Raw genomic sequence first — 54,517 nt, 5'->3', positions numbered from 1 at the left:
TGGGAGCGCTCGGCCTGGTGCTGTTCTCCCTCGACCGGGCGCACAGCTGGCAGGCGCTGGGCGGCGGGTTGGTGGTGACCGGGGCCTCGGCGGTGCTCGGCGGCGCGCTCGGCTTCCTGTTCGGCGTGCCCCGGGCGCGCGGCGGCCCGGCCGGTGAGCCGCACGGCTCCTACGCCCCGAACACCAATCTGGAGCAGGTCTCCGACTGGCTGACCAAGGTCCTGCTCGGCGTCGGCCTGACCCAGCTCGGCTCGCTCGGCGAGCGGCTGCACCAGCTCGGCGCGGCGCTGGCCCCCGCGCTGGGCGGCGGCGAGGGCGCGGCCCCCTTCGCGGCCGCGCTGGTCCTCTACTTCCTCGTTCTCGGCTTCCTGACCGGCTGGCTGGTGACCCGGCTCGCCCTGCCCCGGGTGCTCTCCGGCGCCGACCAGGCGCTCGACCTCTTCCTGGCCGGCCAGGACCGCGACCTCCGGGGCGACAAGGTGGGCGCGGACGACCTGCGGGTCCGCGCGATGCAGCACCTGGGCCTGCTGGGCGGCAGCACCGGCCGGGCGGACGACCCGGCCCGCCTGCCGCCGTCGAACGCGACGACCGGGCCGGAGAGCGTGATGGCCGAGGTCCGGTCGACGGCCCGGCGCTCGGCGCTCACCGCGGACCGGGTCCGGGAGCTGTTCGCGGACGGCGCCGACGACCGGCGGATCCAGGCGCTCGCCCTGATGCAGGGCGATCCCGCGCTGGCCGACCTGACCAGCGTGCTGGAGGCGATCGAGCACCCGCGCTCCGGCTTCGAGCAGTACCACGCGCTGCTGGCCGCCCGGGGCCTGCTCTCCTGGCTGCCGGCCGCGCAGGCGCAGCGGCTGCGGGACGCGGTGGCCGGCCGGCTGGTGGCGCCGGACGGCATCCCGTACGGCTCCGACCGGAGCTGGCTGGCGGAGAAGATCCTCTCCCGGCTGGAGTCGCCGGCTCCGCTCCCCCCGCAGGTCACCCTCCCGCAGCAGACCGGTCCGGCCGGCCCGCCGGCCGGGCAGCCGGCCGGCCCGCCCGAGACCGACCGGCCGGAGCGGCAGCCGGGCTAGCCGCCCCGGCGCCGGCGGTCGGCGGCCCGCAGGACCAGGACCCGGCCGAGTCGCCCCGCACCGGCCGGGAGCGGGCGGACCTCGCTGGCGATCCGGCGCTCGCCCAGCGCGCGGCGCAGCCCGTCGAGGTGCCGGCAGCGCCGGCCCGCGGCGTCGTTCAGCGGGTGGACCCGGACCTCGCCGCCGGGGGCGGTCACCCGGACCAGCTCGGTCAGCGCGGCCAACTGCTGCTCGGGGCCGAAGAGTTCGGGGTAGACGAACAGCAGGAACCCGCTGAGGGTGAGCGCGAAGGTGTCGTCCGCGAACGGCAGCCGGGGCAGCGCGGCGGCCACGTACCGCTGCGGGTGGGCGGCGGCGTCCGCGGCGAACAGCCGGCGGGCCCGGTCCCAGCTGCGCAGGTAGCGGTCGGCCGGGCGGTGGTGGGACGCCGGGTACAGCTCGGGGCGGGCGGCCATCGCGGCCGCCATGGCGGCGCGGGCGGCCAGCGCGCGGGCCGCGAGCTCGGGGGCCGGCCAGGCGTACGCGGGATCGGTGGCGATCACCCGGCAGCCCAGCTCGCGTGCCTCGGCGGCGAGCCCGGCGGCGCCGCCCGGGCAGTCGAGGACCGGCCCCGGGAGGGCCGCGAGCCCGGCCCGGGTCAGGTCGAACAGCGCGCAGTACTCGTCCAGCGGGCGGGAGGTGACCGGGACGTCGGCGGCGAGGTCGGTCGGGGCGGCCATGCGGTCATCGGACCACGGGCCGGCCCCGCCCGCACCCCGGAGCGTCCGGGGCGGGGCAGGGCCGATGGGGCTGGTGGGGCCGGGCGGTGGGGCGGCGGGTGGGCCGGTCAGCGGCCGAGCAGGGCCCGGGCGGCGAGCCGGTTGACGTTGGTCAGGCCGCGCACCAGCTGCGGGGTCAGGAAGACGAACACGAAGCCCAGCAGCGAGAGCCCGGCGATCTGCAGCGGCCCCTCGACGTAGTAGACGTGCTCGACCCCGTTGCCGTCGTAGTAGTCGAACACCCGGAAGCCCCGCCAGCCGACGTACTTCGGGTAGACCCAGTGGTAGAGCGGGTAGAGCGCCAGCGTCCAGCCGACCAGCAGGAACGTCAGCGACATCACGAAGCTGAAGAGCGCCCACGGGAGCATCACCACCTGGTAGAGCACGGCCTTCCAGCCCGCCGCGTCCACCAGCCGCGCGGTGATCGCGCCCCAGCTGCCCGGCCGGCGCTCCCGGACCGGCTGCGGGCCGGGCACGTCCAGCGCCAGCATGCCGCGGACCCGGGCCCGCTCCAGCCGGCCGAAGCCCCGGGCCCCGGCGGTCAGAGCGGCCAGCACCGGCATGCCGAGCACGGTGACGAGAGTGCCGACACCGAAGGCGAACAGCGTGATGGCGAAGGCGAACCCGGCGAGGGCCACCGGCACCGCGGTGAGGGTGAAGCCGAGCTCCCGGTAGTAGTAGGACGAGAACGGCGCCCGCCAGGCGTACGGCGGCTCCTCGGTGCGCCGTACCGCGTCGTCGCGGTCGTACTCGCTGCGCTGCGTGCTGAGGCTGCTGCTCATGGCCCTCGGGTCCTTCTCGGTGGCGTGCCGGGCTGACGTCACAACCCTGTCAAAGGCCGGGCCGGGCGGACATCCGGCTCCCCCGTGAAGCGGGCCGGGGGTTAACCCCCCACCCGGGGCCACTCATGGGCGAGCAGCGAGTACTGGAAGGAGTCGCGCCAGCAGCCGTGCAGGTGCACGTCGTGCCGGATCCGGCCCTCCAGACGGAAGCCGGCCCGGATGAGCACCCGGACCGAGGCCGTGTTCTCCACATCCACCCGGGCGACCAGCCGGTGCAGCCCGAGCGGGCCGAAGGCGAAGTCGCAGAGCAGCCCGGTGATCTCGCCCGCGTAGCCGTTGCCCCAGGTGTCCGGGCGCAGCGCGTAGCCGAGGTCGGCGCTGCGGTGGCCGCCGAGCGTGAGGGCGGCGTTGCCGATCGGGACGGCGCGGGACGGGGCGTCCGCGTCGGCGCGGCGGGTGACGGCCAGCCGGTAGACCGTCCGCTCGTCCTGCTGCGCCTCCTCCAGGTACTGCTCGATCTGGTCGGCGCAGTCCTCGCGGTCACGCGGCTCGAACGGGAGGTAGCGGGTGGCCTCCCGATCGCCGAACACCGCGTACAGGGCGTCGACGTCGGCGGCGCTGTGGTGGAACTCGCGGATGGCCAGGCGGGGGCCGGTGAGTCGGACGGGGACCATGCCTGCCGACCCTACCCGGGCTTTCCGGTTACCTTACGTGACATGGAAGAAGAAGACCTGCGGCTCGCCCCGCGCACCAAAGCCGCCGAACTGCTCGCCTGGGCCCAGGCGCACGGCCACCCGCCGGTGGCCGAGGCGCCGGTGCGGGCGGTGCTGGCGCTGCTGGAGCTGGGTGAGGGCAGGATGCGTGACGGCTGGCCGGAGCTGACCTCGGACGCCGTGGAACAACTGCTGTACGAGCGGCTCTACCTGTACGTCCAGCCCGAGCCGGAGCAGGACCCGCTGGCGTACGGCGCCGCGGTGCGGCTGCTGATCGACCACCAGCGGGCGGCGAAGCGGCTGAACGCCAAGCGGCAGGAGCGGCTGCACGCGGAGGCCGAGTGGCAGGGCGAGGTGGCCGCCGGGCTGCTGCGCCGCGCCGACCTGGTGACCTGGCCCCGGCTGTACACGCTGCTGCTGCGCGCGGACGGGGTGGACCCGGCCGACGGGGCGGCGGTCCGGGCCTGGCTGGAGGCGTTCCGGGAGCTGGCGCCGGAGGACCGGGCGGCCGCCTACGAGCGGCTGGAGGCGACGGGCGCGCTGGACCCGGTGGACGACGGGGGCTGGGACGGCGCCCGGCCGCTCAGCGTCGGGATGGCCACCGACGGTGCCCGGCGGCTGCTGGAGCAGGGGCTGATGCGGCGCAGCTACCGCAACCTGGAGGAGCTCACCGCGCAGGGCCGGCCGATGCCCGACGAGCTGGCCGGGGACTTCGGGGCGTTCGAGGAGGCCGCCGTCGAGGCCGCGCTGGACCTCTTCGGCGAGTGGACGGTGCCGGGGCTGCCGCGGCTGCTGGTGGAGGAGTTCCCGGAGCTGGCCCCGGAGCCGGGCCAGGAGGAGATCGACGCGTACCTGGCGCAGCTGCCCGGGGCACCCGGCGAGGCGGAGGAGGCCGGGGAGTACGGGGACGAGTACGGGCACGAGTACGGGGACGAGGACGGCTACGCGCCCGGGGACGGGCACGTGCACGTGCACGGGTCCGCCGACCGGCCGGACGGGGCCGACGCGGCCGCCGGGGCCTGAGACGCGACGGTGCCCCGGCCGTCGTGACGACGACCGGGGCACCGCGGCGGGCTGTCAGAAGGTGACGCCGGTCAGGGGGTCACGCCGCGCTGCTCGAACCAGCTCTCCGGGTCGACCGGGGCACCGCCGCCGGGGCGCACCTCCAGGTGCAGGTGCGGGCCGGTGACGTTGCCGGTGGCCCCCACCTTGCCGAGCTGCTGGCCGGGGACGACCTTGCCGGAGCCCTTGATGATCGAGGAGAGGTGGCAGTACCAGATCTCGGTGCCGTCGGGCAGCGTCTCGACGATCCGGTAGCCGTACGACCCGGCCCAGCCGGCCGAGGTGATGGTGCCCTGGCCGACCGCGTAGACCGGGGTGCCGGTGTCGGCGGCGAAGTCCAGGCCGGTGTGCAGGTGGGCCCAGTAGGAGGCGCTCTGGCCGTAGTGGGCCGAGAGGTGGTAGTCGCGCACCGGCAGCTCGATGGCGGCGAGCTTGGCCTTCTCGGCCTCCTCGGCGGCCTGCTTGGCCTCCTGCTGCTGGGCCGCGCGCTTGACCTCGGCCTCCTTGGCGGCCTGCAGCCGGGCGCCCTCCTCGGCGGCGGTGCGCTGGCTGTCGGCCTGCTGCTGGATCCGGGCGGCGAGCGCGAGGCCCGGGTCCGCGGCGAGCGCGACCGGGGTCTCGTCCGGGACCTCGACGGCGGGGGCGGCGGCCGGGGTGGCGGAGGCGAAGCCGGTCGCCCCGAGGGTGGCGGCCACGGCGGTGACGCCGAGCAGCGGGGCGGTGCCGCGGGTCTGACGGGGCATCCGGTGCCGGTTGCTGTCGGGGGCCTGCGGCCCGGTCTCGGCGCCGGACCCGCCGAACTCGCCCGGGTGGGCGGGCGGCCAGGGGTGGTCGAGCAGCTGGGTGCCGGCGGGGGAGCCGGGCAGGTGTGCCGGAGAGTGCGACGACGCCACGGAGGCGCGCTCCTTTCCTTCCTTCGCGCCTACCGGGTTAGCTGACGGGTTCGGAGCAGGAAGGTCTCCTACGGCTGGGCCTGGGCCCGGCCGATTCACCCCAAGGAACATGGTTCCCCGGCTCCCTGGCCTGCCCGGAGGCCGGCCGGCGGGATTAGGCGACGGCGCACGGTGCCGTCTGGGTACGGCGTTACGAACCGCGCTGCGTTATCAAACGTTAATCCTAGGAGCCTCTGATTCCAAGCCGTCCGTTCGGGACAGCCGGATACTACCCGGGCGGTACGTGACCTGATGGGCGATTTGGGCGGATCGACGGCAACTGACACCACCGAACGTGAGGGGACGTCAACGAACGGCCCCCCACTTGAGTACTCCTACTCATGTGCGGCACTCCCGGCGCGGCCATCCTGGCGCCATGAACGCACCGATGCAGTCACGCACCACGGCCGCGTACCACCTCCAGGCCGTCCTCTCCTTCGCCCTCTCCGGCGGCGCCCTCGCCGTCGGCATCGCCTATCTGCCGGTCGGCGGCTGGACCCGCGCCTTCCTCGCGGTCGGCCTGCTCTACACCGTCACCTCCGCCTTCACCCTGGCCAAGGTGATCCGGGACCGGCAGGAGACCAACGAGATCGTCACCCGGGTGGACCAGGCGCGGCTGGAGAAGCTGCTCGCCGAGCACGACCCGTTCAAGGTGGAGGGGGTCTGAGCCGCGGTACCGGGGCCGCCCCCGGGGGCCGACCGGTCGAGGGCTTGACGGCTAAGGCTATTAGCCTTAGCTTTATGGCTATCGGTGCAACGCCGACAGCTCCGCGGACCGAGGAGGCCCCCATGCCCGGCACCTTCACCCCCAGCACCCAGTACCTCGACCTCCCCGGCGGCCGGCTGGCCTTCGACGACACCGAGCAGGGCGACGGCGCCCCCCTCGTCCTGCTCCCCGGGATGCTCGACAGCCGTGCCGCGTACCGGCACCTGCGCCCGCTGCTGGTGGCCGCGGGCCACCGGGTGATCACCCTGGACCTGCGCGGCTTCGGCGAGTCCTCGATCGCCTGGGACGACTACACGCCGGCCGCGATCGCCACCGACGTCCTCGCCCTGCTGGACCACCTCGGCATCGACCGCGCCACGCTGGTCGGCAACTCCTACGCCGGTGCGACGGTGGTCAAGGTGGCCGGGGACGCGCCGGAGCGGGTCGCCGGGATCGTCCTGGTGGACGCCTTCGTCGAGAACCCGCCGCCGAACGCGCTGCAGCGCGCGATGTTCGGCGTGATGGGCGTCCTGCTGGTGCACTCGCCCGCGTTCTGGGGCCTCTACCACCGCAAGATGGCGTACCCCGGTCCCAAGCCGGCCGACTTCGACGCCTACGTGGACGGACTGGTCGCCGCGATGCGCACGCCGGGCCGCAAGCAGGCCACCCGGGGCTACGTGCGCGGGGACTCCGCGCCGAACGGCTGGACCGCCGCCGTGAGCTGCCCGGCGCTGGTCCTGATGGGCACCAAGGACCCCGACTTCCCCGACCCCGAGCTGGTCGCCGACCGGCAGGCCGCCGCGCTGAACGGCCGCAAGGTGATGGTCGAGGGCTCCGGGCACTACCCGATGGCCGACCGGCCGCAGGCCACCGCCGACGCCCTGCTGCCCTTCCTCGCCGAGCTGGCCTGAGCCCGCCCTTCCGCGCCGCGCCGGCCCGAGCCCGCCCGCTACCTCGCCCACGGAGACCGCACCATGCCCCGAGTCGGACTGACCCCCGAGCAGGTCGTCGACCACGCCCTCGCCCTCATCGACGAACAGGGCCCCGAGGCCCTCACCCTGGCCGCCGTCGCCGGACGGGCCCAGGTGGCCACCCCCTCGCTGTACAAGCACGTCAGCGGCGGACTCGCCGAGCTGCGCCGGCTGATCGCCGTCCGGGTCACCGAGGAACTCGCCGACCGGCTCGCCGAGGCCGCCCTCGGCCGCGGCGGGGACGACGCCGTCGCCGCCGTCCTGCGGGCCTACCACGGCTACGCCACCGAGTACCCGCACCGGTACACCGCGCTGCCGCAGGCCCCGCAGCCGGACGACGACCTGACCAGGGCGGGCGGCCGGCTGGTCGGGGTGATCCTCGCGGTGCTCCGCGGCTACGGGCTGGAGGGCTCCGAGGCCGTCCACGCCGCCCGGACCGTCCGCTCGGTCGCCCACGGCTTCGCCTCGCTGTCGATCGGCGGCGGGTTCCAGCTCGCCGAGAACCTCTCCGACACCCAGGACCGCCTGATCACCCTCCTCACCGGCGGCCTCCGGAACTGGCCCGGGGCCTGAGCCCCGCCCCCACCGCGCGCCCGGGCTCCGTGAGTTCCCCCGGCCGGGCGCCGCACCCGGCGCACCCCGCGCGGCGGGCCGGCCGGACCACGGCGGACCACCCGGTCGGAGCGGCCGGGCAGGGCACCACCGGCGTCCGCTCCCCGGCACCGGTGCGCCGTCCGGGTCACCCTTCACCGGCATCGGAAATGAGGTATGAAGAATTGGGTGCCCGACAAGGCGACGGAAAGGCCGGGAAATCCCATGGACCTGACCTCACCGTGGCTTCCCCCCTCCGAGGACGAGAGCCGGGCCCCGCGCAGCAGCCCCACCGCGCGCAGCGCGATGCGCTGTGTCCGGTTACTGCTCGGCTGCACCACCGCCGCCGAACTCCTCGGGACCGTGCTCGCCGAGGGCCCGGGCTGGATCACCGGTGAGGGCTCCGCGCTCTACCTGCTGGACAGCGCCGGAATGCTCCGGCTCACCGCCTCGCACGGCCTGCCCGACTGGGTCCACGAGCGCTACGGCGTCATCGATCCGGCGAGCGAGCTGCCCGCCGCGATGGCCCTGCGACTGCGCCGCCCGTACCTGCTCAGCCCGGAGCGCACCAGCGTCGACTATCCCAACCGCAATGCCGGTATGGGCACCGGAATGGTCGCGCTGATCGCCCTGCCGATGATCGTCGACGAACGGCCGATCGGCGTGCTCGCCCTCGCCCTCGCCCACCGGGGCACCGTCCCCCGCCGCGATCTGGACGTGCTGGAGACGCTCGGCGACGCCTGCGCCCACCGGCTCGCCCATCTGCTCGACAGCGCGCGGGCGGGGGCCCGCCCGGCCGGGACGGCCCACCCGGGGCCCGGCGGCGAGGCCGGTACGGACGGGCGGTCCGCCGCACTGGCCCACCCGATGCTCTCGCTCGCCGTCCGGTCCGCCGGGCACGGCGCCTTCGAGCGCGATCTGGTGACCGGCGAGACCTTCTGGGACGCCACCGCCTACCGCCTGGTCGACCGCCCCGTGCCGCCCGACGGCCCGCCCACCGCACCCGACCTGGACGGGCTGGTCCACCCCGAGGACCTCCCGGACGTCCAGGCCGCCCTCGCCGAGGCACTCGCCACCGGCGGCCCGTACCGGATCGAGTACCGGGTGCCGCGCCGCGACGGCGGTGTGATCCGGATCGAGGAGACCGGCGAGGTGATGCTGGACGTGCACCGCCGGCCGGTCCGGGTCGCCGGGCTGCTGGCCGACCGGGACCGCGCGGGCGCCCCCGCGGAGGAGGCGGCCGGCGGCGGAGCGGGCGGCGCCCCGGCGGCCGGCGCCCGCTCGGCTCTGTTGCTGGCGCTCACCCGCGCGCTGTCCCGCGCGGTCACCGTCCGGGACGTGACCACCGCGGTGACCGACGTCGCCCGGCCGGCGTTCGGCGCCGCCAGCATCGTGCTCGACCTGGTCGACGAGGGCCGGCTGCTGCCCGTCTCGCACACCGTGTACGGCGGCCCGCGCCGGACCGAGCTGACCCGGCTGGCCGACCTCTCCGAGGGCGTGATGCAGCACTCGCTGGCCCGCTCCGTCCCGCTGTTCAGCGAGCCCGCCACCACCCGGCCCGGCGGCGGCGGGCCACTGACCCCGGCGTCCTGGGCGGTGCTGCCGCTGGTCGCCTCCGGGCGACAGGTCGGCTCCTGCCTGATCACCTTCTCCACCGAACGGGTCTTCGGCCGCGAGGACCGCACCCTCTACTCCGCCTTCGCCGGCATCCTGGCGCAGTCCCTGGAGCGCGCCCGGCTCTACGACACCCACCACCACCGGGCCACCGAGCTGCAGCGCGCCATGCTGCCGCGCACCCTGCCCCGGCTGCCCGGGATCGCCAGCGCCGCGCGCTACCTGCCCAGCACCGAGGGCATGCAGATCGGCGGCGACTGGTACGACCTGCTGCGGCTGCCGGACGGCCGGATCGGCCTGGTGATCGGCGACGTCCAGGGCCACAACGCCGAGGCCACCGCCGTGATGGGCCAGCTGCGCAGCGGTCTGCGCGCGTACGCCACCGACGGCCACGACCCGGCCGCCACCCTGGCCCGGACCAGCCGGCTGCTGTCCGAACTCGACACCGACCTCTTCGCCACCTGCCTCTACCTCACCCTCGACCCCGCCGACGGGACGGTCCGGGCGGCCCGGGCCGGTCACCCCTCGCCGGTCCGGATCGCGCCGGACGCCCCGGCCGTCGAGCTGGACCTGCCGGGCGGCCCGCCGCTGGGCGTGGACCCGGGGCAGCCGTACCACCTGACGGTCGGGCACCTGGCGGTCGGCGAGACGCTGCTGGTCTACACGGACGGGCTGGTCGAGGACCGCGAGGAGGACTACGACGAGTCGGTGCAGCGGATGCTCGGCGGGCTGGAGCTGTGGGCCCGGCAGGCCGGTCCGGTCCGGCTCGGCCCGGCCGCCGCCCTGGAGCGCCTCGCCGATCTGCTCACCCTCAACGTGACCGAGCGCCGCTCCCGGCCGGACGACGTCGCTCTGCTGTTGCTGCACCGGAGTTCGCCGGTTCAGTGAGCCTCCGACGCGGCCGGGGGAGCGGCCCCGGGCGGGGCGCGGCCGGGCCGGAAGCAGGTCGGATTGACGTCGTATGGACGGGATATTGACGAGATCCGGTCACTTGGCGAGATCCGTTCACACCTTCGTAGGATCATCACCCTAGAATTCGCGGCGTGACGATGACTCAGTGGTGTGCAACGGCAACCGGCGTTCTCGCCGCCCTCGCCCTCGTGGCCGCCGCCCGCTACCGCGCCGTCTCCGTCACCCAGCGCCGCCGGGCCGACCGGCAGCAGCGCGAGAACGCCCGCCTCCAGGACCAGCTCGCCGTCGAACTCGCCCGCCGGGGCAGCGAACTGGCGGCCGTCCAGCAGGAACAGGAACTCAACGCCTCCACCCAGCGGGCCTTCCTCAGCGTGGCCCGCCGGATCCTCGTGATGGCCCACGACCAGCAGGCCCTGCTCGACGAGATGGAGCGCACCCACGACGACCCGGCGCTGCTGGAGGGCCTGCTCAAGGCCGACCACGCCGCCGCCCAACAGGCCCGCCTCGCCCAGACCCTGGCCGTCCTGTGCGGCGCCCGGGCCGGGCGGCACTGGCCCGAACCGGTCTCGCTGGAGGACGTGGTGCGCGGTGCCCAGTCGCGCATCCTGCCCTTCCAGCGGGTGGTGGTCCGCAGCCGGATCGAGACCGCCGTGGTCGGCGCCGCCGCCGAGGCGCTCATCCACGCCGTGGCCGAGCTGCTGGACAACGCCACCCGCTACTCACCGCCCAGCACCCAGGTGTTCGTCACGCTGATGCCCGTCCACAACGGCGCCGTCGTCGAGATCGACGACGGCGGCGTCGGGATGCCCGAGCCGGCCGTCGCCAAGGCGGCCTCGGCGCTGGCCGGCGGCACCTCGCTGGAGGTGTCCCGCCTCGGCGAGGTACCGCAGCTGGGCCTGGCCGCGGTCGGCCGGCTCGCCGAGCAGTACGGGTTCCGGGTCACCCTCAGTTCGGCGCCCTCCCCGTACGGCGGGGTCCGGGTCGTGGTGCTGCTGCCGAACGCGCTGCTCACCGAGCCGCTCCCGCCGACCGTCCCGGGCCTCGGCCCCGACGACCCGGCGTTCCCGGCCGACCCCCACCGGAACCCGGCCTCCCCCTACCCGGGCGGACATCCGCGGACCACCGCCCACCCCCTGGTGGAGACCCCGCCGGCCGGCCCCGCCGCTCCGCCGCCGCTGCCCCGCCGGAGCCACCGGCGCGACCGCTCCAACCGCCACGCCTCGCCGGCCGCTCCCCCGCCGGCGCCCGCCCCGCCCTACCGGTCGGCGCAGGATGCCCGGGCGTTCATGGCGATGTTCCAGGCCGGCACCGCCGACGGCCGGTCGGCCGCCCGGACGCAGGCCCAGCCCCACCGTTCCCTGCCCGCTTCCCCCCAGCTCCCCCAGCGCTTCGGAGAGTTCCATGACCACCACCCCTGACCTCGGCTGGCTGCTCGCCGACATCATCTCCGTCCCCGAGGTCCAGCACGCCGTCGTGGTGTCCAACGACGGCCTGGAGATCGGCCGCAGCGCGGGCATCCTGCGCGAGGACGCCGAGCGGCTCGCCGCCGCCTGCTCGGGCCTGCAGTCGCTGGCCCGCGGCGTCGCCCAGGGCTTCGGCGGCCACGGCAGCGCCACCCGCCAGATCGTCATCGAGTACGGCGGCGGCTACCTCTTCGTGGTCGCCGCCGGGGCCGGGGCCCACCTGGCCGTGGTGACCGGCGAGGCGGTCGACGCCGGCCTGGTCGCCTACCAGATGCAGGTCCTCGTCGAGCGGATCGGCAGCCACCTCACCAGCCCGCCGCGCGTCGATCACGCGGCGGGGGGCCGGCGGTGAACGGGCCGGTCCGGCCCTATGTGATCACCGGCGGACGCAGCCGGCCCACCCGGTCCGCGCTCGCCGTCGAGAGCCTGGTCAGCGCCTTACCCGATCGGCCCGACTTCCCCGAGGACGCCCTGCTCAACCGCGAGCACCAGCGCATCCTGGACCTCTGCCGCAGCCTGCTGTCGGTCGCCGAGGTGGCCGCCTACCTCGGGCTGCCGCTCGGCGTCGTCAAGGTGCTGGTCGGCGACCTCTGGGACCTCGGCGCCGTCCAGGTGCTCCCGCCCGTCCCGCAGGCCGAACGCCTGCCCGCAACCCTCTTGGAAGAGGTGCTCGTTGGCCTCCGCCAACTCCGCTGACCCGCGCACCGCCGAGCCCTCGGCGCCGGAGCCCCAGTACCTGCCGCCGTCCGTCCAGGGCGCCGTGAAGATCCTGGTCACCGGCCCGTTCGGGGTCGGCAAGACCACCCTGGTCGGCGCACTGAGCGAGATCACGCCGCTGCGCACCGAGGAGACCATGACGGCCGCCAGCAGCGGCATCGACGACCTCACCGGGCGGCCGGGCAAGACCACCACCACGGTCGCGCTGGACTTCGGCCGGATCACGCTCAACCCCCGGCTCGCCCTCTACCTCTTCGGCACCCCCGGGCAGCAGCGGTTCTGGCCGCTCTGGGACGACCTGTCGCGCGGCGCGCTCGGCGCCATCGCGATGGTCGACCTGCGCCGCCCGGACGAGAGCTTCGACGTGCTCGGCCGGCTGGAGGAGCAGCGGATCCCGTTCGCGGTCGCCGTCAACACCTTCCCGGACACCCCGAGTTACCCCGAGGAGGAGCTGCGCTCCGCCCTCGACCTGCTGCCCGACGTACCGATCCTGTACTGCGACGCCCGGGACCGCCGGGCCGCGTACGACCTGCTGATCGACTTCGTCGACCATCTGCACTCCACCGCCGTACTGGAGCTCCAGCGATGACGACCCCCGACCCGGGCACGGCCGTTCCGCCGTCCGCCGGGCAGCTGTCCGCACCCCCCGGCTGCCCGGCGCACGCCGCCGGGACCCTGCCCGCCGGGGTGCCGCTGCCCCGGCTGTACGGCGCCGCCGTCGCCGACGACCCGCACGGCCTGTACGCCCGGCTGCGGGCCCAGTACGGCCCGGTCGCGCCGATCGAGCTGGAGCCGGGGGTCGAGGCCTGGCTCGTGCTCGGCTACCCCGAACTGCTCGAACTCACCCGCAACGAGGCGCTGTTCTCCAAGGACTCGCGCCGCTGGAGGGTCCCCGCCGAGGGCCGGCTGGCCGCCGACTCCCGGCTGCTGCCGATGACCGCCTGGCGTCCCACCCTGCTCAACCTGGACGGCGCCGAGCACCAGCGGCTGCGCGCCGCCGTCGCCGACACGCTGGCCGAGATCGACCACCGCCAGCTGCGCGAGACCACCGAGGCCGCCGCCGACGCGCTGATCGACAGCTGGGGCCCGGACGGCACCGCCGACCTGATCGCGCAGTACGCCCGCCGGCTGCCACTGCTGGTCTTCACCCAGCTGATCGGACTGCCCGCCGAGGCCGGACCGCACCTGGTCGGGCTGATCAGCCACTTCGTCGACAGCAGCAAGGACTCCGTGCGCGCCAGCGCGGAGTTCCAGGCGATCCTGGTCGACCTCGTCCGGCGCCGCCGCGCCACGCCCGGGGCCGACCTCACCTCCTGGCTGCTGGCCCACCCGGCCGCGCTCAGCGACGAGGAGGCGGTGCACCACCTGGTGGTGATGATGGTCGCGGGCAACGAGACCACCATCAACTGGACCGGCAACACCCTGCGGCTGCTGCTCACCGACCGCCGGTTCCGGGCCACCCTGACCGGCGGCCGGCTCACCGTCTCCGACGCGCTGGAGGAGGTGCTCTGGCGCGACCCGCCGACGCAGAACTTCCCCGGCCGGTGGGCGACCGGCGACACCGTCCTCGGCGGCCAGTACATCAGCGCCGGCGACATGCTCGTGCTCGGCCTGGCCGCGGCCAACGCCGACCCGGCCGCCCAGGGCGCCTCGGCCGCCGCGCACGGCTCGCTCGGCGGCAACCGGGCGCACCTGGCCTGGGGCGCCGGCAAGCACGTCTGCCCGGCCCAGCACCCGGCCCGGATCATCGTCGAGACCGCCGTCGAGACCCTGCTGCACCGCCTTCCCGATCTCCAACTGGCCGTACCACCGAGCGAGTTGGCCTGGCGCCGGTCGCCCTGGTCACGCGCCCTGGTCAGCCTGCCGGTGCTCTACAGCGCCTTCACCCCGCCCCGCCCGCCAGCCCCCGAGAGGCCGTCATGGACACCGCCGCCCCTGAGCTCGACCGACCCGGCCACCGACCCGAGCCCATCCGGCTCGACCCCTTCGGACGGGACCAGCACGGAGAGAACGCCCGGCTCCGGCAGGCCGGCCCGGCGGTCCTGGTGGAACTCCCTGGCGGGGTGGTGGTCTGGGCGATAGCCCGGCACGACACCCTCCAGGAGCTGCTCGCCGACCCCCGGGTGGGCAAGAACCCGCAGCTCTGGACCGCCTTCACCGAGGGCCGGCTGCCCGAGGGCTGGCCGCTGCTGAACTTCGTCACCGTGCCGGGCATGATCACCGTGGACGGCGAGGACCACCGGCGGCTGCGCGGCCTGGTCACCCAGGCCTTCACCCCGCGCCGGGTCGCCGAACTGCGGCCCGCCGTCGAGTCCCGCACACGGGCGCTGCTCGACGACCTCGCCGGGCTGGAGGGCCCGTTCGACCTGCGCGAGCACTTCGCCTACCCGCTGCCGATGCAGGTCATCGGCGAACTGCTGGGCCTGCCGCCCAAGCAGCAGGACGAACTGCACGAGCTCTCCGACACCCTGGTCTCCAGCTCCGCCACCCCGGCCGCCGCGATCGCCGCCCAGCGGGGGCTCCAGGCGCTGCTCGCCTCCGTGGTCGAGGCCAAGCGCGCCGAACCCGGCGACGACCTGACCACCGACCTGATCGCCGCCCGCGAGTCCGGGGACCGGCTCAGCGAGCAGGAGCTCGTCGGCACGCTGCTGCTGATGCTGGTGGCCGGGCACGAGACCACCCTCAACCTGATCACCAACGCCGTCCGCGCCCTGCTCTCGCACCCCGAGCAGCTGCGGCTGGTGCTCGACGGGGAGCAGCCGTGGTCCGCGGTGGTCGAGGAGACGCTGCGGTACGACTCGCCGGTCGGGCAGTTCCCGCTGCGGTACGCGACCGAGGACATCCCGGTGGGCGACGTGGTGATCCGGCGCGGCGAGGCGCTGCTCGCCTCCTACGCGTCCGCCGGCCGGGACGCCGCGCACTACCCGGACGCCGACCGCTTCGACGTCACCCGGCAGCCGAACCGGCATCTGTCGCTCGGCCACGGCCCGCACTTCTGCCTCGGCTCCGGACTCGCCCGGATGGAGGCGGAGACCGCGCTGCGGTACCTGTTCGACCGCTTCCCGGGGATCGCCCTGGCCGAGGGGCCCGCGCCGGAGCCGATCGGGTCGTTCATCAGCAACAGCGTGCGGACGCTGCGGGTGACGGTCTGACGCCGCCGCGGTGACCTGAGGGCGGCCGGGTCGTTGGGGGTTCCATGAAGAAACTCGCCACCCTGGCCGCCCTCACCATGGCAGGCCTCGCCCTGGCCGCCCCGGCCGCGTCGGCCACGACCTCCACCGCCACGTCGCCGGACGCCCTGGACGGGCTCTCCAGCGGCCTCACCCTCTCCCCGGGCGACCTCGCCCTGAAGGAGGCCGGCAAGCTCCCGCTGGTCGGTCACGCCGCGCAGGAGGTGGAGGCGATCGGCACCAACCAGTTGACCCACCCGGGCCTCAGCGGGCAGATCGGCTGAGCGGTCCGGCGCGGGGACCCGGCGGTCCGGGAGCTCCCCTGTGGCTCCCGGGCCCCGTGGTCTCCCGGCTCTCCCTGATCTCCCGGCTCTCCCGGCTCTCCTTCCGAAGCGGCCGCCACCGCTGCGCGCCGCTCGGGGCGCACAGCGGCCGGCGTCCGTCGCCGACTTCGCGGTCGGGTCCGGACGCCGGCTCCGGGTCAGCCCTGCGCGAGGGCGTTCAGCTCCTGGTAGGTGAGCCCGCCGTCGAGCGCGGTGTACGTCCCCTCGGAGTACACCTCCTCGGCGGCGCGGCGCACCGCCGCGTACGCCGCCCTGGCCAGGCCCGGCCCGAGGCTGACCCGGGCCACACCGAGCTTCGCCAGCTCCGGTACGGACGGTGAGCCCGGCCCGGCCAGGACGTTCAGCGGCGCCGGGACTGCGGCCACCAGGGCGGCGATCGACTCCGGGTCCGCGACCCCGGGCACGAACACGCCGTCCGCGCCGGCCGCGACGTACGCCCGCAGGCGGTCGACGGCCTCGTCCAGCCGGCCGGCCGGGTCGCCGAGCTGCTTCAGGAACACATCGGTGCGGCCGTTGACGAAGAGCGGGACGCCGGCCGTGTCGGCGGCGGCCCGGGCGGCCGCGATCCGTTCGGCCGCCTCGGCGGCGGGGCGCCCCCCGTCCTCCAGGTTCACCCCGACCGCGCCGGTGCCGAGCAGCGCGGTGACGGTCTCGCCGACCTCGGCGGCCGTCGCGCCGAAGCCGCTCTCCAGGTCCGCCGTCACCGGCAGCGCGACCGAGCGCACGATCAGCGCGGTCTGGGCCAGCACCTCGGCGCGGTCGGCCGCGTCGCCGTCCGCGCTGCCGAGCGTCCAGGAGACGCTCGCGCTGGCCGTCGCGACGGCCCGGGCACCGGCGGCGGCGACCAGCCGGGCGCCCACCGCGTCCCACACGTTGGCGAGCACCAGGGGCTCGCCGGGGCGGTGCAGGGCGTGGAGGGCTCGGGCCAGCTCGTGCTGAGTGGTCGTCATGCCGGGCACCCTACTTCGCGGCGGGGCTGAGGCGGGAGGTGACGCCGATCCGGTTCCAGGAGTTGATGGCGATGATCAGCGCGATCAGCTGGGCCAGCTCGGCCTGCTCGAAGTGCTCGGCGGCCTCCTGGTAGACGGCGTCCGGCACGTGCCCCTGGGTCAGCAGGGTGACCGACTCGGTCAGCGCGAGGGCGGCCCGCTCCTTGGCGGTGAACCAGGACGTCTCCCGCCAGGCCGGCAGGGAGAGCAGCCGGTGGTTCTGCTCGCCGTTCTTCAGGGCGTCCGTGGCGTGCATGTCGATGCAGAAGGAGCAGCCGTTGAGCATCGACGCGTGCACCTTGACCAGCTCGGCGAGGACGGGGTCGACGCCCTGCCGGGCGGCGCGGTCCAGGGCGATCATGGCCCGGTAGAACTCGGGGGCGAGGTCGGGGAGGGAGATCCGCTGCTCGGGGGCGGACACGGTGGCGTTGTCGTTCGTCGTCATACCGGCCAGCCTAGGGTCCGACTGGACTGGCTCCCTGGCACATTCGGGCCGAGAGATCGTGGGCCACTTCACGGTCGGGGCAGGCCCTCGGGGCGGCTCGCCCGAGTGTGGCACGGCGGGCGCCGGAGGGCGAGGGCCCGGACCTGCCTGGATCCGAACGATCGTGCGAGGATCGCGGGGAGGGTGGTACAGCCGGGCCGCCCGGGGTGGGCGAGGCCAGGGGGCCAGGATCGTGTGTACCGCGTTCGTCAGCATCGAACCGTCGGCATCGGTGCCCGTGCTGCTGCTGTCGGTGCGGGACGAGTACGCCGGGCGGCGGTGGTCCCCGCCGGACCACCACTGGCCCGCGCACCCGGCGGCCGTCGGCGGGCTCGACCTGGCGGCGGGCGGGACGTGGCTCGCCATCGAACCGGGGGCCGCGGTGCCCGGGGCCACGGAGCCGGGCACCGCGGGGCCGGCCGCGGCCTGTCTGCTGAACGGCTTCGGGGCCATGGCACCCGCCCGGGCCCGGCTCTCGCGCGGGGAGCTGCCGCTGATCGCCCTGCGGGACGGCGGCCTCGCCGGCGTCGACCTGGAGCGGTACGACCCGTTCCACCTCGTCCTCGCCGGCCGGGCCGGCGCACGGGTACTGAGCTGGGGCGGCAGCATCCTGGCGGAACGCGACCTGCCGGTCGGGCTGAGCGTGGTGCTCAACGACGGACCGGAGGGGCTGGCGGCGGACCGGACCGCGTCCGAACTGGTCCGCTCGCTGATGGCCGCCCGCGCCGCGCACTTCCGGGCCCGCTTCCGGGCCGCCGTCCGGCCCGCGCCGCGGCCCGGCCCCGCCACGACCGAGCAGGCCTGGGGCGCCTGGCTGCCGATCGTCTCCGGCGACGGTCTGGCGCTCGACGATCCGGCCGCGCTGGTCCAGCGGCGGGAGTTCGGCGACGGGCGGATCTGGGGCTCGTCCTCGATCTCGCTGCTCGCCTTCGGGCCCGACGGGCCGCGGTACGACTTCGGCCCGGCCCCGGTGACGGAGCCGGGCACGCCCGGCGGCTGGCGCCGGATCGGCTAGACGAGTGGAGTAACGGGCAGACTCCCCCGCCCCGGCCGGGGCGAGTCGTTCAGCCCTGCGCCCGGGCCTCCAGCCAGCGCCTCGCGAGGGTCGCGTTGACGGTGTAGAAGAACTCCGACTTGAGACCCGGCTCGCTGGTGAGCGCCTCCACCCAGGTCATCGGCCAGTTGCGGCGGTGGTAGTGCCGGTGCACCGCGCGGGTGAAGGCGGCGAGGTTGCCCTGCAGGCTCTTCTTCTCCAGGCCCAGCCGGGTGGCCAGTTCGGTGTAGCTCACCCGCGCGTCGGGCTGGGTGGCCAGCACGTCCAGCACCCGGGCCACCACCTGCACCGATCCCAGCGGCTCGATCATCAGCCGGCGGAAGTCCTCGACGGTCCACTCGACGACCGGGAGCTTGCCGGGCTCCCCGGCCGCCCCCTCCTCCGGCGCGGCCGGGGGCGCCGGAGGAGCGCCGCCCGCCCCCGCGGCCGTCGGGGCACTCGCCGTGGCGCCGGTCAGCCCGGCCAGGTAGGCGTACACCTGTGTGACGTACTGACTCGGCACCGGTACCGAGACGAACTGCGGCTGGTCGTCCTGCGACATGTGGTCCTCCCCTGGTGTGGCCGCCGGCCCTGTTCCCTGGCGACAGCCCTAATCCTGACAGACCGCCAGTCACCTTGTCCAGCCTTTACTGCCAGTTACTCCCGGCTCTTCCCGCTTCCTCTCCCGGCTACTCCATCGATTCGGTTCCACCGGCCGCCCCAGTGAGCCGCTCCCCGGGACGAACGGGAACGCACCCCTTCGGTGGCCGGTGGACGTTCCGGTCGGGGGGGGGGGGGGGGGGGGGGGGGGCCCCCCCCCCCCCCCCCCCCCCGGCCGCTCAGCCGCTCAGCCGCCGAGGATCGGCCCCAGGTCGATCCGGGCCAGCCGCTCCGGATCGGTGAGGATGTCGAGCGCGGTGACCCGGCCGTCCCGGATGGTGAACGCCATGAGCGACAGCGGCTTGCCGTCCGCGAAGGACAGCACCCCGGGCGCGCCGTTGACGAGCACCGGGCGGGCGTTCTCGGCGAAGCGGGCGAAGGTGATCGCCTGCGAGGCGACCTCGGCCGCACCGCGGCGCAGCGTGCTCGGCCGCAGGGCGCCGCCGTCCGAGCGGGCCACGATCCCGGGGTCGAGCAGTGCGAGGAGGGCGTCGAAGTCGCCGCCGCGCGCGGCGCTGAGGAAGGCGTCCACCACCTCGCGGCGGCGGTTCAGGTCGCCGTCCTGGGCGGGCGCGGCGCCCTGGACGCGGCGGCGGGCCCGGCTGGCCAGTTGGCGGGTGGAGGCGGAGGTGCGGCCGAGGATCGGCGCGATCTCGTCGAACGGGACGGCGAACAGGTCGTGCAGGACGAAGGCTAGCCGCTCCGCCGGGGCGAGCGTGTCCAGCACGATCATCAGCGCGATCCCGACCGAGTCGGCCATCAGGAGCTCCTGCTCCGGGTCCACGACGCCGAAGGCGCCGACCACCGGATCGGGCAGCCGGACCGCGCCCTCCTGCCCGTCCGGTCCGTCCAGCGGGTCCTCGCGCCGCGCGGTGCGCGAGCGCAGCAGGTCCAGGCAGACCCGGCCGACCACGGTGGTCAGCCAGGCGCCGAGGTTCTGCACGGCGCTGACGTCCGAGCGGTCCAGCTTCAGCCACGTCTCCTGGACGGCGTCCTCGGCCTCGCTGAGCGAGCCCAGCATCCGGTAGGCGACCGCCCTCAGTTGGAGCCGGTGCTCCTCGAACTGCCCGGCCAGAAATTCGTTCCCGCTCACCTGTCACATCCCCGTTCCGCGATCCGTCGGTGCAGTGAAGGACGATAACCGGCCCGGCGCGCAAGGCACTCGGGCTCCTGACGCGACGGAGGAAACGCCGTGACCGCTCGGATGAAGAACCCCGCGATGGTCCTGCCCGACGCGATGAAGGGCATCCAGAACATCTACAAGGCCATGTACCAGGGCGGCGTCCCGCCCCAGATCATGGAGCTGGTGCACCTGCGGGCCAGCCAGATCAACGGCTGCTCCGCGTGCGTCTTCGCCGGCGTGACCAACGCGAAGAAGGCCGGTGAGACCGACGAGCGCCTGCACGCCGTCGCCGCCTGGCGCGAGGCCCCCTTCTTCACCGGGGAGGAGCGCGCGGCCCTCGCCCTGACCGAGGCGGCCACCCGGCTGGCCGACCGTTCCGGCCCGGCCGTGCCGGACGCGGTCTGGGACGAGGCCGCCGACCACTTCAACGAGGAGCAGCTCTCCGCGATCATTCTGATGATCGGCCTGACCAACCTCTTCAACCGGCTGAACGCCACCATCCAGGAGCCCGCCGGCGCGACCTGGGGCTGACCGCGGTGCGGGCCCGCGCACCGGCACCGACCGCGGCGCGGGGGCCGGGGCCGCCGCCCGGCCGCCCGCGGCCACGCGATAATCCCCTACGGACACAACCCGGACGGCACAGCGCCCCGCACGGATCGGCCCTCCCCATGAGCACCACCTCCTGGACCGCGTTCGGCGGCGATCTGCACCTCGACCTCAGTGGCCGGCGGGCCGCCGGGGTCGGCCTGCGGGCGGCCCTGGAGGACGCGCTGCGGGAGGCCGTGCAGGACGGCCGGCTGGCCCCGGGGACGCGCCTGCCCTCCTCCCGGGCGCTCGGCGAGGACCTCGGGATCGCCCGCAACACCGTGGTCGAGGCGTACGGGCAGCTGACCGCCGAGGGGTGGCTCGCCTCGCGGCAGGGGTCGGGCACCACGGTGGCCGGGCGGACCGCCCCGCGGTCCGGCCGTCGCCCGGCCGAGGCGCCGCCCGAGCGCCGGACCGCCCGCCACGACCTGACGCCCGGGCGGCCGGACGTCTCGCTCTTCCCGCGCACCGCCTGGCTGACCGCCGCGCGGCGGGCGCTCGCCACCGCGCCGCACGAGGCCTTCGGCTACGGCAGCCCGCTCGGGCGGATCGAGCTGCGGCAGGCGCTCACCGACTACCTCGCCCGGGTGCGCGGCGTCCGGACCGACCCGGACCACCTGCTGATCTGCTCCGGCTTCACCCAGGGCATCGGCCTGCTCTGCGCCGCCCTGCGCGAGCGCGGTCCGGCCCGGACGCGTGGGACCCGCACCCTGGCGGTCGAGGGGTACGGGCTGCCCCCGCAGCGCGAGATGGTCCGGGCCGCGGGGCTGACCCCGGCGCCGCTGCCGGTGGACTGCGCGGGGGCCCGGACGGACCTGCTCGGCGCCCGGCGGGACGCGGCCGTCCTGCTCACCCCCGCCCACCAGTACCCGACCGGCGCCGCGCTGGCCGCCGAACGCCGGTCGGCGGCCGTCGGCTGGGCCCGCGAGCAGGACGGGTACGTGATCGAGGACGACTACGACGGCGAGTTCCGCTACGACCGGCAGCCGCTCGGGGCGATGCAGGCGCTCGACCCGGAACGGGTGGTGTACGCGGGCACCGCGGCCAAGAGCCTGGCACCCGGCCTGCGGCTGGCCTGGCTCGCCCTGCCGGACGCCCTGGTCGAGCCGGTGGCCCGGCGGAAGCAACTGGCGGACACCATGTCCCCCGTGCTGGACCAGCTGACCCTCGCCGAGCTGATCACCTCCGGCACCTACGACCGGCACGTGCGCCGCTGCCGGCTGCACTACCGGCGGCGCCGCGACGCGCTCGTGGCGGCACTGGCCGAACGCGCCCCGCACGTCCGGGTGACGGGCATCGCCGCCGGGCTCCACGCCGTGCTGCAACTGCCGCCCGGGGCGCCGACGGAGGCCGAACTGCTGGCCCGCGCCGGGGCGCTCGACCTGGCCGTCACCGGCCTCTCCTGGCACCTGGCCGACCCGGCGCTCGCCCCGGACGCCTCGCCGGCCCTGGTGGTCGGCTACGCCACACCGCCCGACCGGCTCTTCCCGGCCGCCCTGGACGCGCTCTGCGAGCTGCTGCGGACGGCCTGACCGGGCCGGTCCGGGTCGTTGAACAGCCTTATTCCACCGGCTACTTGTTCCGGTTGCCCAGCTCGAAGAGCAGCATGATGAAGCCGGCGAAGGCGTGCGTGGCGACCATGTAGATCAGCACCCGGATGCCGACCCGGCGGTTGGCCCACTTGCCGGCGTCGACGGTCTTCGGCGCGTCGGCGGCGGCCGCGACGGGAGCCGCGGCGGCGTCGGCGGTAACGGTGGTGACGGTGGTGGGATCAGCCATGGGAGATCTCCTCCAGGAGGTCCGACGGTGGGTCAGTGCGGGGCTGCGGGGCCGCCGCCGAGGCAGAGTTCGCCGCCGGGGCTCTGCAGCAGGGTGTGCACGAAGAGCAGCTCCACCCCGTCCGCCGAGTCGGCGGCGATGCAGTGCGGGGTGAGCGAGTCGAAGTGCGCGGAGTCGCCCTCGTCGAGCAGGTGGGTGCGGTCGCCGAGGGTCAGCCGCAGCCGGCCCTGCAGGACGTACAGCCACTCCTCACCGGGGTGGACCCGGACCACCGCGTCCTGCACGCCTGGGGGGACGTGCACCCGCAGCGCCTGCATCGCCCGCCCGGGCGCGCCGGCCCGGCGGTAGCCCCAGCCGCCCGCGCGACCGGGGTCGATCGCGCCGCCGCGCACCACCGGGTCCGCCTCGGCCGGGGACTCGCCGAGGAGGCCGGAGACGGAGGTGCCGTAGGCGCGGGCGAGTCCGAGCAGGACGGGCAGTGAGGGCTGGCGCCGGCCGGTCTCCAGCCGGGACAGATAAGCTGGGGAGAGTCCGACCCGGGAGGCGGCGACCTCCAGGGTGAGGCGGCTGCCGAGCCGGTGCTCGCGCAGCCTCGCGGCGAGGCCGGCGACCTCCAGGTCGTCGGTCCGGTCGCCGGGGGTGGAGGGGCCGACTGGGCTGGTGGTCATGTGACCAGTGGACACCCCGCCTGCCGTACGGGCAAGAAACTTGCCTCAGAGGCAAACCGCCGCGCATCCCCCTCGACGGGGCTGGACCGGCCCTACGGGCGGGGGATGTTCCGCAGGTTGCTCCGGGCCAGGTCGATCATGCGGCCGACCCCGCCGGAGAGCACCGTCCGCCCGGCGGCCAGCGCGAAGCCCTTCAGCTGGGCGGCCGTGATGCGCGGCGGGATGGAGAGCGCGTTGGGGTCGGTGACCACGTCCACCAGCGCCGGACCGGGCCGCTCCAGCGCCTCCGTGAGCACCTCCCGCACCCGCGCCGGGTCGGTCACGCGCTTGGCCGGGATGCCCATCGCCCGGGCGATCCCCGCGTAGTCCACGTCCCCGTTGTCGATCTCCGCCTCGGGGTAGCCGGAGACCAGCATCTCCAGCTTGATCATGCCGAGCGCGCCGTTGTTGAAGACCACCGTCTTCACCGGCAGCCGGTGGCGCACCACCGTGAGCAGTTCGCCGAGCAGCATCGAGAGCCCGCCGTCCCCGGACATCGAGACGACCTGCCGGCCGGGGCAGGCCAGCTGGGCTCCGATCGCGTGCGGCAGCGCGTTGGCCATCGAGCCGTGCAGGAAGGAGCCGATCACCCGGCGGCGGCCGTTGGGCTGGAGGTAGCGGGCGGCCCAGACGTTGTTCATGCCGGTGTCCACGGTGAACACCGCGTCGTCGGCGGCGACTTCGTCCAGCACCGAGGCGACGTACTCGGGGTGGATCGGCAGGTGCTTCTCGATGTCCCGGGTGTAGGCGCCGACGACGTCCTCCAGCGAGCGGCAGTGCTTGTCCAGCAGCTCGTCCAGGAAGGCGCGGTCGTCCCTGGGCTCCAGCAGCGGCAGGACCGCGCGCAGGGTGGCCGAGACGTCGCCGTGGACGGCCAGCTCCAGCGGGGTGCGGCGGCCGAGCCGGGTGGCGTCGTGGTCCACCTGGACGGTGCGGGCCTGCGGGAGGAAGGAGTCGTAGGGGAAGTCGGTGCCGAGCAGCACGACCAGGTCGGCGGAGTGCAGCGCCTCGTGGCAGGCGCCGTAGCCGAGCAGGCCGCTCATGCCGACGTCGAACGGATTGTCGAACTGGATCCATTCCTTGCCGCGCAGGGAGTGCCCGACCGGCGCGTTCAGGGCCTGCGCGACCGCCATCACCTCGGCGTGCGCCCCGCGGACGCCCGCGCCGCAGAACAGGGTGACCTTGCGGGCCCCGTTGAGGGCGCGGGCGAGCGCCCGGACCTGGTCCCAGGGCGGCGCCGCGACCGCCTGCTCGGTGAGGAAGTGGCTGCTGCCGGTCGGCCCGGCGGCCGGCAGCGCGGCGATGTCGCCGGGGAAGGCCAGGACGGAGACGCCGTGCGCGCCCAGCGCGTGCTGGATCGCGATCCGCAGCAGCCGGGGCAGCTGCGCGGGCGTGGACACCGTCTCGCACCAGCTGCTGCAGTCGGTGAACACCCGCTCGGGGTGGGTCTCCTGGAAGAAGCCGGTGCCGATCTGCCCGGACGGGATGTGCGAGGCCAGCGCCAGCACCGGCAGGCCGCTGCGCTGGGCGTCGTACAGGCCCTGGATCAGATGGGTGTTGCCGGGCCCGCAGGAGCCCGCGCAGACGGCCAGCCGCCCGCTCAGCTCGGCCTCGGCGGCCGCCGCGAAGGCGCCGGCCTCCTCGTTGCGGACGTGCACCCAGCTGATCCCCTCGGCCCGGCGGATGGCGTCCACCACCGGGTTGAGGCTGTCCCCCACCACGCCGTAGACCCGCTCCACCCCGGCCTGCCGGAGCACCTCGACCATCTGCTCGGCCACACTCACCACGGGGCGCTCCTTCACCGGCCGCCGGTTGCCACGGGACACCTGCACCCTCCGGCGGAGCGCCCCGCGCCGCACCCCGGCCGGGGCCGAAGGGGTGACGGGCGGGGCCGGGCGTCACTCGGCCGCGAGGTGCTCCGGCCCGGGGCCCAGGGTGCCGCCGATCACCCCGGCCTGCGGCTGGCGCCGGGCCGGCTCGCGGCCCGGCGGCTGGCTGCACCGCTCCTGGGCGGGCGGCACGGTGGTCGGCAGGGTGACCGGCGACCCGACCTTCACCTGCACCCCCTCGCCGTCGTGGCGCAGGTGGATCACCTCGCCGCGGCGCAGCGTGTACGTCGTGCCCGCGTGGGTGATCCGCACCCCGAGCAGCTGGCCGCGCACCATCAGCGAGAAGCTCAGCCGCATCAGCCCGGGTGGCAGCCGGGGCCGGAAGGAGAGTGCCTCGCCGTGGTCCCGCAACCCGCCGAACCCGGCCACCAGGGCGATGCAGGCCCCGGCCAGCGAGGCCATGTGCAGACCGTCGCCGGTGTTGCCGCCGAGGTCGTGCAGGTCCATCAGGGCGGCTTCGGCGGTGTAGTCGAACGCGAGGTCCAGCTGTCCGACCTCGGCCGCGATCACCGCCTGGGTGCAGGCGGACAGCGAGGAGTCGCGGACGGTCAGCCGCTCGTAGTAGGCGAAGTTGCGGGCCTTCTGCTCGTCGGTGAACGCGTCCCCGCGCACCTGCATGGCGAGCACCAGGTCGGCCTGCTTCACCACCTGCTTGCGGTACAGGTCGAAGTACGGATAGTGCAGCAGCAGCGGGTAGTTCTGCGCCGGGGTGTGCTCGAAGTCCCAGACCTGGTGGTCGGTGAAGCCGTCGGCCTGCGGGTGGACGCCGAGGTTCTCGTCGTACGGGACGAACATCGCGGCGGCGGCGTCCCGCCAGGCGGCGGTCTCCTCGGTGTCCACCCCGAGCGCGGCCGCCTCGTGCGGGTGCCGGGCGGCGGCCTCGGCGGCGGCACGCAGGTTGCTCTGCGCCATCAGGTTGGTGAACACGTTGTTGTCGGCGACGGCGCTGTACTCGTCCGGGCCGGTGACGCCCTCGATGCGGAAGTTGCCGGCCGCGTCGTGGTGGCCGAGCGAGCGCCACATCCGGGCCGTCTCGACCAGCAGCTCCAGCCCGTACTCGCGCTCGAACTCGACGTCCCCGGTGGCCCGCACGTAGCGGGCGACGGCGGCCGCGATGTCCGCGCCGATGTGGAACGCCGCCGTACCGGCCGGCCAGTAGCCGGAGCACTCCTCGCCGCGGATCGTCCGCCAGGGGAACACCGCTCCGGCGAGGCCGAGTTGGACCGCGCGCTCGCGGGCCAGCGGCAGCGTGGTGTGCCGCCAGCGCAGCGCCTGGTTGACGGCGCTCGGCAGGCAGTAGGTGAGCACCGGCAGGACGAAGGTCTCGGTGTCCCAGAAGCTGTGCCCGTCATAGCCCGGGCCGGTCAGCCCCTTGGCGGGGATGGCCCGTTCCTCGCTGCGGGCACCGGCCTGGAGGACGTGGAAGACGGCGAACCGGACGGCCTGCTGGAGCTCGACGTCGCCCTCGACCTCGATGTCGCTGGTCTCCCAGAACTCCTCCAGGAACCCGGCCTGTTCGGTCACCAGGCCGTCCCAGCCGGTGTACCGGGCGGCGGTCAGCGCGGCCTCCACCTGGTCCCGCACGGCGGGCAGCGAGCGGGTCGCGGACCAGCCGTAGGACATGAACTTCACCAGCCGCAGCTTCTCGCCCGGTTCGAGCAGGGTGGTGACGCTGATCCGGCAGTTGTCCGCCTCGGCCTCGGCGACGGTGTCCAGCCGGTCCGGGCCGTCGATGATGTGGTCCATCCCGGCCGCGACCCGGATGCCGCTGTAGCGGGTCCGGTGCACCAGGACGGCCTTGGTGCCGCCCGCGTGGTGCGCCTCGGCGAGCAGCGGCGCCTCCAGCACGGCGGAGGCCCGCGGGTCGCTCTCGGCGCCGCCGGGCAGCTGCTCGTTGGCGACCAGCTCCGACTGCAGGACGATCCGGACCGGACCGTCCACCGCCTCCACGGTGTACTCCACGGCGGCGATCGCCCGCTGGGTGAGGGAGACCAGCCGGGTCGAGTGCACCTTGATGGTCCGACCGGCCGGGGAGGTCCACTCCGCCTCGCGCCGCAGCAGCCCGGTCCGGAAGTCCAACCAGCGCCGGTGGCTGAGCAGTTCGCCGTAGCGCAGGTCGAAGGGCTCGTCGTCCACCAGCAGCCGGATGATCTTGCCGTTGGTCACGTTGATGACGCTCTGGCTGGACTCCGGGTAGCCGTAGCCGCCCTCGCCGTACGGCAGCGGCCGCAGCTCGAAGACGCCGTTCAGATAGGTGCCGGGCAGGCCGTGCGGCTCGCCCTCGTCCAGGTTGGCGCGCAGGCCGATGTGGCCGTTGGAGAGCGCGAAGACGGACTCGGCGCGGGCCATCGCACCCAGGTCGAGGCCCTGTTCGGTGATCTGCCAGGGATCGACGGCGAAGTTGTCCAGCCCGGTCATGCCGCACCTCCTTCGAGCAGCTCGGCGAGGTCGGCGACGACCACGGTGGCGCCGTGGCGGCGCAGTTCGTCGGCCTGGCCGGTGCGGTCCACGCCCACCACCGTGCCGAAGCCGCCGGCCCGGCCGGAGGCGACCCCGGCGAGCGCGTCCTCGAAGACCGCGGCGTGCGCGGGCTCGACGCCCAGGGCCCGGGCGGCGGCCAGGTAGGTGTCCGGCGCGGGCTTGCCCGGCAGGCCGTCCCGCTTCGCCACCACGCCGTCCACGACCACCTCGAACAGCTCCTCGATGCCGGCGGCGCGCAGCACGTCCCGGCAGTTGGCGCTGGAGGAGACCACCGCAGCGGGCAGCCCGAGCCCGCGCAGCCGCCGCACGTAGGCGACCGAACCGTCGTACGGCTGGACGCCCTGCTCGCGGATCATCCGCAGCACGGTCTCGTTCTTGGCCAGGCTGACGCCGTGCACGGTGCGGGCACCGGGCGGGTCGGCGTCGGTGCCCTCGGGGAGGTCGATGCCCCGGCTGTGCAGGAAGGCCCGGGTGCCGTCGAGTCTCGGGCGGCCGTCGACGTGGGTGTCGTAGTCGGTCACGGCGTCGAAGGGGACGAACTGCCCACCGGTGCGGGCCGCTTCGGCGCGCAGGAAGGCGTCGAAGGTGTCCTTCCAGGCCGCCGCGTGCACCTTGGCGGTCTGAGTGAGCACCCCGTCGAGGTCGAAGAGGAAAGCGCGGATGTCGTCCGGAAGCCCCAGCATGGGTGCAGTCTTACCCGCGAAACCGGGGAAGCCTCCCATTCCCGGCGGCGCGTCGCGGGAACGGGAGGCTTCCGGGGGCACCGCGGCTACGGGGCGCTACGGCGTGATTACGGCGCGGTGGGCTACGGCGCGGTGGGCGAGGCGATCACCGCGAAGACGGCGCCCTGCGGGTCCTGGACGACGGCCATCCGCCCGGCCGCCATGTCGAACGGCGGCTGGAGCACCGAACCGCCGCCCCCGACCAGGGCGTCCACGGTGGAGTCGGTGTCGTCCACCGAGAAGTAGGTCAGCCAGTGCGGGGGCGTGCCGGGCGGCAGGTAGTCCGGGAGCCGCTGCATGCCGCCCACCGAGCGGTCGCCGACACTCAGCGAGTAGTACCCCTCCACGCTCTCCAGGGCGGCCGGGCTCAGGCCCAGCGCCCGCTGGTAGAACGCCCCGGCCGCGTCGGTGTCGGTGGTGTTGAGCTCGTTCCAGACCAGCGCGCCGGGCTCGTTCACGACGCCCGCGCCGATGAAGTCGACCTTCTGCCAGACGCCGAACACCCCGCCGGTCGGGTCCGCCGCGACCAGCATCCGGCCGACGGTGCCGACGTCCATCACCGGGTACAGGATCGTGCCGCCGCTCTCGGCGACGGACCGGGCGGCGGCGTCGGCGTCGTCCGAGGCCAGGTAGGTGGTCCAGCCGACGGGCGGGAGGGGCTGGCCCTCGGGCGCCATCTGCGCCATGATCCCGGCCACCGGCTTCCCGTTCAGCGCGCACACGGCGTAGCCGCCGAACTCGGGCGGGCCGACCTCCCCCTGCCAGCCGAACAGGTCGCGGTAGAAGTCGAGGGCGGCCTGCTGGTCGCTCGCCATCAGGTCGATCCAGCACGGGGTGCCGGGCGCGTACGGAGCGGTCACTTCGGGCATTGCTGGGCCTCCGGGAGTACGGGTTCCTCGTCCTCCGCCACGACCGGCCGGGGTGCCCGGGCCCCGGGCCGCGACGCGGGCGGAGGCCCGGGCGACGGCGCGACCGGCGGGCGGTACACCGCCCACCTTCACCGGGCCACCGCGATCCCGCCACCGGACGGCGACCCGGCGGGCCACCCGGACGCGGGCGGCGGACGGGGGCCGCCGCGGGCGCTCTCGCGCCGGTCGGGTCAGCCGTAGGAGACGTCGGCGCAGATGTCCTCGTCCGCCGAGCGGGCGTCGTTGGTCACGCTGGTGGGCAGCGGGGCCGGCACCGAGGGGGCGGCCGCGGCGCCGGGGGCCGCGGCGGTACCGGGGGCGGCCGCGCCACCGCCGTTCGCCGCCGCGAAGTCCTTGCCGACGATCACGGTGATGCCGGCCGACTTGGCCGCCTCGACGGTGGCCCCCGGGAACAGCTCGGCGACCTTCTCGGCGTTGGCCTTCTGCCCGGAGCCGTACTCGATCATCGTGGTCGCGTACTTGGTGCTGGCCGCCGGGCCGGCCTTGGTGGCGGTGAACTTGGCCGCCTTGAGCGCCTCGCTCGCCTTGCCGTCCAGCCCGGTGGTGGTGGTGCCGTTGTAGACGGACACCTTGACCGCGGCGTTGCCCGGGTCGGAGGCCGCGGCGGGCGGCGTGGTCGGCGCCGCCGGAGCGCTCGGCGAGCCGGCGTCGGTCGGTGCGGCCGGCGCGTCGGTCTGCTGGCCGGTGGCGTTCTGACCGTCGATGGTCCGGTCGGCCTTGAGGGCGTCCCAGAGCTTGTTGGCGTCCGGCTGGATGATGTCGATGTTCTTGTCCTGGGTGCGGTAGCGCCAGGGCAGCGTCACGAACTTGAGCTCGTGCATGTCGATGTTCTTCAGCGAGAGGCCGAAGGAGAGCAGCTTGTCGGCGGAGCCGAGGCCCGGGTCCACGGTCATCGACTTGGTGGCGGCGTCCGCGAGCGGGAGCAGCGTGGTGGGGTTGAGGCCCTGGCTCTTGATGCTGGAGGCGAGCGAGCCGAGGAAGGCCTGCTGCCGCTTCATCCGGCCGATGTCGGAGCCGTCCCCGATGCCGTACCGCAGCCGGACGAAGTTCAGCGCCTGCTGGCCCTCGACCTTCTGCTTGCCCTGCGGCAGGACGACGGCACCCTTCTTGGGGAGCTTGGGGTTGATGTCGTTCTCGTAGATCGGCTTCGGCAGGCAGACGTCGACCCCGTTGACGGCCTTCGTCATCGCGGAGAAGCCCTGGAAGTCCACCACGATGGTGTGGTCCACCCGGATGCCGGTGAGCTTCTCCACCGTGTTCTGGGTGCAGGCGGGGTTGCCGTCGTCGCTCTCGCCCTTCGAGAACGCCGCGTTGAACAGGTCGCTGGTGGCGGCCTTGGTCCACTTGCCGTCCGGGAGCTTGCAGGACGGGATCGCCACCATGGCGTTGCGGGGGATGGAGATCCCGACGGCGTGCTTGTGGTCCGCGTAGACGTGCAGCAGGATCGTGGTGTCCGAGCGGGCGCCGCCGTCCTCGCCGCCGCCCAGGTCGGCGTTGTTCTTGCCGCGGCTGTCCGAGCCGATCAGCAGGACGTTGACCGGCTTGTTGCCGTCCGCGTCGGCCTGCGCCTCCGGCGGCCGGTCGCCGGCTATCGCGTCCGCGTCGAAGGTCTTGATGTTGGCGTTGAGCTTGAGGTAGATCGCGCCGCCCGCGCCGGCCATCAGCACCAGCACACCGGCCGCCGACCAGGCGACGATCTTCTTCACGTTCTTCTTCGGCTTGCGGCTGTTGCGGGCCGCCGCCCGGCCGCCGCCGGCCGCGGCCCCACCGGCGCCGGCCGCGCCGGCCGCCCGGCCCCCGTTGCCCTGCGCCGCGCGCCGCGCCTGCGCCCGGCCCCCGGCCCGCGGCTGCGGCACCCCGCCGTCGCCGTCCTCGGCCGTGAGCGCGCCGGGCGCGTCGTCACCACGAGCCGGGCCCTCGCCCCACTGACCTGACATCCGTGTACCTTTCACCGGCCGACGCGACGCCCCACGACCGGGCACTCCGCATACAAGAAGGACGGTCCGGGCCGCCCCCAGGTTGCACATACGAAGGTCGTAATGACCGACGAACGCCCCCGCGACCCTTCCCACCCCGTCCCCCGGAGCCCCCGCAGGCACCACAAGCCCCTGTCGGAGCATACAAGCCGGTCGTATTATTCCAGCCGCCTCGCCCACCCCCATCCCCCGACCAGAACCCCACCCCCATCTCCCCCGGCCCCCAGGGCACTTCGGCCGCCAGGGGGATCGCGCCGCTCCGGAGGTGCCCGGCCGTACGTGCGCGACCTCGGCGTCCGCCCGCCGAACCACGACGCCCCCGCCCGTGAGTCCGGGCGAGGGCGTCCCATCACGTCCGGGCTCAGCGCGGTCGAACGGCGGCAACCGCGTCGGTGTACTGCTCGGTTGTCAGATCATCTTCGGCGATGCCGAACCCGGTGAGAACGGATCGAACGACGGCGAGCGCCGGCACGAGGTCGTCCTCGGCCATCGCGATGGTCTCCAGCTCGATGAAGGTCCCGTCGATCTCGGGCACCCGGACCAGCGTGGCCAGGAACCGGCGGCCCTCGTGCTGGAAGTCGTAGTTGCGGCAGCGCTTCTCGAAGGCGATGCGCGGAACGAACCCGAGCCCACGGATGATCTCCCGCATGGCCCCGGCGTCCTCAACGCGGGTCTCCGCCTCGGGCTTGGATCCGGAGGCTTCGTCGACGCGGGCGCCCTTGTAGGTGAGGACGGTGCGGGTGTCATCCGGGCCGTGCACCGTGCGGATCCGCAGCTCCCGGTCGGTGCCCATGAGCGAGCCGTCGGGTGCGTCGTAGTAGGCGTCGCGGTACACCTCCGCCCGACCGGGCCCGTACCGGTCCTCCAACTGCCGGAGAACCGATTCAGGGTCGCGCACCACGGCCTTGAGCTCCGCCTCGATCGCCACTGCTGCCCCTTCGTCAGATCATCCGCTCCGCACCGTCCACCATGGCATCGAACTCGCGACGCCACCCCCGGTACAGCGGGCCGTACGGGGTGGCCAGCACCTTATAGGTTGCCGACTCGTGGCCCTCCCAATCGGTGTCGAAGGAGCTCACGTAGAGCGTCTTGTCGAGCCGAATCACACGCCACACGGGCAGGGTGCGGTAGCGGTAGACCTCCACGTGGCCGACTTTTGCGAGCTCCCGCAGTCGGGCTTCGGCAAGGCGGACCCCGCCGGACAGCGACTCGGGCGACTCCCCGATCTCCGCAGCCCGGCGGATCAGCGCAGGCGAGTCCGGATCCAGCAGCAGGACACGAAGGCGGAGCGGTTCGTCTCCGTCCCGGTCCAGGTGCGGCCGAAGAAGGGAGTCCCGAAGGGCCAGCAGCCCCAGACCGCGGACAGCGAGGATGTCGAGCTCCGTCGCCGACCGGGCCGAGCCTCGGATCTCCGCAGCAGCGGCCGCCTGGTCGGAATAGACGCGGACGATCTCGGGAAACGCCGCGAGGTCGAACGCGGCGCCCGGAGCCCGGTTCTCCCGGCGCGGTGCCAGGCCCAGCTGTCGGCGGGCATCATTCGGCATGTTCAGCCCGTCGGCGATGCGCTCGAAGACGTCGAGGCGGACGACCTCGCGCCGGCCGTTGATGATCTCGTTGACCCTGGCCTGCGTCATGCCGACCTGTACGGCGATGCGGGCCTGACTGGCGCCACTGCGATGCTGCACGTAGCGGAAGAGGCTGCCCATGTCGCGGTCGTGGAGTGCGGCGCGGATCTGGCTGGTCTGCCACGCCGTCTCGGGCAGAGCAATCGGTTCGAGTGCGGTCCCCATGGCGGTCCCGTCGTCGGGGCTATCTCACGGTGAGATTACCGTCTGGGTATCGTGATTGATGACCTGTCGGCCGACGCTTGGAGTGTGCCGACCCCCACCGCTTCACCCCGGCCGAGACCGGTGAGGCGCCTTTCTCGACCCGTTGACGAAGACCGTGCGAACGCGCAGCTGAGAAGGTCCGTAGCCGCACTGGCCGCCCTCCCCTCAAGCCTCCTCGCACGGGCCGGAATCCGCACCGGCCGGACCGACCGGGTGCCGACCGCCGTCGGCTTCGTGCGGGCGGTCGGCACCACCAGGAAGTCCATCTGCACCGTCGACAACAGGAGGTACCGATGTTCGCTCACTCCGACCGGCTCCCGACCGGGACACCGCTGCCGAACGGGATCGCCACGCTCGCCCCGTGGGGAGTCCGCCGGATGGCCCCTTACCCGGCACATGCCCTGCGCTACGACCGGGTCGAACTGGACCCCGTCACCCAGACCGGTCGCTACTTCGACGCCACCGGCCGGGTCATGGAAATGCCCGGCCACGGCACCAGCACCGGCACCACTCCGTCGACCAACACGGGCAACCCGTCCGACGGCTCCGGGCCCGGCGGGTCCGGCGGCGGGGACCAGGACACCGGCAACGACACCGATCAGTGATCGATCCGGGTCCGGTTCTGGTCGTCACCAATCTGGATGACCCCACGACCGATTTGGTGATTGACGCGCTGCACGACCGGGGTCTCCCGATCGTGCGGTTCGACTCCGGGGACTTCCCCACCACCTTGTCATTCGCGGCCACCATCACGCCTCACGGCATCGAAGGCTCACTCACGACGCCCACCCGTACGGCGGGGCTGTCCAACATCCGCTCCCTGTACTATCGCCGGCCGTCCGGCTTCGCCTTTCCCCACCTCGACGAGCAGTCCGCCCGATTCGCCGTCACGCAGGCCCGCTACGGCCTCGGCGGCGTCATGGCCTCGCTGCCGGGCTGCCTGTACGTGAACCACCCGCACCGCATCGGTGACGCCGAGTTCAAGCCCTCCGGCCTGGCAGTCGCCGCCGAGTGCGGCTTCCTGCTTCCGGCCACCCTGATCACCTCCGAGCCCGCCACCGCACGGACCTTCATCAGGCGCGTCGGCCCCGTCATCTACAAACCGCTGTCCACACCGCTCTACCGGATCGACGGCGTCTCGTGCACGGTCGAGGTCGCCGACGTTACCGTCGACGAGATCGACGACGCCGTGGCCGGCACAGCCCATCTGTTCCAGCAGCGCATCGACAAGATCGCCGACGTCCGGGTGACCGTCATGGGCGACCAGGTGTTCTGCGTCCGCATCGACTCGAACCTGCTGGACTGGCGCACCGACTACACCCGACTGACGTACTCGGTGGTCCTCCCACCCGTCGGCCTGGACCGACAACTGCGCGCCTACCTGGACCGCTTCGGGCTGGTCTTCGGTGCTTTCGACTTCGCGATCGACCAGCACGGGCGATGGTGGTTCCTGGAGTGCAATCCGTCCGGACAGTGGGCGTGGCTCGAACCGGAAACAGGGCTGCCCATGGTCACGGCGATGGCGGACCTGCTGGAGAGGAGGACCGGATGACCACTGATGCCGATCTGCGCAAGCGGCTCGCCGCCGGCCTCGCCGACACCGGCCACCTGCGAACCGGCCCATGGCGTCGGGCGGTCGAGGCCGTACCCCGCCACGAGTTCCTCCGCGGTGGATACTTCGAGCCCGTTCCGGGCTCGGCCCCGACCGCCTGGCGGCCGGTCATGCCGGGCGCCGAGGACTGGCTGGAGCGCTGCTACGGGGACGACTCACTGGTGACCCAGATCGCCGGCACGATCGTGCCGGGCGACATCCGCGGCGAGATCCTGCGCACCCCCACCTCGTCGAGCACCATGCCGAGCCTGGTGGTCCGGATGCTCGAAAACCTTCAGGTCGAGACCGGCCACCGGGTCGTCGAGATCGGCACCGGCACCGGCTATTCGACCGCGCTCCTGTGCCACCGGCTCGGTGACGGCCTCGTGACCTCCGTCGAGGTCGACCCGGATGTGAGCCTGCGGGCCAGGAACGCCCTCGGAGCCTGCGGCTTCCGGCCGGACCTGGTGGTGGGGGACGGTCTGGTCGGACACAAGGACGGGGCACCCTACGACCGGACGATCGCCACGTGCGGGGTGCTGGAGGTACCGCTGGAGTGGATCGAGCAGACCCGCCCGGGTGGCATCATCCTGGCCACCGTCTGCGGATGGCTGTACTCCTCCGAGGTGGCCCGCCTGACCGTACGGGAGGACGGGACAGCCGTCGGCCGCTTCCTGGGCGGACAGATCTCCTTCATGCTCGCCCGCACCCAGCTCCCGCCCCCGCTCGGCATCCTGCCCGACCTGGACGACGGCGAGGAGCGCGAGGCCACGCACGGGGCGGAGGTGCTGGACGACTGGACCGCCCGGTTTGTCGCCCAGATCGCCGCACCCCGGACCCAGCGCATCACCCTCACCCGCGACGGCCGGGTCGAGCACGTGCTGCTCGACGTCGAGGCCGGCGCATGGGCGGCGCTGGGCGAGGACGGAGGTCAGGGGACAGTCCGGCAGGGCGGGCCGGTCCGGATCTGGGACGAGGTGGAGGAGCACCTCACCCGCTGGTCCAACGACGGTGCTCCGTCGTTGGACCGGTTCGAGATCAGCGTCTCCCCAGAGCGGCAGACGATCACCTGGCCGACCTGCTAGACCGCCGAGCCCCCGAGGAGAGGACTCGGCGGCGGGCACGGCAGAACCGCCGGCCCGTCAGCTCCACCGACACGCGAGGCCCCGGTCAGACGGTGTCTGACCGGGGCCTTCACGGGTGGGCCGCCAGGGGCTCGAACCCTGAACCTACGGATTAAAAGTCCGCAGCTCTGCCAATTGAGCTAGCGGCCCGTCGGCCGCCCCGTGCGGGGCGGGCCAGGGCGATCCTACCCGTTGGCGCCCACGCCTCCGCCAGTGGATTGTGCGGACGCGCCGGGCTCAGCGGGCGGCGGGGACGGGTGGGGTGCGGACGAGCGGGGTGTCCTGGGCGGGCGGGGTGTAGTGGGCGGCGCGGACGCGGCGGAGCCAGGCCTCGGCGGGGCGCGGGTCCGGCGCCGGGGGGAGGGCGCCGGGGCGGGCGAAGCGTTCGGCGGCGGCGGCGAGCAGCGGCTCGGCGGCGGCGGGGTGTTCGGCGATGCGGTCGCCGAGCGCGCGCACCCGCTCCGGGTCGGGCAGCCGGACGACGTTCTCGCCCGTCTCGTGGAGCCGGACGCCCTGCTCGGTGAGCCGGACCAGGTGGCGGGCGTGCTTGGCGGCCCGGCGGAGACCGGCCGGGTCCGCGGTGTCGCGGCCGAGCAGCTTGCGGAACTGCTGGTCGGCGTAGCCGAGATAGGAGTTCCGGACGGCCGTGGCGCTCAGGAAGGAGCCGCGGATCGCGATCAGCTCCTCGCCCAGCGGGCTGCGCACCTCGTACAGGTCCGCCGGCAGCCAGACCAGTTCGGAGGCGGTCGGATTGCAGGTGAGCGCCAGGCGGCACCATTTGGCGGCCTCGTGCAGGGTGGTGTCGGGCTCGGTGGTGACCTGGGACTCCGCCGGGCGGTGCAGGCCGTGGAAGTCCTCGGTCGGCGCGGCGAACAGGCCGAGCCGGTCGACGTCCGAGCCGGCGTGCGCGAAGCCGTACGCGGTCGAGCCGACCACGCCCGCGAGCAGGACGGTGCCGGGTGCGGGGGGCATGAGGTCTCCTCGGGGGTCGCGGCGGTCCGAGGAGTGTGCCCCGCCCGGGCCGCTCGGGGCGAACGAATTCCGGTGCCCCGAACCGGTGTCGGCCGCTCCCGCCGGCCACCGGGGTAGCGTGCGGACCATGGACTCCTCCCTTCCTCCCGCCGCCGCCGACCGCCCCGAGGTCCTCCTGGTCACCGGTGCCGGGCGCGGCATCGGCGCGGCCACCGCCCTGCTGGCCGGGCGGCGCGGCTACCGGGTCTGCGTCAACTACCGCGCCGACGAGGCCGCCGCCACCGCCGTGGTGGACGCCGTCCGGGCCGGGGGCGGTACCGCTCTCGCCGTCCGGGCCGACGTCACCCGGACCGCCGAGGTGGAGCGGCTGTTCGCCACCGTGGACGCCGAACTGGGCCCGCTCACCGCCCTGGTGAACAACGCCGGCACGCTGGAGAAGCAGTGCCGGCTGGAGGAGATCGACGAGGACCGGCTGAACCGGATCTGGGCCTCCAACATCACCGGCCCGTTCCTCTGCGCGAAGCAGGCCGTCCGCCGGATGTCCACCAGGTACGGCGGGCGCGGCGGCGCCATCGTCAACGTCTCCTCCGCCGCCTCCCGGCTCGGCTCGCCGAACGAGTACGTGGACTACGCGGCCGCCAAGGGCGCCGTCGACTCGATGACCCGCGGACTCGCCCTGGAGGTCGCCGCCGAGGGCATCCGGGTCAACGCCGTGCGCCCCGGCCTGATCCACACCGACATCCACGCCCTGGGCGGTGAGCCCGGCCGGGTGGACCGGGTCGCGCCCGGGCTGCCGATGCGGCGGGGCGGACGGCCGGAGGAGGTCGCCGAGGCGATCCTCTACCTGCTCTCCCCCGCCGCCTCGTACAGCACGGGCACCTTCCTGGACGTCTCCGGCGGCCGCTGAGACGACGCCGTCCGTTTCCTTCCCCGGCCGCCTCTCCCGCCCGTACGGTGGAGGCCATGACCGACGACCTGCCGGACCGTGAACCCGACCTGCCGTCCGCGTTCCTCGACATCCCCGGTGTGCGCAACTTCCGCGACGCCGGGGGCGTCGGCGCCCTGCGCACGGGCGTGCTCTACCGCTCCGGCTCCTTCCACAACCTCACGCCGGAGGGCGCCCAGCGGCTCAAGGACCTCGGCCTGCGCACCGTGATCGACCTGCGCAGCCCCTTCGAGCTGGCGACCTGGCCCGACCTGCGGTTCGGGCTCGACCACGAGGCGCTCAGCCTCCCCACCCTCCCGGCCAACCGCGAGGACATCGACCGTCCGTGGCCCGAGGACCAGGCCGAGCTCTACCCCTTCATGGCCGAGACCGCCGGCCCCTCGCTGGTCGCCGCGATCCGCCGGCTCGGTACCCCCGGCGGCGTACCGGCCGTCGTGCACTGCGCCGTCGGCAAGGACCGCACCGGTCTGACCATCGCGGTCGTGCAGTCCCTGCTGGGCGCCTCCGACGCCGAGCTGATGGCCGACTTCCTGCTCTCCAACGCCGGCCTCGGCCTGCTCGACGGCCCGACCCCCTACCTCGACGAGACCGGCACCGAACGCGTCTCCCGCCCGATCTCCACCCCGCTCCTGGCCTCGTCCCTCAGCTGGATCCGGGCCCGGCACGGCTCCGTCGCCGACTACCTGCGCGCCCACGGCACCACCGACGAGGAGCTGACCGCCCTCCGGACCAACCTCTCGGCCTGACCGGGCCCGCGGGGCACCCCCTACCCCTGGCGCTCCAGGCGCCACCACTGCGCGGGCGAGTCGTCGTCCTCGCGCTGTTCGACCGGATTGCCGGGGGTGGTGGCGGTGAGCGGCTTGCCGCTGATGAAGCTGGTCAGAGTGTAGGTGCCCGGAGCGTCGAGGTGGTGTTCGAGGAGCCATTCCTGCGCCCCGAAGGCGTTGGGCGACCACTGCTGGATCAGGACGCCGTCCTCCGGGGAGGCACCGGTGACGTCCAGGCGCTTCCCGCTGGCGGCGTTCTCGACGTGGTACAGGGCGCCACCCGGGTGGACGGCGCCGAACCGCCAGAGCTGGGCCTCGGAGCCGCTCTCCGCTCCGAGGACGACCTTGGCACCGCTGCGGCGGCTCCCGTCGGCGACCTCCAGCAGCAGCCCGCTGCCGACGTTGCGCACCCGGTAGAGGCCGTCCGTGATCACGTGGTCAGTCACGCCGGCAGTCTCTCACCGGGGCGGCCGCCCCCGTGCCCGACGGCTCGGCCGGGCAGTCCCGACGGCCGACCGGGCCGGTGGGCGGATCGTCGCCCCCCGGTAGCGGGCCACCGCCGGGCGGGCGCCTATGCTGCGGCGAATGGTGTCCGACCGCATTCCCCCGCACGACGGCTCCCCGGATCCGTCGGACCGTCAGCAACCCGCCCTCGACCGGGCGACGGCCGAACTGGAGGCGGCCGTCGCGGCCGGCGACGACGAGCGGGTGGCGGCCGCGTTCCAACGGCTCGGCGGGCTGCTGGGCCCGGCCGGCGAGGCCGAGTCGGCGGCGGTCGGCCCCCGGCTGGCGGCGCTACTCCCGGAGCTGCCGCCGTTCCCCCGGGCGCGGCTGGCGATGATGGTGGGCGCCTGCGTCGAGCGCGGCGCCGACCCGGTGGCCTGCGCCGGACAGGTGCTGGCGGGCCTGCGCGGAGCGCTGAGCGGCGCGCTGCTGCTGGTCGAGCGCTGGGCCGAGACCGGCGGCGGCGACCTGCCCGACCCGGACGAGGACGACCCGGCTCTGGCGCACGCCCGGATCGAGGACCCGGACCGGCTGGCCGAGTGGCACGCCCACCGGGCGGTGATCGGCTGGTGGACGCTCCACCTGTGGCAGATGGCCTCGTTCGCGGTCTGCACCCATGCGGCCGTCCGCACCGCGGCCCGGGCCGACGGCGTGATGGACGTCCTGCTCGAACTGATCGACCGCTACGGCGAGGGGCAGCACGACCTCAAGGGCCTGACCCACCTGGCGAAGACGCTCGACGACGAGCCGCTGCTGGTGCTGGACCGCCCGAGCAGTACCGGCTACCTGCTGCGGATGGACGGTCTGACCGACAACTTCCAGTTGCACACGCTGCTCGCCGACGTGCTGATCGGCGGCGGACACCTGCCCGGCTCCCCGCCGGACCCGGAGGCCGTCGCGCTCAGCCGGACCGAGGAGCTGGACGGGCGCCGCCGGGTCACCGCGTACGGCTCGTTCAACCTGGTCGCGCCCGACGGGACGTGGATCTGGAACGAGGGCACGCCGAGCGACATCCCGGTGGTGGACGGCTTCCGCACCCTGGTGCTGGAGCCGCAGGCGTACGAGCGCAGTTGGTCGGCGGGCCGGTACATCCAGCAGGTGCCGGGGGACCTCCGGCTGGAGCGGGTGCTGGCACCGGCCGAGGCCGCGGAGCGGCTCTCCCGGGCGGCGCGGGCACTGCCGTTCGAGGAGGCCTTCCGGTAGCCGTTCGGGCGGCCCCGCCCGGTAGGGGGCGCCCGTCGGCCCGAAGCCGGGCCGGGTCGGAGCCGGGCCGGGTTGGAGCCGGGGCCGGGAGTCCGGCGGGTTAGGGTCGGACGATCCGAGGATGCCGAGGAGTGGAGTCGACGATGGCGAGGATCCCGAACGTGCTCTCGACCGCCGCGCCCGCCGCGCTGACCGCGGCGAGCGGCCTGGTCGGCGGCTACGGCGTCGCCCGGTGGACCGGCCGGCGCGAACTGGGCGGTGCCGTCCTGGCCGTGGCCGGGGCGGGCGCCGCCGCGCAGTGGCACCGCAGCTCGGGCGCGGCCACCGCCGCCGCCCTGACCGGCCTCTACGTGGCGGCCTTCGGCGGCTCGCATCCGCTGGCGAAGAGGATCGGCGCCTGGCCGTCCGTCCTCGCCGTCACCAGCGTGGTCGCCGCCGCCTCGACCGCCGCGAGCGTGCTGGGCTCCCGCCGGAGCTGAGCCGGCCCGCCCGGCCCCCGGTGGCGGCCGCCCGTCAGCCGGCCACCGCGCCGAACCTGGCCTCGAAAGCGGCCCGGTTCGGCGAGACGGGCGTGCGGTCCCAGACCGCGAACACGACTCGCTCGAAGGCCGCGCCGTACTGCGCCAGCGCCCCCTCGAAGGCCTCCGCCACCTGTGCCGGGTCGTTGCCGAACACCCCGCAGCCCCAGGCCCCCAGCACCAGCGCGCGCACCTCGTGCCGGGCCGCCGCCGCGAGCACCCGGACCGCCCGCTCGGCGAGCACCCCCCGGACGTCCACCTCCGCCGAACGCCGTGCCAACTGGCCGGCGTTGGGCGCCGGCGAGGTCAGGAACGTCACCGGGTAGGGCTCTGCCAGTAGCTCGCCGTCCCCGCCCCGGATCACCGGCACGTCGGGCGAGACGATCACCCGGTGGCTGTACCGCAGGTCGTCACTGGCGCGGTGCGCCGCGTAGTAGTCCGGGGCCTCGCGCAGGCAGGTGTACAGCAGGGCGCTGCGGCAGAGGTCCTCCTCCTGGGCCCGGGCGCCGCGCAGATAGCCGCCGCCCGGGTTGCGCGCCGAGGCGAAGTTGAGCACCCCGACCCGGCCCGCACCGGCCGCCACCAGGCGCCGGGCGGCCGCGATGCTGCCCTCGGCCGTCACCTCGACGGCCGCCGCCCCCGACGCCGCCGGGGCCGGACCGGGCCCGGGCGCCGCCGCCCGCAGCAGCTCGTCCAGCGTCTGCGGCCGGTACGACACCGTCCCCGCCCTGGCCGCCGCCAGTCGCTCCGTCACCTGGACGAGTTCGCCCCCGGCTGCCCGGTAGCTCCCCCGCTCGGCGATCTCCTCGTTCACCACCGCCACGCCATGCAGTCTGCTGCTCATGTCCGTGACCGTAAGGGACGGGGCCGCCCGCGCGCCACTGGTTATTCTCACCGGCAGAACAACGTGGCGACCGGCGGGCGGGGGAACGCGGACGGGCCCGCCCCACCGAAGTGGAGCGGGCCCGTCGGGCGTCGGCGCGGATGCGCTACGCGGGGTCAGTTCTTCCAGCGCGGCTTGCGGTCGTCGCGGTTGAAGCCACCGGAGTTGAAGCCGCCGGAGCGGCCACCGCGGTCGTCGCCGCGGTCACGGTTGAAGCCGCCGGAGGCCTGCGGGCGGCCACCGGAGCGGTGGTCGTCACGGCGGGAGAACGGACGGCTGCTGCTGCCGGCGGCGCCACGCTCGTCGCGGTCGCGGCCGAAGGCCGGGCGGTCACCGAAGGTGCGGGCCGGACGGTCGCCGAAGGAGCGGCCGCCGCGGTCGTCGCGGTCACGGTTGAAGCCACCGGAGCCACCGCCGCGGTTGTCACGGTCACCGAAGGAACGGCCACCGCGGTCGTCACGGTTGAAGCCACCGGAGCCACCGCCACGGTTGTCACGGTCACCGAAGGAACGGCCGCCACGGTCGTCACGGTTGAAGCCACCGGAGCGGCCGCCGCGGTCGTCACGGTCACGGTTGAAGCCACCGCCGCGGTTGTCACGGTCACCGAAGGAACGGCCACCGCGGTCGTCACGGTTGAAGCCACCGGAGCCACCGCCACGGTTGTCACGGTCACCGAAGGAACGGCCGCCACGGTCGTCACGGTTGAAGCCACCGGAGCGGCCGCCGCGGTCGTCGCGGTCACGGTTGAAGCCACCGCCGCGGTTGTCACGGTCACCGAAGGAACGGCCACCGCGGTCGTCACGGTCACGGTTGTACGCCGGGCGCTCGGTGCGCGCCTCGCGGTAGGACGGGGCCCGCTCCTCGGTCACGGCGGCGGCCGGGGCGGCCGTCTCCGCGGGAACCTCGGTGGTCTCGGCGGTCTCGGCGGTCTCGGCCTCGGCGGCGGGCGCCTCGTCCTCGATGCCCAGGTCGGCCCGCTCGCGCGCGGCGCGGGCGGCCAGGCGGTCGGCCTCCTCGCGCAGCTCGGTGGCGCGGCGCTGCGCGCGCTCCAGCTGGCGGGTCATGTCGGCGAGCTCGCGCTCGGCGGCACCGGCGATGCCGGCGGCGCTCTCGGCCTGGACCTCGATCAGCGAACGGGCGCCGGTGATCTTGGCGACCTCGGCGTCGAAGGCGTGGTCGAGGATGTGGCGCGAGGCGTCGACGCCCGCGTCCTCCATCAGGCGGAACACGCCACGGCGCTGGTGCGGCAGCACCAGGGTGACGACGGCGCCGGAGCGGCCGGCGCGGGCGGTGCGGCCGGAGCGGTGCAGGTAGTCCTTGTGGTCACCGGCCGGGTCCACGTTCAGGACCAGGTCGATGCCGTCGACGTGGATGCCGCGGGCGGCGACGTCGGTCGCGACGACCACGTTGACGTAGCCGTCCTTGAAGTCGCCGAGGACGCGGGTACGCGCGCCCTGGGTCATGCCGCCGTGCAGCGCGTCGGCCTTCACGCCGGCCTCGATGAGCTGCTCGGCGACGCGGTCGGCGCCCATCTGGGTGCGGACGAAGATGATCGTGCGGCCCTTGCGGGCGGCGATCGCGTTGGTGATCGGCGCCTTGTCCTTGGGCTTCACCACGAGGATGTGGTGGGTCATGGTGGTGACCGCGCCGGCCGACGGGTCGACCTCGTGGGTGACCGGGTTCTTCAGGTAGCGCTTGACCAGGCTGTCGATCTCGTTCTCCAGGGTGGCGGAGAACAGCAGGCGCTGGCCGCCGGCCGGCACCTGGTCGAGGATCTCGGTGACCTCGGGCAGGAAGCCCATGTCGGCCATCTGGTCGGCCTCGTCGAGCACGACGGTCTTGACCTCGCCCAGCTTGGCGCTGCCGCGGTTCAGCAGGTCGCGCAGGCGGCCGGGGGTGGCGACGAGGACGTCGACGCCGCGCTCCAGCGCGTAGATCTGGTTCGACATCGAGGTGCCGCCGCAGACGACCTTGAGCTTGAGGCCGAGCACCGAGCCGAACGGCTCCAGCGCGTCGGCGACCTGCATGGCCAGCTCGCGGGTCGGGACGAGGATCAGGCCGCGCGGGTGCTTGGGCTTGGTGCGCTCGCCGCCGGCGAGGCGGGTCAGCAGCGGCAGGCCGAAGCTGAGGGTCTTGCCGGAGCCGGTACGGCCGCGGCCCAGCACGTCCTTGCCGGCCAGCGCGTCCGGGATGGTCGCGGCCTGGATCGGGAACGGGGTGGTGACACCGCGCTTGGCGAGGGCGCGCACGACGTCGTCGTGCAGGCCCAGGTCGCCGAAGGTGACGGTGGGCTCGGCGGCCTCGGCGCTCTCCTCGGTCGCGGCCTCGTCGGCGGCGTCCTGGTCGGCGGTGGGGTCGATGTCCTGGTCGGCGTCGAACAGCTCGACCTCGGGGGCATCGACGAGGGTGACATCGGCGGCGGACTCGCTCGCGGGCATGGCGAAGCGGGCGTCGTCAACGAGAGACATGCAAAACCTTCCGGAAGTGGCACGCGCCAAAGTCCGGGTTCTGTTTCACAACCGCCTCTATGCGGTCAGCCACGGATCGCCGGTACGCGCCAAGGGCGCCAGATGGGAATTAGGGCGCCAGTCAAATGAATCAAACGAACGATCTACCACCATAGGGGAACCTCGGGATCAAAGGCAAATGCACTGGCCAGCGCGCTAGTGGCCGCCCGAAGCGGCGCTCGGGGCCGAAGATCCGGAGTTGCCGGGCGTGGGCTCGGGCGCCGGCGTGGCGGGCGGGGCGGGGGTGACCGGGCTCGGATCGGGGGAGGCCGACGGCCGGACGGTCGGGCTCGCCGCCGGCGGGGTCGCGGCGCCGCCGCCGGAGCGCCCGTCCCCGGTGCCGCCGGTGGAACCGCCGCTGCCGGTGCCTCCGGCCGCCCCCGCACCGCCTGTGCCACCCGTACCGGCCGCCGCCCCGCCGGCCGAGGTACCGGTACCCGGTTGGGGTGCGCTACTGGCGTTCACGCCCCCGGCATCACCGTTCGCGCCCGGCGCGTCCTGCCCGGGGACGGCTCCCGGGGCCTCCTCCGCACCGGCGGCCGCACCGTTCGCGCCCGAGGACGCCCCGCCCGCCACCGCGGTCTGGCCCGCTCCCGGCGTGCCCCCGGGCTGCGCGCTCCCGGAACGCTCCGGCCGCCCGGACGCGCCACCCTGGCGGACGCCGGCCGGCGTGGCCGACGCGCCGCCCGCGGGCTTGCCCACCGTCCCGGCCTGCCCGACCGGGACGGTGCCGTGCTTCTCGTCCGCGCCCGGTCCGACCGACATGCACCCGGTCAGGCCCAACCCGGCCACCGCCAGCACCGCCGCCGCGCGCACCACACCGTCGCGCACCGCCACCGCCCTGGGCTTGCGCTCCGGCGCCTGCCGGACCACCACGGCCCGCACCACGACCGGCCGGTCGACCGCCGGACGGACCACCGGCGCCCGACCGGCCGAACGTTCCTCCTGAGCACCCACCTCGCGCACCGAACGCATCGCCGCCACCGAGCTCCCTCTTCCACTGCCCCACCCGGGCCCGGGCCGCCGCCGTCGCGCGCGGCACTTTCGGTGCCCAACGCGCGCCCCGGGCACCGGGACACGGGCCGCCCGACAGGAAGCGCCCGGCGCCATCCACCCGGCGCAACACCACCGGCGCGAACCCCGGCGCTCACCACGGCGCTCACCACGGCGCTCACCACGGCGCTCACCACGACGCCGAACACCGGTACGAGCGCCGGCGGAAGCCCCGACCACCGCGCCGGACCCGCCCGGCCCGCCCGGCCCGCCCGGCCCGCCCGGCCCGCTCAGCCCCAGAGCGCCGAGGCCGCCTCCGCCCCCGCGTACACCGCGGCGAGCCCCGCCGCCACGCTGCCCGCCACGTTGGCCAGCGCGTACCGTCCGGCCCCGCCCTCGGCCAGCCGCAGGGTCTCCCAGGAGAAGGTCGAATAGGTCGTCAGCGCCCCGCAGAAGCCCGTCCCGAGCAGGAGTTGGAGGTGCGAGGAGGCCGCGCCGGCCGCGACCGCCCCGGTCACCAGCCCGAGCACCAGGCAGCCGGCCACGTTCACGGTGAAGGTGCCCCACGGGAACGCCGAGTCGTGCCGGGCCCGCACCGCCCGGTCGGTCAGGTACCGCAGCGGCGCGCCGACCACCGCCCCGGCCACCACCAGCAACCAGTTCACCGCCCCGCCCCCTCCGCCGCCTGAACGGCGGGCGCCCCGGCCGACCCCGCCGACCATCTCACCCCGGCCTCCGGACCGCGCCCGGGAGCAGACGGCGCGTCATCCCCGCCGCCACCCGGACCGCGGCCAGCGCCACCAGCAGCGTCAGCCCCAGGTAGGCCGCCCCGGCCCCGGGCCGCCCGTGCGCCAGCAGCAGCCGGACGTCCAGCGCGTACGTGGAGAAGGTGGTGAACCCGCCCAGCACCCCCGTGCCGAAGAACGGCCGGAGCAACGGGTGCGCGGGCCGCCCCTCGGTGACCACCACCAGGAAGACCCCGATCACCGCGCAGCCGGTCCCGTTCACGACCAGCGTGGTCCACGGGAAGCCGGCCGGCCCGGTCGGCCAGAGCAGGCCGGCCCCGTACCGCGCCGACGCCCCTATCGCGCCGCCCAGCGCGACCGCCGCCACCGCGGGCCCCTGCCCGCGCAGCACCGGCTCCCGGCGCGGGGGCACCGCGTCGGCCGCCACGCCCGCCCCGCTCTCCGATGTCGTCATGGGCCCATGAAACACCGGCCCCCACCGCCTGGCACACCGTCACCGCAGACCCGACAATGATCCGGTGGAGATGACCCGGGAAGACTTCGAGACGCTCGTCAGCGACGCCCTCGACCGGATCCCCCCGAAACTCGCGGCCATGATGGACAACGTCGCGGTGTTCGTCGAGGAGGAGCCCGACCCCGCCGACCCGGAGCTCCTCGGCCTCTACGAGGGCACCCCGCTCACCGAGCGCGGCGAGTGGTACGCCGGCGTGCTCCCCGACCGGATCATCATCTACCGGGGCCCGACCCTGCGGCACTGCGAGACCCACGAGCAGGCGGTCGAGGAGGTCCGCACCACGGTCATCCACGAGGTCGCCCACCACTTCGGCTTCGACGACCACGAGCTCGACGAGCTCGGCTGGTCCTGACCGGCCCGCCGGGCCCGCCACCCGGCCGGGCCGAAGTCGTTTTGGCGATCCGCCCGACATCCCATATGCTTCTCGACGTCCCCGAACGCTGGAAACAGCCGGACAGGCCGCAAGCCCTCATCGTCTAGTGGCCCAGGACGCCGCCCTTTCAAGGCGGTAGCACGGGTTCGAATCCCGTTGGGGGCACAGCAGTACCGTAGTAAAGTGCAGTGCGCAAGACCTATGTGGAGCAATCCACACCAGGTCCCGTGGAGCAGTTGGTTAGCTCGCCACCCTGTCAAGGTGGAGGTCGCGGGTTCAAGTCCCGTCGGGATCGCTCGTCTCGCAAGAGACGGTGCAGTACGGCCAGGTAGCTCAGTTGGTACGAGCGTCCGCCTGAAAAGCGGAAGGTCGCCGGTTCGACCCCGGCCCTGGCCACAGCTGCGAACAGCAGAAAGGCCCCGGAGAGTTCGCTCTCCGGGGCCTTTTGCGTGCCTGCCGCGTCCACCGGGCGCCGGGGCACGCCGACGGGGCGGGTACTCGATCCGAGTACCCGCCCCGTCGGCGGTGTGCTGTGCGCGCCGGTCCTCCGGCTCCCGGCCGGGAGGGGCCTCAGTAGGCCGAGATCCGCTCGGGTTCCCGCGCGGCGCCGGCCGCCGCGTGCCGGGGATGGGCGACCGCCGCGGGGCGGGGCCGGACCGGCCACCAGAGGGAGCGGCCCAGGAGGGCGGCCAGGGCGGGGACCAGGACCAGGGAGAGCACGAGTGCCGAGAGCATGATGCCGAGCGCCATCGCGAAGGCGACCTGTTCGCTGCCCGGGGTGGTGGCGAGGGTGGCGAAGGAGCCGGCGAGCACCAGTCCGGCCATCGCGATGGCGGGTGTGGTGTGCCGGACCGCTCGGGCCACGGCGCCCCGGGCCGGGCCCGGGCGCTGCATCTCCTCGCGGATCCGGTCGGTGATCAGGATGTTGTAGTCGGTGCCCAGTGCCACCACGAACAGGAACAGCACCAGGGGGAGGGTGAAGCTGATGCCCGGCTCGCCGAGGGCGTGCTGGAAGAGCAGCGTCGCCGCGCCGAGGGTGGCGACGAAACCGAGGCCGACCGAGAGCATCAGGACCACCGGGGCGAGCAGGCTGCGCAGGAGCAGCAGCAGGATCAGCGCGATCAGCGCGGCCGCGACCGGGAAGACGATCCTGAGATCGTGGTCGACGGCGGCCGAGACGTCGGCGAAGATCGCCGGTGTGCCGCCGACGTGGGCCGTCGTCCCGGCGGGCGTGTGCTGGGCGACCGCGGCCCGGATCGGGCCGGAGGCCAGGTCACGGGCCTCCGGGCTCTGCGGGTCGACGGTCGGGTAGAGGTCGATCCGGGCGGCGCGGTGGTCCTGGTTCAGCACGGTGGCCGCGACCTGGCCCACGCCGTCGACCCGGGCGAGGGCCCCGGAGAGGCCGGTCAGCCGGTCCGTGCTGAGGGTGCCCCCGTCCGTGACGGTGACGTAGACGCTCGTCGGGTCCGACACGCCGGCCGGCAGCGCGTGGGAGATCTCGACCGCGGTGGCCGCCGCCGCGGTCTGCGGGCCGGAGTCGCCCCGGCCGTAGTCCATCCGCAGGCCGATCGTCCCGGCCGCCAGTGCGGCGAGCAGCGTGACGGAGGCGGCCAGCATCAGCAGCGGCCGCCGGGCGACCAGTTCGCCGAAGCGGGCGGCGCGGCGGTCGCGCGGCTCGCGGAGCAGCGCCTTGGAGGGCCAGAACATCTTGCGCCCGGCGACGGCGAGCAGCGCCGGCAGCAGGGTGAGGCTGCCCAGCAGCATCACCAGGACCGCGACGGCTATCGCGGGGCCCATCGAGCGGAACTGCCCGAAGGTGGCCAGGCCCAGCGTGGCGAACGCGGCCACGATGGTCAGCGCCGCCGAGGTGATCGCGGTACCCACCCGGGCGGAGACCTGCGCGGCCGCCTCCCGGGCCGGCTGCTCGGGCCGGGCGCGCAGGTGCTCGCGGAAGCGGAACAGCAGGAACAGCATGTAGTCGATGCCGATGCCGAGCAGGACGACGCTGATCAGCCCCGGGGTGCCCGCGTCCAGCTTGAGCCCGGTGAGCAGGGCGGCCCCCGCGACGGCCCCGCCCGCCACGCCGCCGATCAGGGCGACCGCGAGCAGCGGCAGCACCGCGGCCAGCGCGCTGCGGAACACCAGCACGTTGAGCAGGACGATGAGCCCCATCACCACGGCGCCCCCGACCGTGGACGCGGTCTTGTGGGAGTCGGCGGAGTCGACGGCGTCGGCGAGGCCGCCGGTGAAGCCGGTGCGCATCCCCGCCTCGGCGAACTGCGTCCGGGTGCCGTCCCGGAAGGCCCGGTAGACGCCCTGGACGCCCTGGTCGGCGGCGTTCCCGACCAGTTCGACCGAGAGCAGCTCGAAGCTCCGGTCGGGCGCCACCATCGCCGGGGCGATCCGGGGCGTCTGGGAACGGTCGGGGAGCAGGAACGTCGGCTCGTCGTCCGCCCTGGGCATGGCGACCCGGCGCTTGCCCAGCTTCTCCGCCTCGGCCTCGACCCGCGTCTGGTCCGCCGCGCTGAGGGCCTTGCCGTCGGACCGGGCGACCAGCACCGTCACGACGGTGGCGTCGGGGTTCAGCCCGAACTGCTCCTCGGCGATCCGCATCGCGGCGGCCGAGTCGTAGCTGCGGGGCAGGAAGTCGGCGGTCTGGCTCTGCGTGACGCGGGACATCAGCATCGGGGCCAGGGCGGTCAGGACGACGGCCAGCACGCCCCAGAGGGCGACGACCTTCCAGGGATGTCTGGTGGAGTACCCGGTCAGGGCGCGGATCACGATGTCCTCCGACGGACGGACTTGAGTGCGGATGCCTGCCGGGGACGGACTCCCCGACCGGTCTCAAGACCATCACCGCGCGGGCCCTCCGGGCGTCGTGGCGGCGGATGATCCGCACCGGGGCCCGCGCTCCCGCCCGGGCCCGCACCCAGGACCCTGGTCCTGGTCAGGGCCCCGTCCCCGGCCGTCGGGCGGGTCCGCGCACGGCGGCGGCTGTGCGAGGCTGTCGGGGGGACAGGAGGCCGGACGCAGGGGGAGTACCCAGATGCCCAGGAACCGACGGAGCGGGCCCGGCGATGCCCGGGAGCCGCTGGACGCCGACGGCTTCGAGCCGCCGTGGACCCGCAACGACGCGCTGGTGACCGGCGGGGCCTGCGCGATGAACCTGCTCAGCTACGTGTTCTTCGCCTATCCCGACGGCCGGCACGCCGTGAGCGTGCTCGGGTTCCTCCTCGTCGCGCTGGCGGCCCTGCCGTTGCTCGCCCGGCGCAGCCACCCGGGGGCGGTGCTGACCGCCGTCCTGGTGCTCGACGCGGCCTCCTCCCTGACGGCGTCCCTGCCCGTCCACTTCGGGTCCGTGCTGGTGGTCGCCCTGTTCTCGGCGGCCCGGGCCTGCACCGGCCGGGTGACGGCGGTCGCGGCCGTCGCGACGGTGACGCTGACGCTGCTGAGCCAGAGCCACGGCCGGACGCCCACCTGGGAGGCCACCGTCAGCGCGGTCCTCTCCACCCTGATCGTGGTCGGCACCGCGCTGGCGGTGAACCAGTGGCAGCAGCAGGTGGCGGCCAACCGGCAGCTCCTCGCCGACCGCGCGGTGGCGGACGAACGGCGCCGCATTGCCCGGGAGCTGCACGACATCGTGGCCCACCACATCACCACCATGCAGCTGATGGCCGGTGGCGCCCGGGCCAACCTCGGCCGTCCGGAGGTGGTCCGGGAGGCCCTGGTCACCCTGGAGTCCTCCGGGCGGCTCGCGCTGCGCGAGATGCGCCAGCTGCTGGACGTGCTGCGGGCCGGCGACGAACCGGAGGCCGCGCCGTCGCCGCCCCAGCCCGGCGCCGACGACCTCGACCGCCTGGTGGGCGAGGCCCGGCTCGGCGGGCTGCCGACCGAGTTCGTCGTCCGCGGGCCGCAGCGTCCGCTGCCGCCGACCGTCGGCCTCACGGTGTTCCGGATCGTCCAGGAGGCCCTCACCAACACCCGCAAGTACGCCGGGCCGGCCCGTGCCTCCGTGCACCTGACGTACCGCCGGGACGGGGTCACCGTCGAGGTGCGGGACGACGGCGGGGGCGCTGCGCCGGCGGAGCGGACGCCGGCGACGGGTCCGGGCGGTTACGGCCTGATCGGCATGCGCGAGCGGGTCGCCCTGCACGGCGGCACCCTCACCGTCGGTCCGCAGGCCGGCGGCGGCTTCGCGGTGCTGGCCGACCTGCCGCTGACCGGCAACGACACGGCCGACACGGCTGACACGGCTGACACGGACCGGACGGCCGGGGCGGCCGTCCGACAGGAAGGGGCGTACCGATGACCGGGACGGGGCCGACGACACCGCCGAGGATCAGGGTGCTGATCGTGGACGACCAGCCGCTGGTCCGGCGCGGCCTGTCACTGATCCTCTCCCCCGACCCGTCCTTCGAGGTGGTGGGGGAGGCCGAGAACGGCGCCGAGGCCGTCACCCTCGCCCAACGGCTGCGCCCGGACGTCGTGGTGATGGACATCCGGATGCCCGTCCTCGACGGGGTCGGCGCGACCGGCGAACTCGCCGCCACCGTGCCCGGCTGCCGCGTCCTGGCCCTCAGCACCTTCGACCTCGACGAGTACGTGGTGGGCGCCCTGCGCGCCGGCGCCTACGGGTTCCTGCCCAAGGACAGCTCCCCGGAGGACCTCGCCGCGGCGATCCACACCGTCCACGCGGGCGAGGCCGCCGTCGCGCCGCGCCTGCTCACCCGGCTGATCTCCACCTACGTCCGGGCCCCCGGCGGTCCGCAGCCGGCGCCCACCGGTCTGGGCGACCTGACCCCGCGCGAGGTCGAGGTGTGGCGCCTGATGGCCACCGGCCTCGACAACGGCGGGATCTCCCGCGCGCTGGACATCAGCGTCTCCACGGTCAAGAACTACATCACCAGCATCTTCGACAAGCTCGCCGTCCGGGACCGCGCCCAGGCGGTCATCGCGGCCTACGAGTCCGGACTGGTCACCGCGCGGGCGACGGCCGGGGACCAGCCCGGGTAGCACGCGCCGGTGCCTCCCCGGCCGGGGGTCGGGGAGGCACCGGCGCGTCGACGCCTCAGGAGCGGCGGCGCAGGCGGCGGCCGAGGAGGACGGCGCCGGCGCCGAGGGTGGCGAGGACGGCGGCGGCGATCGCGGGGGCGGTGCCGGACCCGGAGCCGGTGGCGGCGAGTTCACCGGTGGTCTGGGCGGCCGGGGCGGCCGCGGCGGGGGCGGCGGCCTGCGGGGCCGGGGCGGCGACCGCGGGGGCGGCGGCCGGGGCCGGGGCGGCGGGGGCGGCGGCCGGCTTGACCTCGGCGGCGGGCTTGACCGCGGCCGGGGCGGTGGGCTTCCTCGTGGCCGGCTTCGCTGCGGCGGGCTTCGCCGTGGTGGGCGCCGCGGTCGGCGTCGGGGCCGGTGCGAGGACGGTGACGGTGCTGCCCGTCTCGCACATGGTGGTGCCCTCGAACGGGGCGTCGCCCTCGTTGACGAAGAGGCAGGGGCTGAGCCGGGTCGCCCCGAGCGGGGTGTTCACGTCGTAGGCGACCCGGACCCGGGTGGTCTCGGTCCGGCCGGCGGCGATGCCGGAGTTGCGGCCCTGGAGGTAGACGCCGGACAGTTCGTCGCCGACTCCGCCGGTGACCTTGGCGAGGGTGTCCCAGGTGCCGTCGGCCTTGCGGATCTGAACGGTGGCGTGGGGGTCACTGAAGAGCACGTTGCCGAGGTTGACGTAGCCGGACGCGGTGGCATTGGTGAGGACGGCGTCGAACTCGATCGGCGCACCGCCGGCGACCGCGGTGTCGGGGACGGAGGCGAGGGAGGTGCGGATGGAGTCGACCCCGATCGTCCTGGTCTGCTCGGCGAGCGTGACCCAGCCGCCGGGCGCGGTCACGACGGAGCGCAGGCCGATGGAGTCGAAGCCGCCGTTGGTCGCCCCGTGGTGCGGCAGACCCATGGGCGCGCCGATGCGCAGGTCCACGGTGACCGTCCGGCCGGCCGCGACGGTGATGCCGGGCACGCTGCCCTCGTAGCTGGCCGACCCGGGGCCGGACTGGAACGACAGCGGGACGGACTCCCAGCTGCCGGTCGTGGGGTTCCGGTAGTCGATGGTGATGGCGTCCGAGGGGGTGCCGAGGTCGCTGGTGGTGCCCAGTTCGAGCAGGAAGTCGGTGGTCTTCTCGCCGGTGTTGGTGATGGTCTCGGTGAACGCGACCGGCTGCCCGGCGAAGCCGACCGACGCCGGCGCCTGGACCGACAGCTTCGCGCCCTTCACCTCGTCGGCGAACGCCTGCGTCGGCAGGGCCAGCGAGCCGCCGAGTGCGACGACTGCGAGCGTGGCGGCGACGGCGGCGGTGCGGCGCGAACGGCTGACGCGGGCGGTGCTGGACATGGTTCCCCCTGGAACGTGCCGGTTGCGGGCATGCCGAGGACACGCCCGGCGACGCCGGCGAAGACTGGATGTGTGAGTGAGTGGCCGAGACGGCCCGTGAACCACCGGGTCACGGGCGAAGGATCCCCCCGCCTTCGGAAGGTGGCCCACCTTCCGTGCCTCTCACTGAACTAGACGTGTGACCCCCGCCCGGGTTGCAGGTGAATTCGAAGAATCTTCGGGCCGTCCCGCTCCACCGGTTCCACCGCAGGTCAACGGCCCTTCGACGGCCCCGGCCGATCGGCGTCCGGAGCACGCGCCGCCCCGAGCGACCGGCCCCACCCCACCGGACCACGGCCCACCCGACACCCACCGCCCGCAAGGCACCACCGCCCGCACGGCGCCACCGCCCGACGCTCCGGGAACAGCGGAACCTGCTGCTGATCCGCCGCCAGTTCGACGCGCACGCCCCGCTGGAGCTGCTGCCGAGCGAGAACACCGACCTGGTCTCACCCGCCGTGGGCAAGAGCCGCAACCCCGATCTCACATACCTTCCGAGCGAGGTGCTGGAGACCACCGACAATCAGGTGCCGGCCGAGGCCGTCGCCGTCGCCGTCGAACTGGTCTCCCCCTCGAACCCCGAGAACGACTGGGTCGGCAGGTCCGCGACTACCCCCAGATGGGCATCCCGCTCTATCTGCTGATCGACGCCGGGCAACGGACCGTCACCCTGTTCAGTCGGCCCGACGGCACGAAGTACCACCGCCGCGAAGACGTCGACTTCGGCGAGACGCTGCACATCCCCGAGCCCTTCGGCTTCGACCTGGTCACGGGCGACCTGCTGCCGTACTGAGCGGGCCCCGGCGCCGGGGCCCGCGCCGCCCGTCAGGACGTCCGGGTCTCCGTCGGACGGGTCAGCTCCGTGGTGAGCCAGTCCGCGGTGGCGGGGAGCCAGTCGGCGAGGGCGTTGCCGAGCAGGTGGTTGCCGTGCGGGACGTGCAGGAGTTCGCCCCGGGGTGCCCGGTGGGCCAGTGCCTCGGCGTTGGTGACACCGGGGATCCGGTCCTCGCCGCCCTCGACGACCAGCAGCGGGACGGTGATCTCCGGGGCCAGGGCGGTCAGGTCGACCCGGCGGGCGAAGGCGCGGGCCGCGTCCGTGCTCCCGCAGCGCTGGATCAGGGTCGCGGTGACGAACGGGACCAGGGCGTCCCAGTCCAGCCGCCAGGGGCCGCTGACCACGGCGGCCGCCCGGATCCGCGGTTCGCGGGCGGCCGTCACCGCCGCGTAGTAGCCGCCCAGGCTGAGCCCGGTCACGCCGATCCGCCGGGTGTCCACGCCCTCCCGGCCGGTGACCGCGTCGATCGCCCGGCCGACCACCCGGTGGTAGTCCGGCTCCGGCGCGGCGGCCCCGGCCAGGACGCCCTGCCCCGGGCCGTCCAGGGCGAGGACGGCCGTACCGCGCGCCAGCAGCGCCTCGGCGACCGCGTGGAACTCCTCCTTGCCGGAGTCCATCCCCGGGACGAC

General features: G+C 74.5%; 55 protein-coding genes, 4 tRNA genes and 1 riboswitch (2 of these 60 running past the window's edge). Of the genes, 31 read left to right on the top strand and 28 right to left on the bottom strand.

The window, feature by feature from the left end:
• Positions 1–1,073 carry the 3' portion of a hypothetical protein gene (locus ACIF6L_RS05600; protein WP_396491260.1) on the top strand. Its footprint begins 7 nt before the window's first position, so only the last 1,073 of its 1,080 coding nucleotides appear in the window; the start codon falls outside the window, past its left edge; its stop codon occupies positions 1,071–1,073.
• On the opposite strand, the gene ACIF6L_RS05595 is transcribed toward ACIF6L_RS05600, so the two are convergent.
• The 3 genes from ACIF6L_RS05595 to ACIF6L_RS05585 form a co-directional block, all read right to left on the bottom strand.
• On the bottom strand, positions 1,070–1,792 hold the full coding sequence (locus tag ACIF6L_RS05595; RefSeq protein WP_396491259.1) for a class I SAM-dependent methyltransferase: 723 nt from the start codon (positions 1,790–1,792) through the stop codon (positions 1,070–1,072). The genes ACIF6L_RS05600 and ACIF6L_RS05595 overlap by 4 nt on opposite strands.
• A 107-nt stretch (positions 1,793–1,899) precedes the next feature.
• On the bottom strand, positions 1,900–2,613 hold the full coding sequence (locus ACIF6L_RS05590) for a sensor domain-containing protein (RefSeq protein WP_396491258.1): 714 nt from the start codon (positions 2,611–2,613) through the stop codon (positions 1,900–1,902).
• Between the two features lie 101 nt (positions 2,614–2,714).
• Positions 2,715–3,287: a GNAT family N-acetyltransferase gene (locus ACIF6L_RS05585; RefSeq protein ID WP_396491257.1), complete on the bottom strand. Its 573-nt coding sequence runs from the start codon at positions 3,285–3,287 to the stop codon at positions 2,715–2,717.
• Between the two features lie 42 nt (positions 3,288–3,329).
• Between ACIF6L_RS05585 and ACIF6L_RS05580 the strand changes: the two genes are divergently transcribed.
• Positions 3,330–4,349, top strand: a complete 1,020-nt coding sequence (locus ACIF6L_RS05580) for a hypothetical protein (protein WP_396491256.1) — start codon at positions 3,330–3,332, stop codon at positions 4,347–4,349.
• A gap of 71 nt (positions 4,350–4,420) precedes the next feature.
• On the opposite strand, the gene ACIF6L_RS05575 is transcribed toward ACIF6L_RS05580, so the two are convergent.
• The gene (locus ACIF6L_RS05575) at positions 4,421–5,281 is read right to left on the bottom strand and encodes a M23 family metallopeptidase (protein ID WP_396491255.1); all 861 of its coding nucleotides are present in this window, start codon (positions 5,279–5,281) and stop codon (positions 4,421–4,423) included.
• Between the two features lie 12 nt (positions 5,282–5,293).
• A riboswitch (cyclic di-AMP (ydaO/yuaA leader) is annotated at positions 5,294–5,452 on the bottom strand.
• 244 nt (positions 5,453–5,696) lie between these two features.
• Here ACIF6L_RS05575 and ACIF6L_RS05570 point away from each other — a divergent pair.
• From ACIF6L_RS05570 to ACIF6L_RS05520, 11 genes are all read left to right on the top strand, one after another.
• A complete protein-coding gene (locus ACIF6L_RS05570; protein ID WP_329489059.1) occupies positions 5,697–5,987 on the top strand; it encodes a YiaA/YiaB family inner membrane protein in 291 nt (96 codons plus the stop codon).
• Positions 5,988–6,109: 122 nt separating this feature from the next.
• A complete protein-coding gene (locus ACIF6L_RS05565) occupies positions 6,110–6,937 on the top strand; it encodes an alpha/beta fold hydrolase (protein WP_396491254.1) in 828 nt (275 codons plus the stop codon).
• 63 nt (positions 6,938–7,000) lie between these two features.
• Positions 7,001–7,570 carry a TetR/AcrR family transcriptional regulator gene (locus ACIF6L_RS05560; RefSeq protein WP_396491253.1) on the top strand — a complete coding sequence of 190 codons (570 nt, stop codon included), beginning with the start codon at positions 7,001–7,003 and terminating at the stop codon, positions 7,568–7,570.
• A 243-nt stretch (positions 7,571–7,813) separates the two neighbouring features.
• A complete protein-coding gene (locus ACIF6L_RS05555; protein ID WP_396491252.1) occupies positions 7,814–10,090 on the top strand; it encodes a SpoIIE family protein phosphatase in 2,277 nt (758 codons plus the stop codon).
• 161 nt (positions 10,091–10,251) lie between these two features.
• Positions 10,252–11,532 carry a sensor histidine kinase gene (locus ACIF6L_RS05550; protein WP_329492194.1) on the top strand — a complete coding sequence of 427 codons (1,281 nt, stop codon included), beginning with the start codon at positions 10,252–10,254 and terminating at the stop codon, positions 11,530–11,532.
• Positions 11,516–11,929, top strand: coding sequence for a roadblock/LC7 domain-containing protein (locus ACIF6L_RS05545; RefSeq protein ID WP_329489055.1), 414 nt, complete (start codon positions 11,516–11,518; stop codon positions 11,927–11,929). Before ACIF6L_RS05550 ends, ACIF6L_RS05545 begins: the two co-directional genes overlap by 17 nt.
• Complete coding sequence (locus ACIF6L_RS05540) at positions 11,926–12,273, top strand: DUF742 domain-containing protein (protein ID WP_396491251.1); 348 nt, start codon at positions 11,926–11,928, stop codon at positions 12,271–12,273. Before ACIF6L_RS05545 ends, ACIF6L_RS05540 begins: the two co-directional genes overlap by 4 nt.
• Positions 12,251–12,883, top strand: a complete 633-nt coding sequence (locus ACIF6L_RS05535) for an ATP/GTP-binding protein (protein WP_329489052.1) — start codon at positions 12,251–12,253, stop codon at positions 12,881–12,883. The genes ACIF6L_RS05540 and ACIF6L_RS05535 overlap by 23 nt, the downstream gene beginning before the upstream one ends.
• Positions 12,880–14,376 (top strand): cytochrome P450, encoded by a 1,497-nt coding sequence (locus tag ACIF6L_RS05530; protein WP_359837112.1) that lies wholly within the window; start codon positions 12,880–12,882, stop codon positions 14,374–14,376. The genes ACIF6L_RS05535 and ACIF6L_RS05530 overlap by 4 nt, the downstream gene beginning before the upstream one ends.
• Entirely contained in the window at positions 14,340–15,446 is a 1,107-nt protein-coding gene (locus tag ACIF6L_RS05525; protein WP_396491250.1) for a cytochrome P450, read from the top strand. The genes ACIF6L_RS05530 and ACIF6L_RS05525 overlap by 37 nt, the downstream gene beginning before the upstream one ends.
• A gap of 44 nt (positions 15,447–15,490) precedes the next feature.
• Positions 15,491–15,748 carry a hypothetical protein gene (locus ACIF6L_RS05520; RefSeq protein WP_359805719.1) on the top strand — a complete coding sequence of 86 codons (258 nt, stop codon included), beginning with the start codon at positions 15,491–15,493 and terminating at the stop codon, positions 15,746–15,748.
• A gap of 197 nt (positions 15,749–15,945) precedes the next feature.
• On the opposite strand, the gene ACIF6L_RS05515 is transcribed toward ACIF6L_RS05520, so the two are convergent.
• The gene (locus ACIF6L_RS05515) at positions 15,946–16,758 is read right to left on the bottom strand and encodes an isocitrate lyase/phosphoenolpyruvate mutase family protein (protein ID WP_396491249.1); all 813 of its coding nucleotides are present in this window, start codon (positions 16,756–16,758) and stop codon (positions 15,946–15,948) included.
• Between the two features lie 10 nt (positions 16,759–16,768).
• Positions 16,769–17,242: a carboxymuconolactone decarboxylase family protein gene (locus tag ACIF6L_RS05510; RefSeq protein ID WP_352291176.1), complete on the bottom strand. Its 474-nt coding sequence runs from the start codon at positions 17,240–17,242 to the stop codon at positions 16,769–16,771.
• A gap of 232 nt (positions 17,243–17,474) precedes the next feature.
• Here ACIF6L_RS05510 and ACIF6L_RS05505 point away from each other — a divergent pair, with 232 nt between their 5' ends.
• Positions 17,475–18,296 (top strand): NRDE family protein, encoded by an 822-nt coding sequence (locus ACIF6L_RS05505; protein ID WP_359805714.1) that lies wholly within the window; start codon positions 17,475–17,477, stop codon positions 18,294–18,296.
• Between the two features lie 49 nt (positions 18,297–18,345).
• On the opposite strand, the gene ACIF6L_RS05500 is transcribed toward ACIF6L_RS05505, so the two are convergent.
• Positions 18,346–18,876, bottom strand: a complete 531-nt coding sequence (locus tag ACIF6L_RS05500; RefSeq protein WP_352291178.1) for a hypothetical protein — start codon at positions 18,874–18,876, stop codon at positions 18,346–18,348.
• Positions 18,877–19,161: 285 nt separating this feature from the next.
• Positions 19,162–20,067, bottom strand: a complete 906-nt coding sequence (locus ACIF6L_RS05495) for a sigma-70 family RNA polymerase sigma factor (protein ID WP_396491248.1) — start codon at positions 20,065–20,067, stop codon at positions 19,162–19,164.
• A 99-nt stretch (positions 20,068–20,166) separates the two neighbouring features.
• Here ACIF6L_RS05495 and ACIF6L_RS05490 point away from each other — a divergent pair, with 99 nt between their 5' ends.
• Positions 20,167–20,628 carry a carboxymuconolactone decarboxylase family protein gene (locus tag ACIF6L_RS05490; RefSeq protein WP_352291180.1) on the top strand — a complete coding sequence of 154 codons (462 nt, stop codon included), beginning with the start codon at positions 20,167–20,169 and terminating at the stop codon, positions 20,626–20,628.
• A gap of 137 nt (positions 20,629–20,765) precedes the next feature.
• Positions 20,766–22,214 (top strand): PLP-dependent aminotransferase family protein, encoded by a 1,449-nt coding sequence (locus tag ACIF6L_RS05485; RefSeq protein ID WP_359805708.1) that lies wholly within the window; start codon positions 20,766–20,768, stop codon positions 22,212–22,214.
• 40 nt (positions 22,215–22,254) lie between these two features.
• Here ACIF6L_RS05485 and ACIF6L_RS05480 read toward each other — a convergent pair whose 3' ends face one another.
• From ACIF6L_RS05480 to ACIF6L_RS05440, 9 genes are all read right to left on the bottom strand, one after another.
• A complete protein-coding gene (locus ACIF6L_RS05480) occupies positions 22,255–22,461 on the bottom strand; it encodes a DUF6126 family protein (RefSeq protein ID WP_380392897.1) in 207 nt (68 codons plus the stop codon).
• A 32-nt stretch (positions 22,462–22,493) separates the two neighbouring features.
• Positions 22,494–23,129: a helix-turn-helix domain-containing protein gene (locus ACIF6L_RS05475; RefSeq protein WP_396491247.1), complete on the bottom strand. Its 636-nt coding sequence runs from the start codon at positions 23,127–23,129 to the stop codon at positions 22,494–22,496.
• 92 nt (positions 23,130–23,221) lie between these two features.
• Positions 23,222–24,934, bottom strand: a complete 1,713-nt coding sequence (locus ACIF6L_RS05470; protein ID WP_396491268.1) for a pyruvate dehydrogenase — start codon at positions 24,932–24,934, stop codon at positions 23,222–23,224.
• Between the two features lie 132 nt (positions 24,935–25,066).
• Positions 25,067–27,475: a glycosyl hydrolase family 65 protein gene (locus ACIF6L_RS05465; protein ID WP_359805703.1), complete on the bottom strand. Its 2,409-nt coding sequence runs from the start codon at positions 27,473–27,475 to the stop codon at positions 25,067–25,069.
• On the bottom strand, positions 27,472–28,221 hold the full coding sequence (locus ACIF6L_RS05460; RefSeq protein ID WP_329489038.1) for a beta-phosphoglucomutase family hydrolase: 750 nt from the start codon (positions 28,219–28,221) through the stop codon (positions 27,472–27,474). Before ACIF6L_RS05460 ends, ACIF6L_RS05465 begins: the two co-directional genes overlap by 4 nt.
• Positions 28,222–28,343: 122 nt before the next feature.
• Positions 28,344–29,129 carry a VOC family protein gene (locus ACIF6L_RS05455; RefSeq protein WP_396491246.1) on the bottom strand — a complete coding sequence of 262 codons (786 nt, stop codon included), beginning with the start codon at positions 29,127–29,129 and terminating at the stop codon, positions 28,344–28,346.
• A 230-nt stretch (positions 29,130–29,359) separates the two neighbouring features.
• Complete coding sequence (locus ACIF6L_RS05450) at positions 29,360–31,126, bottom strand: LCP family protein (RefSeq protein ID WP_396491245.1); 1,767 nt, start codon at positions 31,124–31,126, stop codon at positions 29,360–29,362.
• Positions 31,127–31,526: 400 nt separating this feature from the next.
• A complete protein-coding gene (cyaB, locus tag ACIF6L_RS05445) occupies positions 31,527–32,093 on the bottom strand; it encodes a class IV adenylate cyclase (RefSeq protein WP_396491244.1) in 567 nt (188 codons plus the stop codon).
• Between the two features lie 13 nt (positions 32,094–32,106).
• The gene (locus tag ACIF6L_RS05440) at positions 32,107–32,955 is read right to left on the bottom strand and encodes a helix-turn-helix domain-containing protein (protein ID WP_396491243.1); all 849 of its coding nucleotides are present in this window, start codon (positions 32,953–32,955) and stop codon (positions 32,107–32,109) included.
• A gap of 332 nt (positions 32,956–33,287) precedes the next feature.
• Between ACIF6L_RS05440 and tgmA the strand changes: the two genes are divergently transcribed.
• From tgmA to tgmC, 3 genes are read left to right on the top strand one after another with little or no spacing between them, the layout of a single operon-like run.
• Positions 33,288–33,599 (top strand): putative ATP-grasp-modified RiPP, encoded by a 312-nt coding sequence (gene tgmA, locus ACIF6L_RS05435; protein WP_396491242.1) that lies wholly within the window; start codon positions 33,288–33,290, stop codon positions 33,597–33,599.
• Positions 33,596–34,546 (top strand): ATP-grasp ribosomal peptide maturase, encoded by a 951-nt coding sequence (gene tgmB / locus ACIF6L_RS05430; protein ID WP_396491241.1) that lies wholly within the window; start codon positions 33,596–33,598, stop codon positions 34,544–34,546. The genes tgmA and tgmB overlap by 4 nt, the downstream gene beginning before the upstream one ends.
• Complete coding sequence (gene tgmC / locus ACIF6L_RS05425; RefSeq protein WP_396491240.1) at positions 34,543–35,670, top strand: ATP-grasp peptide maturase system methyltransferase; 1,128 nt, start codon at positions 34,543–34,545, stop codon at positions 35,668–35,670. The genes tgmB and tgmC overlap by 4 nt, the downstream gene beginning before the upstream one ends.
• Positions 35,671–35,786: 116 nt before the next feature.
• Here tgmC and ACIF6L_RS05420 read toward each other — a convergent pair.
• Positions 35,787–35,859, bottom strand: a tRNA-Lys gene (locus ACIF6L_RS05420).
• 87 nt (positions 35,860–35,946) lie between these two features.
• Positions 35,947–36,681, bottom strand: coding sequence for a DNA polymerase beta superfamily protein (locus ACIF6L_RS05415; protein ID WP_396491239.1), 735 nt, complete (start codon positions 36,679–36,681; stop codon positions 35,947–35,949).
• A 127-nt stretch (positions 36,682–36,808) separates the two neighbouring features.
• Between ACIF6L_RS05415 and ACIF6L_RS05410 the strand changes: the two genes are divergently transcribed.
• Together ACIF6L_RS05410 and ACIF6L_RS05405 are read left to right on the top strand one after the other, a co-directional pair.
• Positions 36,809–37,588, top strand: a complete 780-nt coding sequence (locus tag ACIF6L_RS05410; protein ID WP_359805570.1) for an SDR family oxidoreductase — start codon at positions 36,809–36,811, stop codon at positions 37,586–37,588.
• A gap of 56 nt (positions 37,589–37,644) precedes the next feature.
• The gene (locus ACIF6L_RS05405) at positions 37,645–38,373 is read left to right on the top strand and encodes a tyrosine-protein phosphatase (protein WP_359805568.1); all 729 of its coding nucleotides are present in this window, start codon (positions 37,645–37,647) and stop codon (positions 38,371–38,373) included.
• A gap of 20 nt (positions 38,374–38,393) precedes the next feature.
• Here the strand turns inward: ACIF6L_RS05405 and ACIF6L_RS05400 are convergent, their stop codons facing one another.
• Positions 38,394–38,840: an RICIN domain-containing protein gene (locus ACIF6L_RS05400; RefSeq protein WP_396491238.1), complete on the bottom strand. Its 447-nt coding sequence runs from the start codon at positions 38,838–38,840 to the stop codon at positions 38,394–38,396.
• A gap of 139 nt (positions 38,841–38,979) precedes the next feature.
• Here ACIF6L_RS05400 and ACIF6L_RS05395 point away from each other — a divergent pair, with 139 nt between their 5' ends.
• Both ACIF6L_RS05395 and ACIF6L_RS05390 read left to right on the top strand, forming a co-directional pair.
• Positions 38,980–40,101, top strand: a complete 1,122-nt coding sequence (locus ACIF6L_RS05395) for a hypothetical protein (RefSeq protein ID WP_396491237.1) — start codon at positions 38,980–38,982, stop codon at positions 40,099–40,101.
• Positions 40,102–40,244: 143 nt separating this feature from the next.
• A complete protein-coding gene (locus ACIF6L_RS05390) occupies positions 40,245–40,580 on the top strand; it encodes a hypothetical protein (RefSeq protein WP_396491236.1) in 336 nt (111 codons plus the stop codon).
• A gap of 34 nt (positions 40,581–40,614) precedes the next feature.
• Here the strand turns inward: ACIF6L_RS05390 and ACIF6L_RS05385 are convergent, their stop codons facing one another.
• From ACIF6L_RS05385 to ACIF6L_RS05365, 5 genes are all read right to left on the bottom strand, one after another.
• Positions 40,615–41,463, bottom strand: coding sequence for a TIGR02452 family protein (locus tag ACIF6L_RS05385; protein ID WP_352291193.1), 849 nt, complete (start codon positions 41,461–41,463; stop codon positions 40,615–40,617).
• A gap of 155 nt (positions 41,464–41,618) precedes the next feature.
• Positions 41,619–43,970 (bottom strand): DEAD/DEAH box helicase, encoded by a 2,352-nt coding sequence (locus ACIF6L_RS05380; RefSeq protein ID WP_396492469.1) that lies wholly within the window; start codon positions 43,968–43,970, stop codon positions 41,619–41,621.
• Between the two features lie 195 nt (positions 43,971–44,165).
• The gene (locus tag ACIF6L_RS05375) at positions 44,166–44,993 is read right to left on the bottom strand and encodes a hypothetical protein (protein ID WP_396491234.1); all 828 of its coding nucleotides are present in this window, start codon (positions 44,991–44,993) and stop codon (positions 44,166–44,168) included.
• Positions 44,994–45,292: 299 nt separating this feature from the next.
• A complete protein-coding gene (crcB, locus tag ACIF6L_RS05370) occupies positions 45,293–45,667 on the bottom strand; it encodes a fluoride efflux transporter CrcB (protein WP_396491233.1) in 375 nt (124 codons plus the stop codon).
• A 58-nt stretch (positions 45,668–45,725) separates the two neighbouring features.
• Entirely contained in the window at positions 45,726–46,202 is a 477-nt protein-coding gene (locus ACIF6L_RS05365) for a fluoride efflux transporter FluC (RefSeq protein WP_396491232.1), read from the bottom strand.
• Positions 46,203–46,272: 70 nt separating this feature from the next.
• Between ACIF6L_RS05365 and ACIF6L_RS05360 the strand changes: the two genes are divergently transcribed.
• The 4 genes from ACIF6L_RS05360 to ACIF6L_RS05345 all read left to right on the top strand — a co-directional run bounded on the left by ACIF6L_RS05360 (position 46,273) and on the right by ACIF6L_RS05345 (position 47,031).
• Positions 46,273–46,614, top strand: coding sequence for a metallopeptidase family protein (locus tag ACIF6L_RS05360; RefSeq protein WP_329489024.1), 342 nt, complete (start codon positions 46,273–46,275; stop codon positions 46,612–46,614).
• A gap of 113 nt (positions 46,615–46,727) precedes the next feature.
• Positions 46,728–46,800, top strand: a tRNA-Glu gene (locus ACIF6L_RS05355).
• Positions 46,801–46,856: 56 nt separating this feature from the next.
• Positions 46,857–46,930, top strand: a tRNA-Asp gene (locus tag ACIF6L_RS05350).
• A 27-nt stretch (positions 46,931–46,957) separates the two neighbouring features.
• A tRNA-Phe gene (locus ACIF6L_RS05345) sits at positions 46,958–47,031 on the top strand.
• A 174-nt stretch (positions 47,032–47,205) separates the two neighbouring features.
• Here the strand turns inward: ACIF6L_RS05345 and ACIF6L_RS05340 are convergent.
• Positions 47,206–49,416 (bottom strand): MMPL family transporter, encoded by a 2,211-nt coding sequence (locus ACIF6L_RS05340; RefSeq protein WP_359805552.1) that lies wholly within the window; start codon positions 49,414–49,416, stop codon positions 47,206–47,208.
• 265 nt (positions 49,417–49,681) lie between these two features.
• Between ACIF6L_RS05340 and ACIF6L_RS05335 the strand changes: the two genes are divergently transcribed.
• Complete coding sequence (locus tag ACIF6L_RS05335) at positions 49,682–50,944, top strand: sensor histidine kinase (RefSeq protein ID WP_396491231.1); 1,263 nt, start codon at positions 49,682–49,684, stop codon at positions 50,942–50,944.
• A complete protein-coding gene (locus ACIF6L_RS05330) occupies positions 50,941–51,648 on the top strand; it encodes a response regulator transcription factor (RefSeq protein ID WP_329489021.1) in 708 nt (235 codons plus the stop codon). The genes ACIF6L_RS05335 and ACIF6L_RS05330 overlap by 4 nt, the downstream gene beginning before the upstream one ends.
• Before the next feature lie 55 nt (positions 51,649–51,703).
• On the opposite strand, the gene ACIF6L_RS05325 is transcribed toward ACIF6L_RS05330, so the two are convergent.
• On the bottom strand, positions 51,704–53,014 hold the full coding sequence (locus ACIF6L_RS05325; RefSeq protein WP_396491230.1) for a hypothetical protein: 1,311 nt from the start codon (positions 53,012–53,014) through the stop codon (positions 51,704–51,706).
• A gap of 200 nt (positions 53,015–53,214) precedes the next feature.
• On the opposite strand from ACIF6L_RS05325, the gene ACIF6L_RS05320 reads away from it, so the two are divergent.
• On the top strand, positions 53,215–53,697 hold the full coding sequence (locus tag ACIF6L_RS05320) for a hypothetical protein (RefSeq protein ID WP_396491229.1): 483 nt from the start codon (positions 53,215–53,217) through the stop codon (positions 53,695–53,697).
• Positions 53,673–53,846, top strand: a complete 174-nt coding sequence (locus ACIF6L_RS05315) for a Uma2 family endonuclease (protein ID WP_396491228.1) — start codon at positions 53,673–53,675, stop codon at positions 53,844–53,846. Before ACIF6L_RS05320 ends, ACIF6L_RS05315 begins: the two co-directional genes overlap by 25 nt.
• Positions 53,847–53,878: 32 nt before the next feature.
• Here ACIF6L_RS05315 and ACIF6L_RS05310 read toward each other — a convergent pair whose 3' ends face one another.
• Positions 53,879–54,517, bottom strand: partial view of an alpha/beta fold hydrolase gene (locus tag ACIF6L_RS05310; RefSeq protein ID WP_396491227.1) — the 3' portion only. Its footprint extends 447 nt past the window's final position; only the last 639 of its 1,086 coding nucleotides appear in the window; its start codon lies off the right edge, out of view — the gene reads right to left on this strand; its stop codon occupies positions 53,879–53,881.

It is taken from the genome of Kitasatospora sp. NPDC086009 (assembly GCF_044540385.1).
GTDB lineage: Bacteria > Actinomycetota > Actinomycetes > Streptomycetales > Streptomycetaceae > Kitasatospora.
The sequence above is the reverse complement of the archived record's forward strand: the minus strand, read 5'-3'. Positions and strand labels throughout refer to the sequence as shown.

Bases quoted from the DNA above. Each gene is read 5' to 3' on its own strand.
- ACIF6L_RS05595 (WP_396491259.1), bottom strand. From the start codon at position 1,792: ATGGCCGCCCCGACCGACCTCGCCGCCGACGTCCCGGTCACCTCCCGC.
- ACIF6L_RS05590 (WP_396491258.1), bottom strand. From the start codon at position 2,613: ATGAGCAGCAGCCTCAGCACGCAGCGCAGCGAGTACGACCGCGACGAC.
- ACIF6L_RS05585 (WP_396491257.1), bottom strand. From the start codon at position 3,287: ATGGTCCCCGTCCGACTCACCGGCCCCCGCCTGGCCATCCGCGAGTTC.
- ACIF6L_RS05580 (WP_396491256.1), top strand. From the start codon at position 3,330: ATGGAAGAAGAAGACCTGCGGCTCGCCCCGCGCACCAAAGCCGCCGAA.
- ACIF6L_RS05570 (WP_329489059.1), top strand. From the start codon at position 5,697: ATGAACGCACCGATGCAGTCACGCACCACGGCCGCGTACCACCTCCAG.
- ACIF6L_RS05565 (WP_396491254.1), top strand. From the start codon at position 6,110: ATGCCCGGCACCTTCACCCCCAGCACCCAGTACCTCGACCTCCCCGGC.
- ACIF6L_RS05560 (WP_396491253.1), top strand. From the start codon at position 7,001: ATGCCCCGAGTCGGACTGACCCCCGAGCAGGTCGTCGACCACGCCCTC.
- ACIF6L_RS05555 (WP_396491252.1), top strand. From the start codon at position 7,814: ATGGACCTGACCTCACCGTGGCTTCCCCCCTCCGAGGACGAGAGCCGG.
- ACIF6L_RS05550 (WP_329492194.1), top strand. From the start codon at position 10,252: ATGACTCAGTGGTGTGCAACGGCAACCGGCGTTCTCGCCGCCCTCGCC.
- ACIF6L_RS05545 (WP_329489055.1), top strand. From the start codon at position 11,516: ATGACCACCACCCCTGACCTCGGCTGGCTGCTCGCCGACATCATCTCC.
- ACIF6L_RS05530 (WP_359837112.1), top strand. From the start codon at position 12,880: ATGACGACCCCCGACCCGGGCACGGCCGTTCCGCCGTCCGCCGGGCAG.
- ACIF6L_RS05520 (WP_359805719.1), top strand. From the start codon at position 15,491: ATGAAGAAACTCGCCACCCTGGCCGCCCTCACCATGGCAGGCCTCGCC.
- ACIF6L_RS05515 (WP_396491249.1), bottom strand. From the start codon at position 16,758: ATGACGACCACTCAGCACGAGCTGGCCCGAGCCCTCCACGCCCTGCAC.
- ACIF6L_RS05510 (WP_352291176.1), bottom strand. From the start codon at position 17,242: ATGACGACGAACGACAACGCCACCGTGTCCGCCCCCGAGCAGCGGATC.
- ACIF6L_RS05500 (WP_352291178.1), bottom strand. From the start codon at position 18,876: ATGTCGCAGGACGACCAGCCGCAGTTCGTCTCGGTACCGGTGCCGAGT.
- ACIF6L_RS05485 (WP_359805708.1), top strand. From the start codon at position 20,766: ATGAGCACCACCTCCTGGACCGCGTTCGGCGGCGATCTGCACCTCGAC.
- ACIF6L_RS05480 (WP_380392897.1), bottom strand. From the start codon at position 22,461: ATGGCTGATCCCACCACCGTCACCACCGTTACCGCCGACGCCGCCGCG.
- ACIF6L_RS05475 (WP_396491247.1), bottom strand. From the start codon at position 23,129: ATGACCACCAGCCCAGTCGGCCCCTCCACCCCCGGCGACCGGACCGAC.
- ACIF6L_RS05470 (WP_396491268.1), bottom strand. From the start codon at position 24,934: ATGGTCGAGGTGCTCCGGCAGGCCGGGGTGGAGCGGGTCTACGGCGTG.
- ACIF6L_RS05465 (WP_359805703.1), bottom strand. From the start codon at position 27,475: ATGACCGGGCTGGACAACTTCGCCGTCGATCCCTGGCAGATCACCGAA.
- ACIF6L_RS05460 (WP_329489038.1), bottom strand. From the start codon at position 28,221: ATGCTGGGGCTTCCGGACGACATCCGCGCTTTCCTCTTCGACCTCGAC.
- ACIF6L_RS05455 (WP_396491246.1), bottom strand. From the start codon at position 29,129: ATGCCCGAAGTGACCGCTCCGTACGCGCCCGGCACCCCGTGCTGGATC.
- ACIF6L_RS05450 (WP_396491245.1), bottom strand. From the start codon at position 31,126: ATGTCAGGTCAGTGGGGCGAGGGCCCGGCTCGTGGTGACGACGCGCCC.
- ACIF6L_RS05440 (WP_396491243.1), bottom strand. From the start codon at position 32,955: ATGGGGACCGCACTCGAACCGATTGCTCTGCCCGAGACGGCGTGGCAG.
- tgmA (WP_396491242.1), top strand. From the start codon at position 33,288: ATGTTCGCTCACTCCGACCGGCTCCCGACCGGGACACCGCTGCCGAAC.
- tgmC (WP_396491240.1), top strand. From the start codon at position 34,543: ATGACCACTGATGCCGATCTGCGCAAGCGGCTCGCCGCCGGCCTCGCC.
- ACIF6L_RS05415 (WP_396491239.1), bottom strand. From the start codon at position 36,681: ATGCCCCCCGCACCCGGCACCGTCCTGCTCGCGGGCGTGGTCGGCTCG.
- ACIF6L_RS05410 (WP_359805570.1), top strand. From the start codon at position 36,809: ATGGACTCCTCCCTTCCTCCCGCCGCCGCCGACCGCCCCGAGGTCCTC.
- ACIF6L_RS05405 (WP_359805568.1), top strand. From the start codon at position 37,645: ATGACCGACGACCTGCCGGACCGTGAACCCGACCTGCCGTCCGCGTTC.
- ACIF6L_RS05395 (WP_396491237.1), top strand. From the start codon at position 38,980: ATGGTGTCCGACCGCATTCCCCCGCACGACGGCTCCCCGGATCCGTCG.
- ACIF6L_RS05390 (WP_396491236.1), top strand. From the start codon at position 40,245: ATGGCGAGGATCCCGAACGTGCTCTCGACCGCCGCGCCCGCCGCGCTG.
- ACIF6L_RS05385 (WP_352291193.1), bottom strand. From the start codon at position 41,463: ATGAGCAGCAGACTGCATGGCGTGGCGGTGGTGAACGAGGAGATCGCC.
- ACIF6L_RS05380 (WP_396492469.1), bottom strand. From the start codon at position 43,970: ATGTCTCTCGTTGACGACGCCCGCTTCGCCATGCCCGCGAGCGAGTCC.
- ACIF6L_RS05365 (WP_396491232.1), bottom strand. From the start codon at position 46,202: ATGACGACATCGGAGAGCGGGGCGGGCGTGGCGGCCGACGCGGTGCCC.
- ACIF6L_RS05360 (WP_329489024.1), top strand. From the start codon at position 46,273: ATGACCCGGGAAGACTTCGAGACGCTCGTCAGCGACGCCCTCGACCGG.
- ACIF6L_RS05335 (WP_396491231.1), top strand. From the start codon at position 49,682: ATGCCCAGGAACCGACGGAGCGGGCCCGGCGATGCCCGGGAGCCGCTG.
- ACIF6L_RS05330 (WP_329489021.1), top strand. From the start codon at position 50,941: ATGACCGGGACGGGGCCGACGACACCGCCGAGGATCAGGGTGCTGATC.
- ACIF6L_RS05325 (WP_396491230.1), bottom strand. From the start codon at position 53,014: ATGTCCAGCACCGCCCGCGTCAGCCGTTCGCGCCGCACCGCCGCCGTC.
- ACIF6L_RS05315 (WP_396491228.1), top strand. From the start codon at position 53,673: ATGGGCATCCCGCTCTATCTGCTGATCGACGCCGGGCAACGGACCGTC.